Here is a 57,671-nt window from a genome sequence, read left to right on the forward strand (position 1 = left end):
GCATGACTGCCGAACCAGTACCGCTCGATGCGTTGCTCGCGGCCCGCGAGCGGCTGGTGTGCGAACTACAGCAAGGATTGGATGACAACGAGAGAAAGTTCCTGCTATCGCTGGTTTCTGGGGCACCTGAGTGGCCTCTATTGGCAATTATCCACCTCGAGCATCTGCCGGGGATTCGCTGGAAACTGCAAAACCTGGCTCAACTGCAGAAGTCCAATGTAAAGAAGTTTGCCGAACAGGCTGATACGCTGGCCGCTCGGCTGGTGTCCGTCACTAACCGCATGTGACGGATTTACATCGCATCTGTCCTATAAAGTCTTCAAATATTTGCAGCAAATAGCGGTGGATTTATTGACGACATCTATACAGGCAAGTAGCGCGACATCCGCCCACCCATTCATGCAAACCGCTGCAACATCCCCCAATAATGCGCAGGCAGAAAACGCCCCAATAAGCCGAGTACATATGCATCAGAACCTACCAGCACCCGCTTCTTTCGATGAGTGACCGCGCGAACGATATATTTCGCGGCACTTTCGGGAGAGAGCTTCAGGAATTGCCTGGCCTTGACCGCTTGCCCGCTCGGCCTGGCTGAGTCGACCGGTATGCGCGCATTGCGAACAATGGCATTCGCCAGGCAGCCGGGTTGCGCCACGGTAACGCCTACGGTACTGCCGGCCAATTCATGCGCCAGTGCCATGCTAAATCCTCGTATGGCGAAACTACTGGCGTTATAGGCAACCTGTCCGGATGGCGATATCAAGCCAAGCAGACTGGATGTATTGACTATACAGGAATCGTCGCTTTTTCGCAGGCGGGGTAGACTGGCGCGGGTAAGTCGAACCACCGCGCCGAAATTAACCTCGAATAGCCAATCAAAATCAGCCGCGCTAACTTCTTCAAAATATCCCCCGACAGCCACACCGGCATTATTGAACAGCAGATCCATCCGGCCGTGCAGTTCCGCAACCTGTTCGGGCAGCTGATCGGCGGCGCTGCGTACGCAAACATCCGCTTCATGGATACTGACTTTTACGTCAAAGTCACGCAAGCATGCCATCGTCTCATGCAATCCAATCACGTTGCGGTCCGCTAGCGCAAGATGGCAACCATGCTCTGCCAGTTCAATAGCGAGTGCCCTGCCAATACCGCCAGCGGCGCCTGTGACCAAGGCCACGCGGCCACGCAAGTTTCTCAATTTCTCCATTTTCCGCACCGATATTTTAGAATTTCGAAAAATATAAGGCGCCCGCCCGGTTGCCTGCAATTAATCATTACTAAACGGCACTAACTGATCGCTAATCAAAAGCCAGAATCAATGAGCGCGGGCTAAACTACATAATATTACTCCGGGAAATGCTGTATCATGGCCCCCTCCTGAGAAACGCATCATTGGAAAGTATTTAGCAATGTCCACCTTATATCGATACCGCTTTGGCAGCTCCCTGCTTGATGAATCTACCGGTGAATTGATTGTCAATGGCTTGTCGGTCAATATCCAACCGCAATCGTTCCGCTTGCTCGGCCTTCTATTAAGCCACCGTGGCGAGCTGGTGTCGTATAGCGAAATCGAAGAATATGTGTGGCATGGCCGCCGGCTTGGCGACAATGTTTTGGCCAGCGCAATTACCCGCCTGCGCGCTGCACTAGGTGAAACCAATGCCGGTTTGATTGAAGCGGTTCCGCGGATCGGCTATCGGATTACCGCCACGGTGGAGCGCTCGGTGGCAAGGCAAAGTATTTCCAGCAAGCTTGAGTTATCGAAAGGGCAAGATGTCGCGATGCGGCCGGGTTTTACGCTCGAACGTATGCTTGGCCAAGGTAGTACCGGGGAAGTTTGGCTTGCAAGAAATGCCAAGACCGGCATCTTGCGCGTCTTCAAGTTTGTTTCCGACGGCAACCATCTTACCGGCCTAAAGCGCGAGGCAACGCTGTCGCGGGTTTTATATGAGCAGCTTGGCGAATGCAATAATCTCTTGCGCATCGTCGATTGGAGTTTCGAGACCTCGCCATTTTTCATCGAAAGTGAATATGGCGGGGACAATCTGCTGATCTGGAGCCAGGTCGAAAACATACTCGACACCATGCCGACGGAATCGAGAATCGCCCTGTTCCTCCAGATTGCCCACGGGGTGGCTGCGGCGCATAGCGTGGGCGTGATCCATAAGGATATCAAGCCGGCCAATGTGCTGGTCAGTTCCCAGGGAGGCGGCTGGCAAGTGCGCTTGGCCGATTTCGGCAGCGGCCGCTTGACGGACCATGACCGGCTTGCCGAACTGGGCTTTACCGCCATGAGCATGAGTGGTGCGCCCACCGTGCTCAGTGACGAGGCGCGCGGCACCATCATGTATGTCGCGCCCGAGATTTTCCGTGAACAGCCGGCGACCGAGCGAAGCGATGTTTTCGCGCTCGGCGTGCTGCTTTATCAAATGCTGGTGGGCGATCTGCGCCGCCCCATGGTGCCAGGCTGGGAGCGCGAGATTGCCGATGCCTTGCTGGTGGAGGAAATTGCACACTCCACCGATGGCGACCCCACCAGGCGCACCGCCACGGTGGATGCGATGATCGAGCGTTTGTCCAGTCTATCCATCCGGCACCAGGAACGCCTCCGGCACGCAGCCGAACAGGAGCAGGCGCTACTGAATCAGGATATTGCCCGGCGCGCGCGCGCTCGGCGCCCCTGGGTAATCGGTTTCGTGGCGGCACTGGCGCTTGGTTTGCTGATAAGCCTCCAGGCCTATATGCAGCTGCGCAATAGCGAAGCGCTGCTGTCGCGGCAAATTAAAAATGTCGAGGCTTTGAATCAGTTTCTGACCGAAGACCTGATTGGCCAGTCGAGTCCAGCCCGGACCGGGCGCGCCGACATTACCATTCAGGAGGCAGCGGTACTGGCCGCCGCGAAGATCGACCATCCCAGCTTTGGCTATAGTCCCGAGGTTCGTGCCATTTTGCATGCGGCCATGCAAAGCAATTTCGACGGGCTGAAAAACTATAAGGCGGAAGCGGTCGAAAGTGAGAAAGCCTTGGCGGCGCTGGCTCAGCTAGCCGAGCCGAATAGCGAACAGCTTAGCCTGGTTCGTATTTTCTACGCCAATAGCCTGCGTAACCTGACACGGCTGAAGGAGGCCACTGCGCAACTTGATCTGGTCGAAAAGTCGATTGCGCAGCATTCCGCGGTCACACAGGCGCGATACTGGTTCGTACGCGGACTGATGGGCCGTTCCAACTACCAATGGGAAGAAGCGAGGCGCAATTACGATCGCGCCCTCGAGCTGCTCAAGGGCCAGGCCGGGGCCAGGCCAGCCTTGAGTGAGGACATTGAATACCACGCAGCACAAGCAACGAGACTGCTCAGGGATTTCCCGGCCGCCGAACGGATGTCACGGGCCTTGCTGCAAAAAACCACCGCCCGCTATGGCAACGCCCATTACGTGACTTGCATCGCCACCCAAGGCTTGGGCGAGACATTGACCTCTCAAGGCCGGTTTGAAGAGAGTATTCCCACCATGCAGGCCGCCCTCGACTGCGTGAAGAAAGCTGCCGGCGAGGAGGCCATCGCCACAGCCCGCGTGGCCCAGGGCTTGGCCGCCGCTTACTTCTCCAATCACCAATGGGACGATGCGCTAAGGGTTCACCAATTTGCCTTGGCCATATTTGAAAAACTCAATGGCCGTACAGCGCTGGATGCCATCAGCACCCGCGCCAGCATCGGTCGGGACTACGCCTTTGCCGGTCGGCCTGAACTAGCCAGACCGTTCTTCCACGCTGCTTTGGCGGACGCCCGCAAGAGTTTTAACGAATCGCATCCTCTTGTTCATTTGATAAGCTTTCAGCTTGCGGATTGCTTGCTCGAGCTCAAAGAGAAGCAAGGCGTGGCCGAGTTGCTGGATCATCTCGACGTCAAGCAATTGAATCGCAGCAATCCCGGGACAAGCTGGCATCCCCGCCTGAGATATGAGCAGGGCAGGCTTGCTTTGCTCAACGGCAACAAGCAGCTCGCCATCGAGCTTTTGGAATCGGCGGCGAATGAGCTGGAGGCAATCGCGCGTTCGGAGACCGACAAAAGGCCCCACCTCTATTCCTCGCATCGTGTCCGGAAAGCCCTTGCGGAAGCGCGTGGCTAAGTATGCCGAGTTGGTTCCCAGTCCGCGATCTGAACCAAATCTATTAGATAGCGATCTGAGGGCTGGTCTTTGTAAGTTCCAGGACCGCCGAAATGGTGCCGGCTCTACATCAGAGGAATGATCCATGGAATACACCTTCACTTTGAAGTACCAGCTTGCCGAGCAAGATAGGGATCCGGACGCGTTGGTGGGGCGTTTGGGCGATGCCGGCTGTGACGATGCATTGGTGGGCATCGGGCAGCCCGGCCGCTTGGCGCTGGAGTTCACCCGCGAAGCCGAAAGCGCGCAGGATGCTGTACGCAGCGCGCTGTCCGATGTGAAGCGTGCTGTCCCTTCAGCGAAGCTGGTGGAGGCAGTGCCGGATTTCGTCGGACTGACCGATGTAGCTGAGCTGGTGGGTGTGTCGCGTCAGGCGATGCGCAAACTGATGCTTTCCCATGCTGCCACCTTTCCCCTGCCGGTGCATGGTGGCAGCTTCTCCTTCTGGCATCTGGCTGAAGTCATGGGCTGGCTGGAAGCAAAGGGGGGCTATGCCCTTGAGCGGAAGATGTTGGAAATCGCGCGTGCGGCGCAGGAAGTCAATTTGGCCAAGGAAGTCGGACGCTTGCCTGCAGCCTCGGTGAGCGACCTGCGGGTGTTGGTAACCTGACCCCTCGTTCTGCACAGCAAACCCAAGCTACTCCACCCGCCCCAGCAGTCCATGAATCTTCTCCACTGTCGCCCAATTGCGCGTCGTACCCGACTTGCTCAGCATCTTTAGCAGGCTCTCGGCCACCTGGCTGGCGAGGATGCCGTTGGCGCACCAAAGGTAGGCGGCATGTTCGCCCACATGCAGCTTCTCGGCCCCCAAATCCTTGCCGGCAAGCGAGGACAAGGCTTGGAGGGAGGGGGCGTCGATGGTGAATGCGAGCAGGAAATTGGAAGGGTCATTCGCGCCGGCGGCAAGCGGGTTTTCCGCCAATGCCGCCGCGATCTCCGCTGCGGATTTGACGATGACCAGGCAGTCCACCCCCAGCTCGTCGGCGATGGCGGCCTGGATACGCGCGGCGTGTTGCGGCGGCGGGGTATCGACGGTGGCGTCGAAGACCGCGTTGCCACTATTCAATAGGGTGCGGACTTGCTGGTAGCCCAGCGACACCAGCAGGGCGCGCAGATCGGCCATGGCCAAGCGCTTGGCCTTGCCGACATTGATACCGCGAAGCAGGGCGACGAATCGGTGCAAGGAACGCTCCTCCGGTTGATGAGGGGCTTTGTAGCAGGAGCTGGCCGGGCGGTCCAGCGCCAGCCCCGCGCCGGCCGGATGGCCGGTGGCGCGGGGCTGGCGATGCCTTAGCTGGCGCTAGCGGCTTCGCGGCTCAAGTCGACGTAGAAGATCTCGCCGGCTTCGCCATTGCGCGGCGTCACGCCCACCCGCATGGCCGGGACGTGTACGGTGCCGAGCCGGCTGGTGAGGGGACGCAAGACTACCGCCATGCGTACATCCACCTGATCCAGCTGCGTCTTGCCGCCCAGGCGGTTGGCGATTTCCTGCAGCACTTCGGCACGGCTCTTCAGGTCGCCGCCGGCGGTGGCAGCGCTGAGTTTGAGGGCCGGCCAGTTCATGCTGAGCATGCGCAGGCGGCCGTCGCGGTCGCTGACCAAGCGGGCGCGCTGGTCTTCCACGATCAGTTCGCCGGCTGCCCGCACCGCCACGCTCAAATAGCCTTGCAGCTTGGGTTCGGAGGGCGCGCTGCCGCCCTTGAGCGCTTCGGTCTGCTGGACCAGCACATTGGTCTCGATCAACTGCGTGTTGCGCTTGTCGATACCGTAGCTGGCCAGCAGCTGTTTATGCTGGTCGGCGATGGTGGCCTTCTGCATATGGCCAACGGCCAGCGGGATGGGGGAGATGGTTTCCAGCTTGTCGGCGCGGTCGAAACGCAACTCGCCGTTCGCTGCATTGATCTGCGCTTCGCCGGTCTCGCGTTGACCCGCCATTTCGAGCGTCGCGCGGGTGCCGGTGCGGTGGATATTGCCCAGTCCACGTGCTACGGACAGTGCTTCGCCATTCTTGGCCAGTTGCATCAGATGTTGCTGCAGCTTGGTCTGGTCATAGCGCGGCATGGCCGCTTCCAGCGCATCGGCCGGTGCGGCGCGAAGGGATTTCATGGCGAGCTTGCCATTGGGCGTGCCCAGCTCTTCCGGGCTGAAGATCGCGGCTTGGGCGGTGCCGGCGGTGGCCAGCAAGAGGGCGGCGGTACTTAATTTGATGCGATTCATGATCTACGCCTCCTTATGGCAGGGCCGGCGCGCCGTTCGGCTCGCACTTGCTCACGTAATAGCTGGTCATGTAATTAGGCTTCATATTCGGCCAGCGGTGCCAGTAGCCTTCGTCCAGGGTATAGGCGGCCGAATACTCGGCATCGCCGAAGGCCAGCGAGACGGGGCAGACCTTGTTGTTGCCGGTGTACCAGCTACCCGGGTCATAGGTGTTGTCCACCCAGGCCTTGGCCACGCCTTTTTGCGCATAGCCTTGGCTGGCAACCTTGCGATAGCCCTCGTTGAACATCCAGCCGATATACATCAGGCCATGGAAACCGGTGATGACGTGTACGCCACCTTCGGCCGCGCCTTTCCACAGGTCGCGGTGTTCCCAGCGGATGCTGTTGCAGGCGGAGAAATGCATGAAGCGCGCTTTGCCGCCGGCGGCGGGGCCGAACAGCATCTGGTCGGGGTAGACGCGGCAGTTGCCGTTTTCCTGGTTCTGGAAATAGGCGAAGAACCCACGGGTAGGGCTAAAGCCGCCATGGCCGCAGAACAGCGTGGCATCCGCGGTGTCGGCGCCTTCCGGGGTGTTATCGCGTCCGCCCGCCGCCTTGGCGGGGTCCATGAAAGCACCGGCGCGAACCTGGGCGCCCTGGTAGGTCGAGGTGGTCCAGCCGTTTTGCTGCATGCCATCCAGCCAGGCCTGGCACATGCCGGGCCATTCGCTGCGTTTGTTGGCTGGGCAGTCGGCGTTCCAATCGGCAATGGCAAAGGTTCGGGCTTCGTCCGCCCATGCCGCGAGCGGCAAAGCGGCGGCGCAAACCAGCGTCAACAGACGCGGTCCGAAAATGGTATTCATCCAGATTCCTCCTGATTCCTTTTGATTTGAAATACAAGCTACCGGCGCCATGCGTGTGCGGCGACGGGTGGCGATTCTTGCATCAAACATCTGGATGGGCGAATGATTTTCGGATTATTTGGAAATATCAGGGAAGACTGTGCGAATTACGTCGCAAGAGGTGTAGCGGCGACAACACGGTATCGAACTTGCCCGACGCCGGGGAGGGCTGGGATGCCTTACCGTTCATCGGCAAATGCTGATTTTTCATCCGTTTGGGGGATAATCAAGTCTTCCTCCTCCTCTGGCCATCCGTATGGGTGGCCGCTTTTTTGTGTAGGTCAAAACTAGAATCGATAGCTCGCCCGCAGAAAGACTTCTCGCGGCAGTTCAGCCCGTTGCGGCGCGGCGGCGAATTCGGGATGCTTGTTGTCGAATAGATTGTGCGCCGCCAGGGAAAGCTCCAGGTTGGGGCGGGGCCGCCAGGCCAGGTTCATATCCACCGCGTTGTACGCCGGCACTTTCGCCACGGACAGGGCGCCGCTATGTCGTACGCTGAGGTCCAGGGCGACAGTGTCGCTGATATCCCACTGCGATCGCAGGCTCCAATAGCTGTTCGGGTCGTCGCCCAACATGCCCAGCCCTCGCCGGTCCAGACTATCCGCCGCCCGTACCAGTCGCTTATGTTGTGTCACCGCGCCGCCGCTTAGCCGCAAGTTGGGCAGGACCTGCCAACTCGCCCATGCCTCCAGGCCGGTCGCATGGCCATCTATCTTGTTCGCACTCACGATGCGGACGGCCGGCGTAGTAAAGAATTCTTCACTGCGCAGTTTTTTGTATTGGTTGTGAAACAGGGTGAACGAGTAGGACAGGGTAGGGCGTGGCTGGGCGCGATAACCCAGTTCGACCACATTGACGATTTCGGCGACGAAGTCCTTGGCGCCCACGAAGGTGAAGGGCGGTGTAACTGGCGCATTCAGGTCGCGCTCGACACGTGACGGCGCCCGGACCGAACGTGACCACTCGCTCCACCAAAGTTGGCTGGCGTCGGGTTGCCAGGCCAGCCTGATGCTGGGCAGGAATTCATTGCCGGTATAGTCGTTGCGCTCGAGTTTGCCTCCCAGGATGAGCCGCCAGCGTGGGTTGAGCGTGATTTCGTCCTGTACCAATAGGTTGGACCAATGCGCGGTTTGCTCCTCCGGTAGGAAGACGAAGGTGGCACCGGGCGTTGGGTGTACACGGTCCCGGGCGACACGGTAGCCGGCGCCCAGGGTCAGGCTTTGCGAGGCAGTCGGCTTGAGGCCGTACTGGAGTTCCAGGTCCATCGTGTTCAAGCGGTCGTCGAACGCCTTGGGTTGCCTGCGCTTGGTTTGATCGAAGTAAGCTTGTATATGCAGGCCGGTGCCGTCTTTTTCACCGCTATCCCAGCGGCTTAGCAGGTTGAATCCGGAGATGGCGATATCGCTGGTTGCCGGTTGTGCGAGGCGGCCTTCATAAACATCGCCCTGCAATTTCAGCAAGCCCGCGCCGCGCGCCCAGTCGGTGCGAAATCCCGCTTGGCTACGATGCAGCGAATCGATACGGTTACCACCCGCCGCGTTATGACTGTCGTCCTGCTGGAAATGCTTGGCGTAAAGACGGTAATGGCCGTCATTGCCTAGTTCACCGCCATGACGCACCGTCAGCTGCGATTGCCGTGCGCTGCGATCGACACTAATCAGATTACCCTGGGTGTCCCTGGATGACCGGGTGATGATATTGATTACGCCATCCACCGCGTTGACCCCCCAAAGGGTGGCGCCGGGGCCGCTGATGACTTCGATACGCTCGATATCTTCCAGCACGACATCCTGGGCATCCCAGAACACCCCCGAGAACAGGGGCGAGTAGATGGTGCGGCCATCGATCAGGACCAGCAATTTGTTGGAAAAGGGACCATTGAAGCCGCGTGCGGCGATGGCGTAATTGCGGCTATCGACCCGGGCTACCTGCAGATTGGGGGCCAGCCGCAGCGCTTCCGGCAGGGATGATATACCCGCGCGGCGGATGGCTTCGTTGCTGATGACATAGATGGAGGCGACGGCGTCCTGCAGCCGCTCCGCCCGCTTCGAGACCGAGGTGACCTCGATATTGGCCAGCTGTTCCAGCGTTAGATCGGCCAGACCCTGCGTACTTGGCGCGGCCGCTTGCGCAGGCAAGCCGGTGAGCAAGGCACAGAGCAGGCCAAAGGCACGGGGACGTCGGTAGACCAAGGGAGCATGGGCGAGTTGAATGCGGAAACGGCGCAAAGCGGCGCAATCACAAGCCATATTTTCCTCCTGGGCGGCTTCGGCTGCGCCAGGAAGGCGGAGCGCAGGGGCCGAGTATCTATTCTTGGTGAGGTATAGCCAGTTTGCGGGCGCGCTGCCAAGAGGATTCCGACCGGATCGCGGCGGGGAGGGCAGGGCGCTAGTTGATTGCCGGTGCAGGGAAAAAATGACCGTATATCGGAAAGAACTTACCTATCCTCCATTTGGGGGATAATGCAACCTTCCTCCTCCTCTGGCCATCCGTTTGGGTGGCCGTTTTTTTATGGCCACCATAAGTGAGCTTGGGTGTGGATTTCGGATACCAACCGTAGCCGGGTAAACTGGTCTACAGAGGTTCCGAATGTACAAAATTCCACGACAAAGCTACACCACCGAATTCAAGCAAGAAGCCGTCCGCCTGGTCGAAGTCGAAGGCAAGACCCCTGCTCAAGTAGCGCGCGACTTGGGCATATCCGAGCAGACGCTTGCCAACTGGCGCAAGGCCCACAAGGCCGGGAAGATGGCGACAGGTTCCGGCAAGCCCGTCACACCAGAGCAAATGGAATTGTCACGCCTGCGTGCCGAGAATTCCCGCCTGAAGATGGAGCTCGAAATTCTGGAAAAAGCCACGGCGTATTTCGCGAAAAAGTCGCAGTGAAGTACGCCGTGATTGACCAGATGCGCAAACACTATCCCTTGCAGTCGCTCTGCAAAGTGCTGTCCGTCAGCACGAGCGGCTTCGCCGATTGGCAGGCCTGTGGTGGCCCGACCCACTGGCTTTCTGACATGCAGTTGCTTGCGCTGATTCGTAGCGTGCATGCTGAATGCCAGGGGGCTTATGGTTCACCGCGCATCTTCCAGGAACTCAAATCCCGAGGGCATCCAGTCAGCAAAACCCGCATCCAGCGCTTGATGCAAAAACACGGCATTCGTGCGCGCCACAAGCGGCGTTATAAAGCGACAACCAACAGTAAGCACTCCCTACCGTTTGCATCCAACGTGCTGGATCGACAGTTCAGCACGAGGGCACCGGACACCGTGTGGAATGCGGACATTACCTACATTCCCACCCGCGAGGGCTGGCTGTATCTGGCGGTCGTCATGGATCTGCACACGCGGGCCATCGTCGGGTGGGCCATGGACGAGCGAATGACACGGGAGCTGGTCATCCGTGCCCTGCAAATGGCGCGTTTCCGACGCAAACCGAAGCCAGGACTACTTCATCATTCCGACCGAGGTAGCCAATACTGCAGCCATGATTACCGAGCCCTGTTGGCGGAGTACGGCATGCAAGCGTCGATGAGCCGGAAGGGCAATTGCTGGGACAACGCGCCGATGGAAAGCTTCTTCAATAGCTTGAAGAACGAGCGCGTCTTCCATCGAAGCTACGTGACGCGTATTGAAGCGCGCAAGGACCTCTTTGATTACATCGAGGTGTTTTACAATCGCAAACGGCGCCATTCGTCCATTGGCTATCAAACTCCGGCGCAGCGATACGCTGAGTCGATGGCAGAGCAGAAAATGGCAGCTTAGTTGCTACGTTGGTATCCGGAAACCGCGCCCAACCTCAAATTCTTGGTCCGAGCCAGTAAATCCCTTCGGTCCAATATTTCTAAATTTAAACAATTGAGGGAATTTCTCCCTTGTTTTGTCATCTCGAATATCCTGTGTGGTCTTTGGTACTAAAGAATAAGCATCGCCATGAAACCCTGGTTGCCCATCACTTGATTGACCGCTCTCTTGACGAATTTCCTGGCTGGAAGTGTGGCGTAAACCAAAAAATTGCCCACTGTCCGCTCTGGTGCGTAGAAAGCTTATATTTTCTTGGCTTAATGGGCCACCAGGCAAAGGCCGAGACTCAAAGCGATGTCCTCTGCCAGAGAACGCCACAAATCCATTAGGTACTTGCGTAGGTGACGAGGGCGATCTAGGCGGCGCGGTATGCGGTTGATGAATGCTGCTGCTTGAGCTTGAGCTTGAGCTTGAGCTTGAGCTTGAGCTTGAGCTTGAGCTGGAGCTTGGTCCGCTGCTACTTGAACTGGGGTCCCAGAGGCTGCTGCTTGGACCCATTGTCCACCCGCCACTGATAACGGTCGCGCGTTGTGCCCGAAGCAAATCGTTTGGGCTTGGGCTGCGCGCTCGTCCGCTACTGCTTGAGCTCGGCGCGCGTCCACCACGGCTTGAGCCGCCACCTTTCTCCTTTCGTTCCATGCCCTACCCCCAGGATTATTGTTCACGGCATTTCATGCCGATGTAGACAACGTTATAGTTCCTTGAGGAAACTCCGAGGGAGAAATTCAGTTCAACCGTATCGCCGCCAGCGGTACCGCAACCGCAGGATCCTGCCCCGCGCAGGCGACGCTGGCCCGCAGATTGCCGGTGCCGGTGTTGCCGTCATCCAGGCCTCGGTCCAGTTGCAGCGCGGTGTCGCAGTTCAGGCGGGCGATGACCACCACGTTGACCCAGTTGGCCGGCAGCGCAAAGCCGGCGCCGGCGGCATTGGACAGGCTGATGGTGACGTTCTGTACCTGGATAGGCGTGCCGGCCGTACCGCGCAACAGATTGGACAGGATCAGCTCGTCGCGGGCGCAATTGCGCTTGGCGGCGGTATTGAGGGTGCCGGTCCCGGTACCGGCATTGCAGCCGGCGATACCGGGAATGCTGTTGGCGGGATTGGGCAGGTCCCCCGGCAGGAAGCCGTAGCGGTCCTTGAAAGTGAGGGCGGCCGCCTGGGTGTCCAGCACCGATTTGATGATGTCCTTGGCCTGCGCTCCGCCGACCACGGTCTGGCCGCGTAGGATACCGCCCAGCAGCAAGCCGACGATAACCAGGACGATGGCGATTTCGATCAAGGTGAAGCCGCGTTGCATGGTGCTTCCTATTGGCAGATATCGGGGCGGTGCAGGCTGCCTACCATGAAATTGTATAGCGTGCCGGTGGGGGTGTCGGTGGGTGGGGGGGCGGGGGGCGGTAGGAGCGGCGACCTATTGCCTTCGGTGACATAAACGAGCTGGTCGTCAAACGGTGTGGCCGCGACATCCGAATAGGCATAGGCGTGGTAGATATTCGGAGTGCTGCCGTTGACGGGCGGAGGGGTGTTGACCGCTTGCGTATTGGCTCGTTCGGGACTGGCAGCGGGCGGCAAGGTATTGCGCACGCCAGTCGGTCCCCAGGCACCTAGTGCGTTCGCACCGTGCGAAATTAATACCAGGACGGCGCGTATACGGCCGTCGCCATTGTTGCCCGGGATGGTCACTTCGGTGCCGGGGGCGGTTTCGACCACAAGTTCGCCACGTGGGCCAACATCCGGCGTGGAGCCGTCCCGGCTGCAAGATGTCACCTGTGGCAGAGTAGGTGTGGTGTACGTGGTCAACTGGTTCGCCCAAATCCATGGATTGGCGGGATTAACCGGCAGCGGTGGATTTCGATCAGCGCTGAGAACATAGCTGAGGAAATTGCCGTAGCCATCCATCACCTGGGCACGGGGAATGCCCATGGTGGAGTAAGGAATGGTACCAAGTGCATTGGCGCAACGGCCATTGCTGATCGGGCCGTTGAAATCCTCAAGGCCATCCCGATCATCATCGGGGCAGGGAAAGCGGTGGTTGCCCGCGAAATAACCCAGCAAGGCATCCTTAGCGCCATCCAGTGCGGTCTTGCTACCCGCGCGCTGCGCATTCTGCAATTGCGACATGGCAACGCTCACCCCCAGCGTCAACAAGACACCCGCGATGGCGATCACCACCGCCATTTCGATCAGGGTAAAACCTTCGCTACGCCGCATGTCGCCCTCGTTCGATCGCTTTTTTCTCACTATAGCGAGAAAGTGGGCCGGCGAGGTTTTAGGGTGATTACCGGAGGGAAGCCGGCGATGGCCGGCGGTCCGCCGTAGCGATGCGGGCGGCATGGCATGAACCGGCTTCGCGGTATGCCGCGCCTGACAATCGATCCGGATGGGAGCGGGATCCATTCAGTCATGGGGCTACGAGCCGATGAACGGTAGCTGCGTATCCTGCCTGCGCTGGCACGGCACGTAGTTAGAAAAACAGTAGGTTAGATTTTTTTTCAAAAGATAGCGATAAAATTTTTGGCGCAATAAAAAATTGCGAGCGCAAAAAGTTGTAGCGAGGGTAATGCGCATGGGTAACATAATGAACATGCGACCGCGTCGTAAAGGGGTGTGGGATATGTGTATTTCGGCATTATTCTCAATTGGCCCTTCTTATTCCAGTTGCAAGGCGGATATTGCTCTGCAAAAGCAAAAAGAAAAGCAGTGCCTCGCTGACGGGCGAATGCTGATATTCAGCGATCATACTCGGCAGGTCACGTCGGATTACTTGCGGAGAAAAAGTGAAGATTTAAAAGAGCACGCCGCTGTCCTGGAATTGGCCGATGGAAAGACATTCGATATCCAATATAGCGGTAAAAAATTTCAGGTTGAACGGAATTTGAGCGACAAGAAGGGGGTAAGCCGCTTTTTCTACTCGGTGCGCGAAACCATCAAATATGGGCTGGGGATCGGTAGCGCGGCCACCTATGCATCGGCGCTGAATGGCAAGCGCTTGACGCCGCTTGATTCGTCGCCTGGCGCAAGTGGAAGTGGAAGTGGAAGTGGAAGTGGAAGTGGAAGTGGTTCGAGCCATGCCCCGGGCGCCGCGAAAAAGCGGGTGTGCCCCCGCATCTGTTTGCTGACAAGGTCCGAGGAGAACCAGATAGCGGATAAGTACCGAAACAAGATGGCACATGTGGAACGTGGCGAAGCCTGTGTCGTCGAGCGTGCGGATTCGGAAGGTACGCCTATCGATATGAAATTGTACAAATTAAAGTATAAGCCGGCAGCACTTGAGCGTGAGCGGCTCAGACGTGTGGATGAAAATCGTCGGAACAGGCATCAATTGATGGCGGATATTTCGGCTAAAGCCAAGCTGGGCGAGGCTTTGCCATTCTTGCAGGCTTTGCGCGGGAAGCTGGAGGAGTATGACAATATAAAAGAAGAATATGAGGAGGTGTGCGGAGTGCGTGGCACCTATTCGAAGAAACTGGTGATGCAGCGGGCGGCTGACCGCTTTAATGGCGGTATTACACTTGAGGATCTGGAATGCTGAAATCCATGGTTGGATAAAGGGGGAGTGCATTTTAATCACTGGCTTGACTGCGAGGGAATGATATGGGTGTGCTGTCTTATATGGCTGCGTGTTCGGGTGTTTCTTTCTTTTCCAAGGATTTCGATGAATTTGGAAAAAGTATGCGCCGCGAGAAGCTGGGAGGCCCGGTGCATGTCATCAGTCGGGATAGTCGGGAGCAAACCGCCAAGTATATGGTATCGCGCATGGCGGATATTCAGCGCTCAGGAGGGTATTTAAATATCGGGAAAGGTCGTGATTACAATATTGAATATCGCGAAAATGAGAAGTCTTTCGTGGCAAGCCGGGATTTGATCGATACCAATGCAGTAGAACGTCTGGCGATTTCTTTTTCGGAAGGAGTAAAGAAGCTTTTTAGAAAGAGCGATGCGGCGTTTATTTCGTCGGAATTGAACCGGCAAGTACGCGAGATAAAAGGGAAGGGGATCGAGACCGGCTCGTTGGATAGTGATGAGGCATACTCGAAGGTGCCTGCGTATAAGCCGGTGCCAGTGTGGTCCAGCAACCCCATGGGGACATCGAGCGGTCTGACTGAAGCGGACCTGCTGGTGGAGTTGCCGTCCGAACTCAGCGTTGCCGAATTGTGGGGCCAGAAAAAATCACCTGTGATCGTACTGGCGAAAGATACTGACACGGCGAAGCGGCTGTTGAGGAAAGGCGCGATTCGTAAAAAATTGGCATCGGTCGGGGAGGGTGAAGTTCTTGTTTCGGAAAATAACCATGCTATTAAAATTGATTATAAGGCGGCGGAGGCGGAGCGTAGGGTTATCAAAATTATGGCCACGCTGCGGGATGCATTAATTGGTAAAATCGATGCGGGCAAGAAGCTGCAAGCACAAGCGATGGATTTAATATTGCGCCGAAATAAAAAATACGATTTTAAGATGACCGTGTTGGAGGGTATAGCGGTGCATTGCGAAGCGGCTGCGAGATACACGGATTTCGTGCGCTGGGAGTATGGCTATGAGCGGCATCATATTGGAACCGGCATATTTCAGTGCATTGCCGCCAATGGGGCGAGCGAGGCGACTCAAACGCTATCCAGGAGTTTCGAGGAGATATTGATGTCGAAAAAGAAAATGCCTTTGGCGCGGTAAGGCAAATCCGCGCCGCCGGGATTGGGGGCATATAGCGCAATCGCCGCGCGCATACGCTCTCACCGGTCTACAGCGTGAACCGCACCCCCTGTGCCAGTGTCAGTTCGCTGCCGTAATTGATGGTATTGGTGGTGCGGCGCATATAGTTTTTCCAGGCATCGGAGCCCGCCTCGCGGCCGCCGCCGGTGTCCTTTTCGCCGCCGAAGGCCGCACCGATTTCGGCGCCACTGGTGCCGATATTGACGTTGGCGATACCGCAGTCCGAGCCGGCCGGCCCGAGGAAGGCTTCCGCTTCGCGTACGCTATCGGTAAAGATGGCGGAGCTGAGGCCTTGGCTGACGGCATTGTTCAATTCGATGGCGTCATCCAGTTCCGCATAGGGCATCAAATAGAGGATGGGGGCGAAGGTCTCTTCGCGAACGATATCGAGATTGCCCGCCACCCGTATCAGGGCTGGCCGGACATAGAAGCCATTGAGCGGTACACCCTGCTCCACCCGCTGGCCGCCGGTGAGACGCTGGCCACCTTGTTGCTCCGCTGCCTGTAGCGCTTGCTGCATGGCCCAATAGGCATCCGCATCGATCAGCGGACCCAGCAGAACACCGTCATCGCTGGGGTGACCGATCGGGACATTGTCGAAACCCTGGACCAGGCGCTCGGCGAATTGGTCGATCAGGCTCTCGTGGACGATCAGCCTGCGCAGCGTGGTGCAGCGCTGGCCTGCCGTGCCGACGGCGGCAAATACAATGGCCTGCAGCGCCATATCGAGATTGGCACTGGGAGTGACGATCAGGGCATTGTTGCCGCCAAGCTCCAATAGCACGCGTCCCAGCCTGGCCGCTACCGTTTGCGCCACGACGCGGCCCATTCGGCTCGAACCGGTTGCCGATATCAGGGGCAACAAGGGGTGGGAAGCGATCCGCTCTCCTGCCTCGTGCTCGCCCAGTATCAACTGGCATACATGGGCGGGGATGGTGTCGTTCATCTCGTCTATGGCCTCTTCGACCAGCCGCTGCAGGGCGATCGCACAGAGCGGGGCTTTCTCGGACGGCTTCCAGACGACGGCGTCGCCGCAGACCAGGCCCAGCATGGCATTCCAGGCCCAGACCGCCATGGGGAAATTGAAGGACGTGATAATGCCCACCGCGCCCAGCGGCTGCCATTGTTCCATCATGCGATGCTTGGGACGCTCGCTGGCGATGGTCAGGCCGTGCAACTGGCGCGCCAGGCCGACGGCGAAGTCGCAGATATCGATGCATTCCTGCACTTCGCCTTCCGCCTCGCTGCAAATTTTGCCGGCCTCCAGGGTAATCAGCCGGGCAAGGGCGGTTTTGCGCAAACGAATCTTGTTGCCTATGCAGCGCACCAATTCGCCGCGCAAGGGGGCCGGCACACAGCGCCACTTGAGGAATGCGCCGTGGGCGGCTTCCACCGCATGATTGGCCAAGCCTGCCGTGGCGGGGACGAAATGGCCCAGAATCGCCGCATCGATAGGTGAACGCATGATGCGGCTGTCCGCATCGGCATAGTGGGCGGCGCCGGCGACCAGGGCCGACGGCCACAAGGGCTCGGCGGCCAGGTCGGACAAACGCAGGTCGGCGATCAGATCGAGCGGCAGGCTCATCGTTCTTTACCCTATGCGTGAACAGGATGCAGCGGCGAGGTATACGGATTGCTACCGTCTGGAGCATAGCCTCTGGATTTGCTGTTCTCCACCCGGGAATGCACGCCAGGCATGGTTAGCCGCTGCCCTTGTAGGGAAAAACCACAGGGCAGGCCCGCTTTTTTATGCGGCATTAAGTTTGGCCTAAGGTTCAAGAGGTCAAATCCTGCATCCGACCACCGTCTCGAGTACACCCTTATGCACGCTGCCATTCCCGCCTTGATCGCCGCTTGTCTGGCCAGTGCCGCATGGGCTGCGCCGGAATGCACGAACGAGCCGCGGAATCGCTGGATGAGCGAGGATTCCATGCGGGCCAGGCTCAAGGCGGATGGCTACGTAGTCAAGAAATTCAAGGTGGTAAGACACTGCTATGAAATCTACGGCACGGACAAGTCCGGCCGCAAGGTGGAGATCTACCTGAACCCGGTAACGGGGCAAGCGGTCAAGATCCGCGTCGATGGCTGAGCCGGGGCGCTTGGCCTATCATCGCTCCTTCCTATGTTCATGCCGCAGCCGATGCCTTCTTTCTTTTCTCTCGCCGATTTCCACCCCACCGCGCTTTCCCTGAATATTCCGATGACCGATTCCATGGCCGTACCGGGCTTATCGAGCGCCCAGCCATGAGCGCCTTGCCGAAGCGGGCTTGGGAATCAATGCTGCTGTTGGCTGTCGCACTCTGCCTGGTGTTTTCGCTGACCGCTTTGGACTATCGGCTCGCCGACGGCTATTACCAGTCTGGGCAAGGTTTTGCCGGGCGCGGCAACTGGTGGTTGGATACCTTTAGCCATGTCTGGCTGAAGCGGGCCGCCATCACGGTCTTGGCGCTGGCCTGGCTACGCGTGCTGGCGGGGCGTCTGTCGCCGCGCTGGCGGCCAGGCAGCAGGCGGTGGCTGGCGGCTGCGCTGGCCATGACAACGGCGCCGGCGCTGGTGGCTACGCTCAAGCCGCTCAGCGGTGTGCAGTGTCCCTGGGATCTACAGCGCTATGGTGGTGCGGCCCTGGACCATATCTATTGGTTCAGCGGGCAATTGGGCGTGGCCCGTGGCGGTTGTTTTCCGGCTGGCCACGCGACCAGCGGCTTCGGCCTGTTCGGCCTGGCCTTGCTCTGGCTGGGGCGCGATCGCAAGGTGGCCTGGATTGTCGGGCTCAGCGTATTCGCCTATGGCGCGGCGCTTGGCTGGGGACAGCAAATGCGCGGGGCGCATTTTCTATCGCATACGCTTTGGTCCGCCTGGGTATGTTGGGCGGTATGCCTGGCGGTGTTCTACTGGCTACGGCCGGATCGTGAGACAAATTGAGCGGGAGATGGCTGGGCAATGCGCATACTGCTGGTGGAAGATGATGCCCTGCTGGGCGACGGCTTGCGTGCCGGCTTGAGCCAGTCCGGTTTTACGGTGGATTGGGTACGCGACGGCATGGCGGCCGATGCCGCCTTGGCGACCGAGACTTTTGCCGCCGTCGTGCTGGACTGGAACCTGCCACGCCGTGACGGGCTATCCCTGTTGAAAGTGCTGCGCAGCCGGCGCAACGCCAGCCCGGTACTGATGTTGACCGCTCGCGATGCGCTGGAGGACAGGATCGCCGGGCTGGATGCCGGCGCCGACGACTACCTGGTCAAACCGGTCGCCATCGCCGAATTGGCCGCCCGTCTGCGCGCCTTGGCCCGCCGTGCCGCCGGCCGTTGCGAGCCGCTGTTCCGCCATGGCGAGCTGACCCTGGACCCCGCCCTGCGCCGTACCACGCTGGGCGACAAGGCCTTGGAACTCTCCATGCGTGAATTCGACCTGTTGGCCCTGCTGATCGCCCAACCGGGTCGTCCCTTGTCGCGCGAGCAGATCGAAAACGCGCTTTACGGCTGGGGTGAGGAAGTGGAAAGCAATGCCATCGAGGTCCATGTCCATCATTTACGCAAGAAGCTGGGTAGCGACTGGATAAAGACCTTGCGCGGGGTGGGCTATGTACTCGACCCGGCCAAGGGTTAGCCGCGACCGCAATGTGCCGCGCAAGTCGCTGCGGCGACGGCTGATCGTATTGACCTTGGGCGTGCTGGCGCCCGTCTGGCTGGCGCTGGCCCTGGGCGCCTATGTATTTATGCTGCGGGAAGTGGACAAGCTGTTCGACCAGCAGCTAGAACATGTCGCCGCCACGCTGTTTACCCTGGACCTGGCGCATATCAAGGCCGCGGTCGATGCGCCCGGCTTTCATTCCTTTGACGATGAAGATCCCTTTGTCGTGTATGTGTGGTCCAGCGACGGCACGCAGTTGTTCCGCAGCGAGTTCGCCCCCAGGCTGCCCTATAGCCACGACGCCCCGCGCTTCCAGACGCTGGGCACCCCGGAGGGACGCTGGCGGGTGATGCGGGTGAAGGATCCCGATAGCGGCAATTGGCTGGTGGTGGCGCGGCCCTCGCACGAGCGCACGGTATTGGCGCGCGATCTGGCCGCCAGCCTGGCCGTGCCCTGGTTCGTTTCCCTGGTGCTGATGGTCGCCCTGGTCTGGCTGGCGGTCGGGCGCGGGCTGGCGCCCTTGTATGATTTGTCGCGCCAGGTTGCCGGCCGCAAACCGGACGATCTTTCCCCGGTTGCCGCCGTGGCCACCCCGCGGGAAGCGCAGCCGTTGGTGGACGAGATCAACCTGCTGCTGGCGCGGGTCGATGCCGCGCTGGAGCAGGAACGGCGGTTTACCGCCGATGCCTCGCACGAGCTGCGCACGCCGCTGGCCGCCATTCGCGCCCAGGTGGAGGTGGCGGTCGGCGAGGACGATGCCGTGGCGCGCCAGCATGCCTTGGGGCAAGCATTGACTGGCGTGGTGGCGGCATCGCGCCTGATCGATCAATTGCTGACGCTGGCCCGCCTGGATCACCTGGATGCGGTCCCCGATGCGGGGCGGTGCGACCTGCTGCAGCTCGCCCGCGAAGAGTTGGTCGATTGCACCCGCGTGGCTTTGCTGAAAGATATCGAACTTTCATTGGACGGCGAGACCTGCCAACTGCATGGCTCGCCCGGCCTGCTGCGCCTGGCCCTGCGCAATCTCTTCGACAATGCCATTGCCCATACGCCGCGCGGCGGTACCGTAACGGTGCGCCTGTCCCGCGAGGGTGACGAGATCTGCCTGTCGGTGCGGGATAGCGGCGAAGGCGTTCCGGAAGGCTTGCTGGAGCGTTTGGGCGAACGCTTCTTCCGGGCGGGAGAGAGCAGGCCCGGCAGCGGCCTGGGCTTGTCCATCTTGCGCAGGATAGCCAGCCTGCATGGCGCCAGGGTGAGATTCACCAGTCCGGGAGGGCTGCAGGTAGGTGTGTATTTCCCCTTGGCGATGGCGCAGGCGATATACACAGTCCAAGGCTAACAAGCTTGTGGGCGGTCTGTGGGCAAGCCATTCAAGTGGCTGAACGCATGGGGTTTTCCACGCTTGCCTAATAATTAGGCAATGCGCGGAATTGGACGTATTTATGCTGTTTGCCCGGAACTTTGACGATGGAAATAGCATCTGGCATGCGGGTGTTCCCCTATTTTAGGTGGCTTGCGCGCATGCCAAGGTGTTCGTCCACACATCCGGGCGAACAAGCTTGTGGGCGGGCTGTGCATAGATCCCGCAAGTGGCTGATGCGATTGGCCAATTCCGGATCGCCTATTTTTTGGGCAGGGCGGATGTTTGACACTAGCGCCTTGCTGCTACATTGAATTGATACTTACTCGAAAGTGTTGTTATGGAAACTATGCAAAAGTCCATTCACGAGCGCCAGCGAGGCTCCCTCGCGGCGGCGAGGGCGGGGGGAGTGGGGTAAATCAGCGAAACGACGGTGACGGTGCACGGGCCGTTAACACCCGGCTTTGCCGGGTGTTGCGGTGCAGATTCAGATTAAAACTTTTGCAGAGCTTCCTTATGGCCTACGACTTGGTCGAATTCATCAAGAGCATCCTCTTGGTGCTCACCGCCTTGATTCCCATCCTCAATCCTCCCGGTGTCGCCCCCATCTTTCTCGCTTACACCCAAGGCAGCAGCGAGCGGGAGCGCAAGGCCATCGCCAAGCGTATCGCCATCAACGGCCTATTCATGCTGCTGGGCGCCATGTTCGTGGGGACCTATCTGCTTAAATTCTTCGGCATCTCGCTTGAAGTGGTCAAGGTAGGCGGCGGTCTGGTGGTGGCTACCGCCGGCTGGCGTTTGCTGGAAGCCGAGGACCACAGCATGGAACAAAGCCAGACCACGCCGGCCGAACGCAATAATCTGAAGCGCGCCTTCTTTCCGCTGACTTTTCCCTTCACGATCGGACCGGGATCGATTTCGGTGGCGATCACCCTGGGGGTAGCGCTACGCAGTCGCGGCGGTATCGATGCCTTGAACCTGGCCGGTGGCGTCATCGGCATCGTGCTGGTCTGTCTGACGGTGTATTACTGTTACCGTTTCGCCAACCGGCTACTCGATCGCCTGGGCGAGACCGGCATTACCGTCTTCCTGCGGTTGTCCGCCTTTATCCTGTTGTGTATCGGGGTGCAGATTTTCTGGAACGGGGCCTCCGAACTGCTGCGAGGCTTGATTAGCGGCGTCTGATTTACCCACAACCATGCAGGCATAAGCCTGTGAGCGAGCTGTGGATAATCTAAGCAAGCGCTTGAGCAGTCAGGCGAGTTGTTAACTTGCCTTAAAAACAGGCAATACCGAGGCGGGCGCCGCTATTTACTTGCTCGCCCGGCTGTCAAGGCTGTCTGAAGGGGGTGGGAAAATGTGGCGAAGTGGGCAGGCAGCCATGCCCTGCGCGACAGTTTTGCCATCGGGACTTGTCTAATCTGCCCCAATTCCGGGTGGGCGGTTACACTAGCGGCTTCGTCACTCCAATCATCCTTTCATGGAAATTGCCTTACTACTCGGACTAATCTTGATGAATGGCCTGTTCGCCATGTCCGAGATCGCCCTTGTCACCGCGCGCCGCGCACGTCTGCAGGTACTGGCGGAGAGCGATGACGCCGGTGCGCGCGCCGCCATCCAGCTGGGCGAAAATCCCACGCGTTTTCTTTCCACCATGCAGATCGGCATCACGTCGATCGGCGTGTTGAACGGTATCGTCGGTGAATCGGCTTTGGCTGGCCCGTTCGCTACCTGGCTGAAGGGCGTGGGCATGGAAGCCAAGACCGCCGAGGGCCTGGCCCTGGTCCTGGTGGTGGTATCGATTACCTATGTCTCCATCGTGCTGGGCGAGCTTGTGCCCAAGCGCATCGGCCAGCTCAACCCCGAACCCATTGCCCGCCTCGTGGCGCGGCCCGTGCAGTGGCTGGCTACCCTGACCAAGCCCTTTGTGCGCTTGCTGACCGCCTCCACCGATCTCACCCTGCGGACCCTGGGCGTGCGCAACGAGCAGACCAATACGGTGACCCAGGAAGAGATTCATGCCCTGCTGGCCGAAGGCTCCGAATCCGGCGCCATCGAGCAGCAGGAACACGAGATGGTGCGTAATGTGTTCCGGCTCGACGACCGGCAGATCGGTTCGCTGATGACGCCCCGTTCGGAAATCGTCTTTCTCGATGTGGAAGACGAGCACGGCGCCAACCTCGACAAGATCGCCAATACCGATCACTCGCGCTACCCGGTGTGCAAGAACGGTCTGGACGAAGTGCTGGGCATCGCCACCGCCAAGCAGATCCTGGGTCAAACCCTGCGGGGAGAGAAGGCCGACTTCGCCACCCACCTGCAACAGGTGGCCTATGTGCCGGATACGCTGACCGGGATGGAACTGCTGGAGAATTTCCGCACGACCTCGGTGCAGATGGCCTTGGTGATCGACGAGTATGGCGAGATCCAGGGACTGGTTACGCTGCAGGACCTATTGGAAGCGATTACCGGCGAATTCAAGTCCAGCGACAATGAAGATGCCTGGGCTGTGCAGCGCGAAGACGGTAGCTGGCTGCTGGACGGCTTGATTCCTATCCCCGAGTTGAAGGATCTGCTCAGCCTTCGCCAGGTGCCGGAAGAAGACAAGGGCCGCTACCACACCCTGGCAGGCATGTTGATGCTGCTGCTGGGACGCTTGCCGCAGACCGCCGACAGGCTCGATTGGAACGGCTGGATATTCGAAGTGGTCGATATGGATGGCAAACGCATCGACAAGGTGCTGGTCTGCCGCGACCCCAGTGTGGACGATACCGCGCCGGTCGAGCCAGGGACCGAGTAATGAGCCACCCGGCCGCGCCGTTTGCCATGCTGTTCGGCCAGCCGGTGACCGAACTGCCGCAGGATCTCTATATCCCGCCCGATGCCCTGCGGGTGATGCTGGAGCGCTTCGAAGGTCCGCTCGATCTGCTGCTCTACCTGATCCGCAAGCAGAACCTCGATATCCTCGATATTCCCATGGCGGTGGTCACTCGCCAATATATGGATTATGTCGAGGCCATGCATCGGCAACAGCTGGAGCTGGCGGCCGAGTACCTGCTGATGGCGGCGCTATTGATCGAAATCAAGTCGCGCATGCTACTGCCTCGGCCAGTCGCCCTGGAAGGGGATGAGCATGACCCGCGCGCCGAGCTGGTGCGCCGCTTGCTCGAGTACGAACAGATGAAGCTGGCCGCCTTCGAGCTGGACCAGCTCCCGCAGGCCGGCCGCGATTTCCACTGGGCCGCCGCCTGGTTCGATCGCGAACTGGTGGTGCGGCTGCCCGAAGTCACGCCGGTGGACCTGCGCAGCGCCTGGCTGTCGCTATTGGCCCGGGCCAAGCATAGCAAGCACCATACCGTACGGCCGGATGAGCTGAGCGTGCGCGAGCAGATGAGCGACATCCTGCGGCGACTGGCCGGTGGCCGGTATCTGGAATTCTGCCAATTGTTCGACACCAGCCGTGGGGTGCCCATGCTGGTGGTCAGCTTTATCGCGGTGCTGGAACTGACCAAGGAAGGCTTGGTCGCCGTGACGCAAGACGAACCCTATCAACCCATCTATGTACGCTTGGCGGGCGCGGAAGCCCCTGCCTTGGCGGCGACTCATTGAAGCCATGCAATCCGCCCTGCACGACCGCCGCCATCTGCAAACCGTGATCGAAACCGCCTTGCTGGTGACGCCCGAGCCGCTGGGTTTGCACGATATCAAGAAGTTGTTTGCCGAGGAATTGAAGGCCGATCTGCTGAACGAGGTGCTGGAGTCCATCCAGCAGGCGTGGCAGGGCAGGGGGGTGGAGCTGGTCAAGCTGGCCAGCGGCTGGCGTTTTCGTGCCAGGCTGGAATTCCAGCCCTATCTCGACCGGCTCAGCCCCGAAAAGCCGCCGCGCTACTCGCGGGCGGTGATGGAGACCTTGGCCATCATTGCCTACAAGGGACCGCTTACCCGTGGCGAGATCGAGGAAATCCGCGGCGTGGCGGTTTCGACCAATATCGTCAAGGTGCTGGAAGAGCGGAACTGGATCGAGGTGGTCGGCTATCGCGAAACGCCCGGCCGCCCAGGCCTGTACTCGACCACGCGGGCCTTTCTCGACGATCTGGGCCTGAAAAGCCGCAGCGAGTTGCCGCCCTTGGCCGAGCTGGGACAATTGGTACTGCCGGAACCCGCGTAGTACCGGGCATACACCCTGCCAGCGCAGCTGGTTTTCCGGCATGCGTCTGCTACGCTCGAAGCAGCGTTGCGGAGCCTATCGCATCCGCGCTTGCATGGGATGGACATGGCGGAAGAGACGATCTACACCCTCGTGGCCGAGGCGGGCCGTACCTGGCTGGCACAAGCGGAGGATGGCCATTGGGCGCTGCTGGTGCCGGATCCCGGGCTGATCGCAACGCAATTGGCTTGTGACGGTGGCCATGCCGTATTGGCGCCCTTGGAGGGCGATGCGGAAATCGATGGTACACGCTGGCTGGCCTATCGCTGGGGCGAAGGCGAGAGCCTGGCCGAACGCTTGGCCGGCGGGTCGATGGCCAAGATGGAAGCGGTCAGGCTGGGCCTGAAATTGCTCGATGGGGCGGTCCATGGCCGTCTGGTCGGGCACCCGCTGGGGCCGGTGTCGGCCGAACGCGTCTTGCTCGATAGCGACGATATGCCCCGCTTGGCGGCCATCCTGCCGCGCGGCGAAGCGGGCGACGATGCACTGCGGGGCATGGGCGCGCTGCTCTTCCATATGCTGACAGGCAGCCCGCCGCTGCGCGACCCGCGCGGCGCCCTGCCGTCCTTGCCTGGCTTGGTGCCCGATCTCGATCCCCGCCTGGAATCCATCGTGCTGGGTGCGCTGGGCGAGCCGGCCGCACCGAAATACGAACATCTGCTGGAATTACGCGCAGCCCTGATCGACTATCTTGCGGAGCTGGAAGCCCTGGACGGGCCTGGCGAAGAGGATGACAGCCTGGGTGCGCAGCTGCTGCGCCGCATGGAAAAAACCGAGGATTTCCCTGCCTTGTCGCGTGCCATCGGCGCGCTCAATCGCATCACCGACGGCGATACCGAGAAGCTGCAAGCGCTGGCGACGGTCATCCTGCGCGATTTTTCGCTGACCAATAAAGTGCTGCGCCTGGCCAATTCGGCCACCTACGGCCAGTTCGGCGGTTCCATCAGTACGATCTCGCGCGCGGTGATGGTCCTGGGCTTCGGTACGGTCAAGTCCATGGCGATGTCGCTGGTGTTGATCGAACACTTGACCGACCACGAGCAGGCCGGCGAGCTGAAGGATGAAGCCGCCCGCGCCTTTTTCGCCAGCCTGGTGGCCCGCCAGCTGGCGGAAAAAAGTGGCTACCGCGATCTGGAGGAAGCCCGCGTATCGGGCATGTTCCATCTCTTGGGGCGTTTGCTGACCTTGTTCTTTTTCCACCGGGAGGCGCAGGAGATCAACCGCCTGGTGGACGGCGGCGAGCCGGAGGATAGCGCTGCCAGGCGCCAACTGGGCGTCAGCTATGAAGAGCTGGGTATGAGCGTGGGGCAGGCCTGGAATCTGCCCGGCAAGCTGATCAGCAGTATGGCGGCCGAAACCGGCAAGCCACGTCCGCCGCGCCATGACGGCGACTGGCTGAGATTGTTCGCCAATGCCGGCAATCTGCTGACGCGGGCGACGCTGGCCGACGGCGAGCCGGCGCGATTCAAGGGGTTTCTGCAAGTGCGCGACCAGTTCGGCGAGGCGCTGCGCTTGAGCGAACGCGAGCTGCGCGTATCGGTGGACGATGCCGCGCGTGAAACCCTGCGTGAAGCCGCCATCTTCGGCCTGGAGGCGCAGGCTTCCGGCGTGCTGGCGCGCCTGCGTAGCTTGGCGGGATTGCCGACCTTGGCGCAGCAGGGCGGCGAAGCGGCTGCAGCGGCGGGCCTGTCGTCGAGAACACCAGCCGAGACGGCAGCGCAAACCGCGACCGATCCCTTGGCCAAGACGGCGGGTGCGGCTTTTGTGGCGCTGGAGACGTTCGATCGGCCGGAAGTCGTCGATGCCTTGGCCAGCTGCGTCCAGGATGTGACCGAAACCCTGCTGGACGATTTTCGGCTCAACGATTTGCTGCGGATGATTCTGGAAACCATCTATCGCAGCCTGGGCGTCAACCGCGCCTTGATCGCGACCCGCAGCGTACAGCGCAATGCCATTATCGGGCGCTTCGGTTTCGGCGAGGATATCGACGCCTTCCTGCCCCGTTTCGCGCTGCCCTTGGACGATACCGCCGATGTCTTTCGGGTCAGCTTGTCCAACAACGTCGATGTCCTGATCGAAGACGTCGACAGCCTCGCCATCCGTGACCGTATCCCGCATTGGTTTCGGCAGATCGGTGCGGGCAGCACCTTTCTGTTGATGCCGATCGTCATCGATAAAAAAATCGTAGGCTTGTTCTACGCCGACAAAGCCGCCGGAAGCAGCTTGCGCTTGGGGCGGAAAGAGCTTTCCTTGTGTAAAACCCTGAGAAATCAAGCTATTTTGGCGATACGGCAAAAGACGCCACCCACCGCCGGGACCTAAGTGCAGTGCCGCATTAGGCTGATTGCTCTATTTGTCAAGTGACTGTTCTGTAACACTAATCATGCGTAGTGACTATTTTGTGCGGCGCACAAAACAATGCTTGACGTGGCAAATCGACGCAGCCATACTTCGATCACGTTGCGGCATGGATATATTGTTTCGACCGCTCACCTAATCGATAGTCAGTCAGGAGAAAACCTATATGTTTGCTACCTCGGATTTCGCCGCCTTCGGGCAAGCCCAGCTTGAAAAATCGATTCGCCTTTCCAATATCGCCCTGTCCGGTGTCGAGCGTCTTGTCGCCCTGCAGTTGGATGTTGCCCGCGATCTGTTTGCAGAGAATACGGCCACGGCCAAGGCTTTTTCCGAGGTAAAGGACGTGCAGGGCTTCCTGGCTTTGCAGCAGCAACTGTCGCAGCCGGCCATCGACAAGGCCCTCGCGGTTGCCAAGGGTGTCTATGAAGCCACCAGCACCTCGCAGTCCGAAATCGGCGCCTTCGTCGAAGAGCAGGTCGTCGAGTTCAACAAGGGCCTGGTTTCCACCCTGGACAAGGCAGTCAAGCAAGCGCCGGCCGGTTCCGAAATCATCGTTTCGGCGGTGAAGACGGCGGTGGCGACGGCTGCATCGGCTTACGACACCGTGGCCAAGACCGCCAAGAAGGTCACCAGCGATTTCGCCGAAGCCGGCGTGGCCGCAGCCGAAACCTCGGCCAATGCCGCGGCGGGTGCAGCAGCCAAGGCCAGCCGTAATAAGGCAGCCGCCGGCGCCGTTTAAAGCGACCGGGCAATTCCGCGAAGCGCTGGTTTTATCAGCTCGCTGGCGCGGAAGTGGCAGAAAAACCACGCTACGGCGTGGTTTTTTCACGCCCGTGCGCGTTCAGCCAGACCAGCAGGCAGGCCAGCTTGCGTGCCGGGGTATCCTGCGGCAAGGCATTGGGTGGGGTGTAGGCGAACAGGGGCGGCAAGGATTGCTCCGCCGGGCAGGTTTCTCCGTGGCTGGCTGCGAGGTAGGCCTCGGCCTTGGCCGCCAAACGGGTCAGCAGTAGCTGTTGGCTATGCAACAGCGGCGCATAGCCGCCGGCGAGGACGGTAGGCATCAATCCTGCCAGGCCGCTCAGTCCGCAACCGATATCCGTCAGGATCTCGGTCAGGAAATCCGGAGCGCCTCGCCCGCCGGCATGGAGCCAGGCACCCGCCGTCGGCGCTAGCGCATCGAGCATGGGTTGGGCCGCCTGCAGCAGGGCCCTGTCGCCACCCACGGCCAGCAGAAAGCCATGCTCCACCGCGAATGGACTGTCCTGCCACACCAGGCTAAGCGTACGCGGGTGTGGATGCTGGCCGGACCGGCAGCCGTCCAGGAGCAGATCCTCGCTGTCCAGTTGCGGTGCGGGACCGTCCGCGCGCAGCCACAGGCGAGGGGAGGGGAGGGCTTGGGCCGCTTCCAGCGTGGCATCCACGGGTACGTGGCAAATGTGCCGGCCTTGCCGCCGTAGCCTTGCCGCCAAGGTGGCGGGCGTATTCAGTAGGACCCAATTCACTTAAACGGCGCTTCCCTGGCAAAGCCGGCGTTGCACGTCCTCGTTGCCGAGGTGGTCCAGAAACCAGCGCAAGGCGTTGCCGCGCGATTTGCTGGGCCAGGCCGCATAGAGGCGGGGGACCGGTTTGCCCTCGTCCACCTGCAGTACCACCAGGCGGCCGGCGTCGATATGGTTGGCTGCCAGCCGTAGCGGCAGGTAGCCCACGCCCAGGCCGGCCAGTTGCGCCGCCAGTTTTTCGCGCTGGCTGGTGACGCTAAGGGTGGGCTGGCCGGTAAGCAGGCCCGAAGTGCGCGGCGCCAGGCTGCGCGAGCTGTCGGCTACGCTGACGGCGCGATGTCCCCGTACGGTCTGCATGGCGATGGGTTGTGTCTCCTGGGCCAGCGGATGCTGTGGCGCTACCGCCAGGACAAAGGGGACTTCGCCGAGCAGCAGGCTCTTGAAGCCGCCGCCGGGCGGTGCGTCGTCCGGCGCGCCGATGGCGAGATCGGCACGCCCCGTGTACAGCGCATCCCAGGCGCCGCCATAGGCTTCGTGAGTAAAGCGCAGGCGCGTGGCGCCGCCGATGCGGTCGAAGGCCGCGACGGACTCCAGCAAGACGTCGAAATCCACCAGATCACCGACGGCGATGCGTAATTCCGGTTCCCAGCCGGTGGCCACGCGCTTGACCCGTGCCTCCAGCGCAACAGCTGCATCTAGTAGGGGGCGGCCTTCGCGCAACAACTCTTGTCCGGCTGGTGTCAGTCTGGCGCGATGGCCGCTGCGATCGAAAATCAGGACGTCGAGGTCTTGTTCCAGCTTTTGGATGGTGTAGGTAATGGCCGAGGGTACGCGGTGCAGTTCGGTCGCGGCGGCGGCAAAACTCCCTTTGCGTTCAATGGCATCCAGTACAAGCAAGGCATCAAGCGAGAGGCGCATTTGATGGGTTCCGCAGCGGAAAAATGGCGAGGCGAGCAGGGTATGCTAGTTGCATTATGGAGCAGCTGGCGAGCTCTGCCGAATTTTTGATCAGTTTAACTGAAGAATGCTGCACCGCAGCAGCTCCGTTCCGGGCTAGATGCTTGTTCGATATGGGGTTTTCGTGTGCAAATTGCTGAGGTAGGATGCATTAGAGTACTGGCACTAGACTGGTTAATAATAGGGAGGACATCCTGTATGAAACTGAAGTCGATTTTGGTGTTGTGGCCATCGTTTCTCGTGGCGGGTTTGGTGAATAGCCTTTTCTTTACGCTGTTCGACCCCCTGGAGCTGATGAGCGGAGGCGAACCGATCTTCGAAAGCCGCGTGCTCGCCTATTCCGTGGGCTTCTTTGTCTGCTGGCTGTTCGCCGGCCTTTCCAGCGGCATGACCCTGTTCTTCGAGCGCGATAGCGAGCAGGTGAACCGCTACTGTCCGGTCGATTACGGCAAGCCGCATGGCGGCCATCCCGGCAACGTTGCGTAGTGCGTGGTTTGGCTGATCCCTGCGCCCACATCGGGCGGCGCGTCGGTGTGTAGGCACCGGGAGCAGTGTTAAGCTCATGGGATGTTGAGCTATCCCTTGTTGATTTCCCTGGCCGGCTGGGTCCTGGCCGGCTTTCTTGGCGGTGTCCATTGCCTGGGTATGTGCGGAGGCCTGGCCGCGGCACTGGGATTGCAGTCCGCCGGCGGTCGCCGCTTTGCCTTGTTATTGGCGGTCAATCTGGGCCGTCTATCCAGCTATGCGCTGATTGGCGCCTTGCTGGGCGGTTTGTCGGGACTGGTGGCCTGGCTGCCGCAAGCGGCGGTTATCCAGACGGCGCTCTATATACTCTCTTTATTGCTACTGATGCTTCTGGGTTTCTACCTGGCGGGCTGGTCGCCCTTGCTGGCTCGGCTGGAGCGCGTCGGTGGTCCCCTGTGGCGCGTATTGCAACCCCGCTTCAGTGCCTTGCTGCCCTTGCGCTCGCTGCCTGGCGCCTGGCTGGCCGGTACGCTGTGGGGTTGGCTACCCTGCGGCCTGGTCTATACCGCCGCGACCGCCGCGCTGGCGGCGGGTTCGGCCCTGCATGGCGGCTTGATCCTCTTGGCATTCGGGGTGGGAACCCTGCCCAATCTATTGGCGATGGGCATGGCGGCCGGGCAATTGCGGCGGCTGCGGGAGCAAAAGTGGGTCAGGCGGCTGGCCGGCGGCTTGCTGGTCGTTTACGGCGGCCTGCAATTGCTGCGCTGGGCCATTTCGCACTGGTAGGATTACGGCTTGCGTTCTTTGGTCCGATGTGTTGCCTGAATGCCAAGTCCACCCATTTATATGCCTGCCGCCTTGCTTGTTGGCGGGAGACGACGCTATAGTTCGGCGCTCGGTCCCGGCTGTCCGAAATGGCTGCCGGCACCGTTGGTGGCGAGTGATGCGGCTGTCGTGGCTGTGTGGGGTTATTTGCGTGGTGCAGCAAGGTTGCGAGGCGTCGGATTGGCGCATCGACCGGGTGTGCATGGCCTGCGTGGCGGGTCGGCGGGTGCGTTTGGGTATTATCAACTTATTCCCTACGAACTTATGTCATGCTGCGACGCACTTTTCCCTAGTTTTTTCTCTAGAAGCTGCTAGAATTTTGCAGTCGGTCGTATTTGATGCGTCAAAGGTTTCAAGCCCTCGATCAACGGTCGATTGCTTATTTTTTGTGTGAACTCCACTTCCTTTAAAGGTAAAACCATGAACAAGACCCTGCTCATCGCTGCTCTCCTCGCCCTGGGCCTGGCCGCTTGCGGTAAGAAAGAGCCAGAAGCTGCTGTTGAAGCTCCTGCTGCTACCCCTGCTGTTGAAGCTCCTGCCGCTGCAGCTCCTGCCGCTCCTGCTACCGACGCTGCTGCTCCTGCAGCTGCTCCGGCTGACGCAGCCGCCGCTCCTGCTGCTGCTCCCGCAGCTGCTCCAGCTGACGCTACCAAGCCAGCTGACGCTCCTAAGCCTTAATCGCTTAGTAGTTGGCAGTATAGAAAAGCCGACCTGTGGGTCGGCTTTTTGTTGCCTGTTCGATCGCCCCCTTGCGCTGTCTCTATAAGCGGCGATTGCACAGCAAAAAAGGACGCTTATGCGTCCTTTTTTGCTGTGCAGCAGCGTTTCATTTGCGCTGCAGCAACGATGGCTTATTGGATCCGGCCGGGGATTCTCGGCGTGGCGACCGCTACGTCGGCGTTTTGCGCCCGGTGGCGAAGGGCGTGATCGATCAGCACCAGGGCAAGCATGGCTTCGGCGATGGGGGTGGCGCGTATGCCCACGCAGGGGTCGTGCCGGCCGGTGGTGGAAACCTCGACCGCTTGGCCTTGCTTGTCTATCGAATTGCGCGGCTGCGGAATGCTGGAGGTGGGCTTGATGGCGATGCTGGCACGGATGGCTTGGCCGGTGGAGACGCCGCCGAGCACGCCGCCGGCATGGTTGCTGGCAAAACCGGCCGGCGTAAGTTCGTCGCCATGCAGGCTGCCGCGTTGCGCCACCACATCGAAGCCATCGCCGATTTCCACGCCCTTGACCGCGTTGATGCTCATCAGCGCATGGGCGATATCCGCATCCAGCCTGTCGTAGACCGGTTCACCCCAGCCGACGGGAACGTTTTCGGCGACCACCTCGATGCGCGCGCCTATCGAGTCGCGCTCGGCGCGAATGCGGTCCATATAGCTTTCCAGCGCCGGGACGATTTCATCGTTCGGGGCAAAGAAGGCATTTTCGCCGATGTGCTGCCAGGATTTGAAGGGAATGGCGATCTCGCCCAGCTGGCTCATATAGCCGCGGATCTCGATGCCGAACTGTTCCTTCAGCCATTTCTTGGCGATGGCGCCGGCGGCGACCCGCACCGCGGTCTCGCGGGCCGAGCTGCGGCCGCCGCCACGATAGTCGCGGATGCCGTACTTATGCCAGTACGTATAGTCGGCATGGCCGGGCCGGAAGGTTTCGACGATCTTGCCGTAGTCCTGGCTGCGCTGGTCGGTATTGCGTATCAGCAGGGCGATGGGATGGCCGGTGGTCTTGCCCTCGAAGGTGCCGGACAGGATTTCGACCCGGTCCGCCTCTTGCCGCTGCGTCACATGCCGGCTGGTGCCGGGTTTGCGGCGGTCCAGTTCCGCCTGGATGTCGGCCTCGCAGATCGCCAATCCCGGTGGGCAGCCGTCCACCACGCAGCCGATGGCCGGGCCGTGGCTCTCGCCGAAGGAGGTAACCGTGAACAACAGACCCAAGGAACTACCCGACATGATGCACCCTCGTGGAATAACGAATGACTTTAAGCTGTGCCGGCATGCAACCGACGGCGGCGGCCAGTCTATCACAGGGGCCGGCGCCGCCTCGCTTGCCGGGCGGCTCGTCGTGCTAGAATTCGATTGACGTACACGTCAACCATGACCGAAGGTTATGGTCCGGCGGCGGTAGTCCGGCCGCATTGCGATACCGAGCGGGCGCATTCGCCCCATTCCCAGGAGACAACACCCCATGTCCGGGTTCAATAAAGTCGTTAACAGCCTCGATTCGGCGCTGGCCGGCTTCCAGGACGGCATGACCGTCATGGTGGGCGGCTTCGGCCTCTGCGGCATTCCCGAAGGGCTGATACGCAGCGTCTACGAGGCCGGCCACACAGGTCTTACCGTGATTTCCAACAATGCCGGCGTGGACGGCTTCGGTCTGGGCCTGTGGCTGGAGAAGCGCCAGATCCGCACCATGATCGCCTCGTACGTGGGAGAGAATGCCTTGTTCGAACAGCTGCTGCTGTCGGGCGAGATGGAAGTGATCCTGACACCGCAAGGCACGCTGGCCGAGAAGATCCGCGCCGGCGGCGCCGGTATCCCGGCCTTCTACACGGCGACCGGCTACGGCACCCAGGTGGCGGAAGGCAAGCCCACGGCGGAATTCGACGGCCGCATGTATGTGCAGGAACGCGCCTTGACGGCCGATTTCGCGCTGGTGCGCGCCTGGAAGGCGGATGAATACGGCAATCTGGTGTTCCGCAAGACGGCCATGAACTTCAATCCGATGATGGCCACCGCCGGCCGTATCACCGTGGCGGAAGTGGAAGAGATCGTCCCGGCCGGCAGCCTGGACCCGGAGCATATCCATACGCCCGGCATTTATGTGCACCGTGTGATCAAGGGTAGCTTCGAGAAGCGCATCGAACAACGCACCGTGCGGAAGGCATAAGGAGAATCAGATGGCACTTTCCCGCGAACAAATCGCCATGCGCGTCGCGCAGGAATTGCGCGACGGCTATTACGTCAACCTGGGGATCGGTATTCCCACCCTGGTGGCGAACTATATCCCCGTTGGTATGGAAGTCATGCTGCAGTCCGAGAACGGCCTGCTCGGAATGGGTCAATTCCCGACCGATGCGGAAGTCGATGCCGACCTGATCAATGCCGGCAAGCAGACCGTGACCACCATCCCCGGCGCCGCATTCTTCAGCTCGGCCGAGTCCTTCGCCATGATCCGGGGCGGGCATGTCGACCTGACCGTGCTGGGCGCGTTCGAAGTGGACGTCAATGGCAGCATCGCCAGCTGGATGGTTCCGGGCAAGCTGGTCAAGGGCATGGGCGGCGCGATGGACCTGGTGGCCGGCGCCCAGAATATCGTGGTGACCATGCAGCACACCGACAAGGCCGGCAATTCCAAGCTGCTGCCGGCCTGCACCTTGCCGCTGACGGGCGTCAGCTGCATCCGCAAGGTGGTGACCGATCTGGCGGTGGTGGCCATTTCCGACGGCCGCTTCCATTTGCTGGAGCGGGCGCCGGGCGTCAGCGTGGAGGAAATTGTCGCGAAGACCGCCGGGGCCATGCATGTGCCGGAGCATGTGCCGGAAATGCGTGTGTAAGCTGCAGGGCGATTTACAGAAGACCACCTTTATCGTTCAAGGTGGTCTTTTGCTTTGCGTGGCAGGCTATCCCATCGTTTGAGGGGCAAGGGCGGGGAGGCTACATTTTCACCTGGTTTTACCATGCGATAAGAGACCCGCCATGGCAATGTCCCTCAAGATCGACGACACGCTCAAAGGCCGCGTCCAACATCTCACCAGCCGTCGCTCGTCCCACTGGATCAAGCTCGAAGCCGTCCGGCAATACGTCGAGCGCGTGAAAGCCCGAGAAAACTTCAAGCAGGTAGCCTTAGCCTCTTGGGCGGCCTATCGGGAAACCGGCCGGCACTTGACCGGTCAGGAAGTGCGCGCATGGTTGAGCACATGGGGCGAAGACGAAAGGGCTTTGCCCATTGGCTGGCCGATCCCAAATGAAATTGTCCAACAGGCTGTTGGACAATTTCCCGGGGGGCACAATCTGGCAACACGGAAGCGGCCGTTCGCGAATTGCACCTTTCGAGAGGATTGAACAGTCAAGATCGACGTTCGGGAAAGAGATCCTCGTCTCTAGCGGTATAAATCGAGCGGAATGCCTCTCAAACCAGCACGCCACCGCCGTCCACGATGATGGCCTGTCCCGTGGCATGGCGATTGGCCATCAAATGGACATAAGTTTGCGCGAGGTCCTCCGCCTCGCCGACACGACCCACCGGCAGGGCCGCCCCGCTCGCGGCGTAGAGTGCCTCGCGGTCAGCTTCGGACAAGTTGGCCCACAGCGGCGTGCGCACTAAACCGGGACTCACCAGGTTGACGCGAATGGGCGCCAACTCCACCGCCAGTGCCCGCGTGAGGCCTTCCATCGCGCTGCAGGCGCTGGCCAGCGCCACCCAACCCTTTTGTGGCCGCAAGCTGGCGATACCGCTGGTTAGCACCACGGAGCCGCCGGGACGCAGATACGACGCCGCATGTTTGACGGCGGCAATGGCACCGAAGACGCGCACATCGAAAACCTGGCGGACCGTATCGAGGTCCATGTCGGCGAGCGCGCCGGTTTGCAACGAGTCGCCGGCGCTGTAGACCAGATGGTCGAACGGTCCGAGTTGTTCAAACAGGCCACGCACAGCGGCTTCGTTATTCAGATCGACCGTGTACCCCGCTGCCCGGTCGCCGAGCCTGGCGACGGCCTCGGCGACGCGCTGACTGCGCGATGAAACCACGGTCACCGAGGCGCCGGCGGCCAGCGCGGCATGGGCCGTGGCAAGGCCGATCCCCGAGGTGCCGCCCAGCAGGACGACGTGTTGATGCTGAAGGTTTGTGATTGCGATAGTCATTGCGGGTCCTTGCTGTGGGTTGTGAGTAAAGCCAGGACCCGAGTATTATTCGTTAGATAAGTTTGATAAATACACCATTTCTTTGCACACTGGTTAATAGGGCTTGCGAATGGATCGATTCAGCAGCATGGCGATATTTGCACGCGTGGTCGAGCGCGGCAGCTTCACCGCTGCGGCCGAAGGCAGTGGCATGACGCCCACGATGGTCGGCAACCATATTCGCGAATTGGAGCGGCACCTCAAAGGCCGTTTGCTGAATCGCACCACGCGACGCCAGAGCCTGACCGAACTCGGCAAGCGCTATCACGCGCGATGCGTCGAAATCCTGGCGCTGGTGGACTCCGCCGAACTGGATGCGCGCGAGATGCAGAACAGCCCGCGTGGCCGATTGCGGGTCAGTTGTCCGGTTATCTACGGCACCCGCGTGCTCGTACCGGCGCTTGCTGCATACTTCGATTGCTATCCCGAGGTCCAGGTTGAGCTGTCCCTCAACGACCGCTTCGTCGATCTGGCGGAAGAGGGCTTTGACGCCGCCATCCGTGTCGGTGTGCTGCCGGACTCGGGCTTGATTGCGCGGCCGTTGGCCCATTCGTCGCGTATTGTCTGTGCGTCGCCGGCCTATCTGGCGCGCCATGGGCAGCCGCGGACGCCCGCCGATCTGGCGCAGCACAACTGCCTGGCTTTTATGGTCGCAACGGGTCCGGAACACGAATGGCGTTTCTCACGTCCCGACGGCAACGGCGTGGAGCGCATCGCGGTGCGCGGCCGTCTTGACGTCAATGGCGGTCTCGCGCTTCGCGAGGCCGCGCTCGCGGGATTGGGCATCATTCTCCAACCCCGGATGATGCTGCAGGAAGATCTGGATGCGGGTCGGCTCGTCCGCCTTTTTCCCGATTGGCCGGCGCAGACCTTGCCCATCCATGTGGTGCATCTGCCCGATGCGCACATGCCACCGAAGCTGGCGAGTTTTATCGCCTTTCTCCAGGAAACGTTGGGGCACGGCAGGGAGCCGTAGACCGGCTGTGACCCTAGCGGATCAATTCCCCGCTAGGCCCGATCACCGTGACTTCCACGAATTTCGAGCCGACATGCTGGTTAGGCCCGAAGGTAAGCCGGTAGCCCCCCAGGTTGACGGTACCCAGCGCCTCGATGGCGGCCATCAGGGTTTCGCCGTTCACTTCGCGCTTATCGACCTTTTTCAATGCCTCGGTCACGACATTGGCCGCCACGAAGTATTCGAATTCGACATAGCCGAGCTTGAGCTTATTGCGTTTTACGAAGGCGCGGTATTCCTTGACCAGGGCCGATGAGTCGGAATAGATATAAGGCATGACCTGGCTGATGCCGGTACCGCGGGCCGAGTCGATGCCGGCCGCTGCGATCAGTTCCTTGGCGCCGACCACCGACACCGTATACATCTGGGCCGAACCGCCGGCCTTGCGATAGGCCTTCAGGAAAGCGCCGCTGGCATCGTCGGTACCCAGCAGCAGTACGGCCGTCGGGTTCTGTTCATTGATGGCCTTGACGGCGGCATCCACGTTGACCGTATTCTTTTCGTAACTGCCGGTGGCCACCACTTCCAGATTGCTTTTCTTGGCCTCCTGGCGGGCGGCGAACAGGCCGAACTTGCCGTCCTGGTCGTTCTGGAAGAAAACGCCGATGCGCTGATGGCCCAGCGAGGCCATCTGCTGGCCCAGCTTGTTCATTTCATCGACCCAGCTGGCGCGCATATGAAACATGAATGGGTTGCTGCGCAGCGCGGGCGCGCCGGAGATCGGTGCGATCAAGGGGATCTTGGCATCGCTCAGGATATTCTGCTTGATCAGCTCCAGCGGGCCGGCCGAACCAGCGGCGCCCAGCATGGCGATGGGCTTGCTTTCCTGAATGATGCGGCGGGTTTCTTCGGCGTACTTTTGCGGATTGAAGCCGTCGTCGCCGAAGACCATCTTGATCTTCAGGCCGTTTACGCCGCCCTTCTTGTTCAATTCCTCGAAGTAGGCGCTCAAGGTGTTCTCGGCGCTTACGGCGTTTTCCTTCAGCAGGCTGGAAACCGGCCCAACGTGTCCGATGGTTACCGTTTCTGCGGCTTGTCCAGAAGCGAGCAATCCGGCGGTAAGCAAAGGCAATAAGAAGCGTGACGTTGGGCGCATTTCGATGGTTTCTCCTGTGTTGATATCGAATTTGAAAATTAGTACGTTCTAATTCGATCAAGCGCTTGAGTTGGCGATTGTAGTGAAATGCACCATGCCGGTCACGGCATTTCGAGCGATTACTCCATATTTGTATATTTTAGCCGACGAAAGCCGGCTTCCAAAATTCGGCCGCAAGCCAGCAAGGAAAACGCCTCCAGGCTGCTTGGCCTGGAGGCGTCGAGGGGAGCCCGGCGGGAGTCGAAAGGCGATGATTTACATGGCTAAAGCCGGTTCTTCCGTGCCGAATCGCACTTCGGCCAGCGCGCGGATGCGGGCGCCGGCGGCATGCAAGGCCGCTTCGCGCGGCGCTGGACCCATGTTCAAACCCTCGGCGTGGATCACCGTGATGTCAGTAATACCAAGAAAGCCCAGTACCACCTTCAGGAAATCGACATGGCCCATGCCCGAGGGCAGGCCGGCATGCTTGCCGCCGGCGGTGGCGACGATAATGGCCCGCTTGCCGGCCACCAGGCCTTCGGGGCCATTCGGGCCGTAGCGGAAGGTTTTGCCGGCGACCGAGATGCGGTCGATCCAGGCCTTGAGTTGGCTGGGGATGGAAAAATTGTACATGGGCGCGGCGATCACGATGGCGTCGGCGGCCAGGAATTCGTCCAGTATGCCGGCCGACAGGGCGGCTTCATGCTGTTGCGCGGCGTCACGCAGTTCCGCCGGGGTGCCGTAGGCGGCCAGGCTGGCGCCGGACTGATGCGGCGGCGCCTCGCTGCCCAGGTCGCGATAGCTGAGGGCCAGGCCGGGTTCGACGGTGCGCCAGGCTTCTACTACATCGCGGGTCAACTGGCGGGATACCGAGGCTTCGCCCAGGATGCTGGAATCGATTTGCAACAGTTTCATGGCAGGCTCCAAGAGGGTTTGCTTCAAGCCGTCAGCGTGGCGGCTCTGTTGCGATGAATAGTATTTTTCGCACGAATAACGCACTAGACCGCTAAAATGCGATGGTTCGTTCTACTGGTAGGACAATCATGCAAGACCTTAACGATCTGCATTACTTCGCCCGGGTGGTGGAAGCCGGTGGCTTTGCCGCGGCGGGGCGCTTGCTGGGGGTGCCCAAGTCGCGCTTGTCGCGGCGGGTGGCCGAATTGGAAACACGCCTGGGCGTGCGGCTGTTGCAGCGGACGACCCGTAAATTGGCGCTGACCGAGGTGGGCGAACGCTACTTCCGGCATTGCCAGGCCATGCTGCAGGAAGCCGAAGCCGCCGAAGAAGTGGTGGTGACCGCGAGTGCGGAGCCGCGCGGACGGCTGCGAGTATCCTGCCCGGTCTCGGTGGCGCAACCCATGCTGACCGATGTCGTGTCCAGTTTTTTGGCGGCGTATCCGCAAGTGCAGCTCGATATGCTGCTGACCAGCCGGCGGGTTGACCTGGTGGAGGAGGGGGTGGACGTGGCTTTGCGGGTCCGGGCCGCCGGCTACGAAGAGCCCTCGCTGGTGACGCGCCGATTGCGGCCGGCTAACGGCATCCTGGTGGCGGCGCCGGCATTGTTGGCGGGACGGGCGCTCAGCCGGCCGGAACAGTTGGCGCAATTTCCTGTTCTAGGTGCGACCGAACTGGACCGGCGCGTGCATTGGCATCTGGTCGGCCCCGCGGGGGAAGTCCGGGAGCTGGCGTTCGAAGCCCGCTTCGCCACCGACGATTTCGTGCTGCGCAAGGCGGCGGCGCTGGCCGGGCTGGGCGTCACCATGCTGCCCTTGATGAATTGCGATGCGGAAATCGCCAACGGCAGTCTGGTGCAGTTATTGCCTGAATGGCGCATGCCCGGTGGAAATCTGCTGGCCGTCTATCCGCATCGGCGTGGTTTACTGCCGGCGGTAAGGGTGTTCATCGACCACTTGGTGCATGCTTTCGCCGAGGAAAACGCCACGCCCGTCTAATCAGCCGGACCTAAGCGCGATCCGCTCCGGATCGCATCGCTTCATCGCAAAGGAGAGTGCATGCACGGCGCGCATTTTATTCAGGATCTCGCGGTCATCATGCTGGTGGCGGGGCTGGTCACGGTGCTATTCCACAAGCTCAAGCAGCCTGTCGTGCTCGGCTACTTGATCGCAGGCCTGATCATCGGGCCGCATACGCCGCCATATACCCTGATCACCGACGAAGCCACCATCAATACCCTGGCCGAGCTGGGGGTGGTGTTCCTGATGTTTTCGCTGGGCCTGGAGTTCAGTCTCAAAAAGCTGACCAAGGTCGGCGCCGCCGCGCTGGTGGCGGCCTCGGCCGAGATCGTGCTGATGGTCTGGATAGGTTACGAGGTGGGGCGGGCCTTCGGCTGGCGCACCATGGACTCGCTGTTTCTCGGCGCAATGCTGTCGATTTCCTCGACGACCATCATCGTCAAGGCGCTGGATGAGCTGAAACTGAAGCAGGAAGGTTTTGCCAAGCTGATCTTCGGCGTCCTGATCGTCGAGGATGTGTTGGCAATCGCCATGCTGGCCTTGCTGTCCGGTATCGCCATGACCGGTTCGGTGCAGATCGAGGAGGTGGGGGCTACCCTGGGTAAGCTGGCCATCTTCATTACCGTGGCGCTGGTGGCCGGCCTTTTGCTGGTGCCGCGCCTGCTGGCCTACGTGGCGCAGAGCGCCAGCCGCGAAATGCTGCTGGTGACCGTGCTGGGCATCTGCTTCGGTTTCTGCCTGTTCGCACTCAAGCTCGGCTATAGCGTGGCGCTGGGCGCGTTTATCATCGGTGCGGTGATGGCCGAATCGGAGCATCTCAAGACCATCGAAAACCTGATCGAGCCGATACGCGACTTGTTCAGCGCGATCTTCTTCGTCGCCATCGGGCTGATGCTCAACCCGGCCGTACTGGTGCAGTACGCGTGGCCCATCGCGCTGCTGACCATCGTGGTGGTGGTGGGTAAGGTGGTCAGCTGCGGGCTGGGTGTCTTTATCTCGGGCAACGATCCACGCACTTCGCTGCGCGTGGGCATGGGCTTGGCGCAGATCGGCGAATTCAGTTTCATCATCGCCGCCCTCGGCGCCAGCCTCAAGGTGACCAGCGATTTCCTCTATCCCATCGCGGTAGCCGTCTCCGCCATCACGACCCTGCTTACGCCCTATCTGATAAAGGGTGCCGACCAGACCGGCAACGTGCTGGGCAAGCTGATGCCAAGACGTACCGCCGAGGTGTTGGGCGTATATAGCCAATGGTTGGCCAGCCTGCGGTTGGAAGGCGATCAGGCCGTGCTGGCCGGGATGATCCGGCGCATCCTGTTGCAGGTGGCGGTGAACTGCATGCTGGTGGCGGCCATCTTCCTGGGCGGGGCGTGGCTGGGCGAGCACCTCAGCCACCTGCTCAATTGGTACAAGGCCGTACTCTGGGGCGCGGCGCTGCTGCTGTCGCTGCCTTTCCTGGTGGCGATCTACCGCAAGCTGGTTGCCCTGGCCATGTTGCTGGCCGAGATCGGCATCGCCGACAACCGCGCCGGCACCTACACCCCGCAGGTGCGCAAACTGGTATCGCGCCTGATCCCCCTGGCCGCCTTGGTCGGGATCGGCTTCGGCATCGCGGCGCTGAGTGCGGCCATCCTGCCGCCGTGGGAGTTGCTGTGGCTGGTCCTTGCCATTGCGCTGCTATTGCTCCTGGTACTGCACCGCGCCATGGTGGCGATCCATGCGCGCCTGCAGATTGCCTTGCTCGAAACGCTGGAAGACAACAGCAGGCATTGAACCGGTGGGAAGCGCTGCAAGGCGCTTCCGCACGCCTATTGGGATAGAATATAGTGAGCGGAATGCGGGAAAACCCGCGATAAAATGATAGACTCCCGTCTCAATTCAAGAGCCATCCAAAGATGGCCGTGTAGTGTGACTGGCCCAAGTTTCTAAGAAGGCTGCATGGTGCAATCGAGGTCGTAGGCGGCCTCCCGATTGTTCGTGACAGTCGTTTATTTGGCAATGGTTGGAGGAAGAAGCAATGATGGACGTGTTCGCTCGAAATAAGCTGGTGTCTGACTACCTTTGTAAGCTTGCCGGACGGCAAGAGCTCGATGAGGCGGTCGACATTTTCGAGACTGGCCTGGTGAATTCCCTGGCCACCATTCAGCTGATCGCATTCCTGGAGAAGAACTTCAAGTTCAAGGTCGGTCTCGATGACCTCGACCGCGCCAACTTCTGCAGCATCCAGGCCGTTTGCGGCTTTCTGGACAGGAAAGTAGCCGTCAATGCTTAAGCGCTTTCTGTCGCCTGAGCAAAACGATTACCTGCACGCATTCGAACACTTCTCCGCTACCGAGGTTGCCCCGCATGCCGATGACTGGGACCGGCAGGAAGCGACCCCTTCGTCCATCGTGCAGAAACTGGCCCGCAAGGGTTGGTTGGGCGGTCTCGCCAGCCGCGAGAATGGCGGGCTGGGTTTCGATGCCACCACCTTTGGCCTGCTCAATATGGCTGTCGGCGCCGGTAGTGGCTCGCTGACGGGGCTGCTCAACGTCCATTCGATGGTGTTGAAATCCATCGAAGACTGGGGCAGTGCGGAGCAAAAGCAGCGTTATCTGCCAACGCTGGTACGTGGCGAGCTGGTCGGCGCCTTTGCCCAGACCGAAGTATCGGCAGGCGGCGATTCGGGCAATCTGAAGACCCGATTCGAAGAAGATGGCGACGAGTTGCGCATCACCGGCCAGAAGACCTGGATCACCTATGCCCAGACCGCCGACCTGTTCATGGTCTTCGGCAAGCTGGGGGGGCTCGATACCGCCGTGCTGGTGCCCAAGGGCACGCCGGGTTTCACCATTACGCCCAAGCACAATATGCTGGGCTTCAAGAGCGCGCATCTGGCCGTGCTGGACTTTGCCGATTGCCGCGTTCCCAAGGCAAATATCGTCGGCAAGCCTGGCTTTGGCCAGAGCCTGATCTCGACCGGCGCCCTCGACTATGGCCGCATCAGTGTGGCCTGGGCTGCGCTGGGCATCCAGCAGGCGGCATTGGCTGCATCGGCACGCCGTGCCAGCTCGCGCTCCGCTTTTGGCGTCATGCTGGCCGACCAAGGCCTGATCCGTGGTTATCTAGCCGAAATGTCGGGCAGTTTGCTGGCTTCGCAAATGGTCTGCCTATCGGCTACCCACGCCAAGGAAGCGCGCGAAGAAGATGCGCTGGAGCAGATCCTGCAGGCGAAGCTGTTTGCTTCGCGCCAGGCAGGCGAGGCGGCCGACAAGGCGGTGCAGATCCACGGCGGACATGGTTGCGACGAGGCCAACGGCATCAGCCGCTTGTTCCGCGATGCCAAGATCCTGCAAGTGGTCGAAGGCAGCAATGAGCTGCAGAAAATGCTGATCGGCCGCGCCGTCTGCGAGCGCTATCAGTAACACACAAAAATAATCGCTGTAACCACCGATCCCGGCCAGTTCCACGGCTGGGCGGCAAGGTGGTCCAGGTAACCGATTCAGGGTCTGTCCCGGGCGGCTGTCGAGCTGCGCACGCGTAATCCGTGCGGGCAGGGCGGCGTGCGGCTGTGCATCCTGGAAACGGCTTCCGGCCGCCTACTTCACAACCATGCCAGCAGGAATGCGCCCGCCGATGCCCGTCATCGCCGGGTCAGGGCCGCCCTTTGCCTGGCGTCCGTTGGCGAGGGAGTCGAAACAGCTGGTCCGAGTGTGCACGAGGAGGAAATTAAGCCATGAAAAATAGCTTTTCCATTATTACCGAGACCTTCGAACGGATGGCGCGGAATAACCCGGCGCCTGCCATACGCTGGGGCAAGGGCGAAGTGCTGGCCTGGCAGACCTTGCATGCCAAGGCAAGGCTGCTGGCCCGGCATCTTGTGCACGAGCGGGATCTCAAACCCGGCGAGTGCGTGGCCATCGCCATGGACCGCTGCCCGGAGTTCGTGATTGCCGCCTATGCCGTGTTGCTTGCGGGGGGCGTCTACTTTCCGCTCGACGCGAAGGCACCGCCGGCCCGCATGGCGTCGATGCTGGCGACGGCCCGTTGCCGGCTTGCCTTCTGCGCCGAAACACAGGTGCCTGGCCTGCTGAAGGCGGCGCCGGGCCTGGAACTGATCCTGCGCGAGCAGTTCGGCGAGATCGAGTTCCTGCCGGCCGACAAGCTGTCCGAGCCCTTGCCGATACTTGCGCCGACCGATCCGGCCTACCTGATCTTTACCTCGGGCAGCACCGGCACGCCCAAGGGCGTGCTGGTCAATCACGGCGCCCTCATCAATCGCTTGGTCTGGCACCAGGACCATAGCGGCATGCAGGCCAGCGATACCATCCTGCAGCGCACGGCGCTGACTTTCGATGTCTCGCTATGGGAAGTGTTCCTGCCGGCGCTCAATGGCGGCAGCCACTACCTGCTGCAGCCGGGGCTGGAATCGTTCCCGCGCGGCATCGCCGCGGCGCTGGAGGATGCGGCGATCAATATCGTCCACTTCGTGCCAAGCCTGCTCAAGCCTGTGCTGCAAGAGTTGCAGGATACCGCGTCGGAAGCGCTGGCCGGCCTGCGGCAGGTCTACGTCAGTGGCGAGCAGCTACCGCCCAGCCTGGTGGATCAGTTCCAGCAGCAGTTCGGTAGCCGCTGCCGGCTGACCAATCTGTACGGCCCGACCGAGGCCGCCATCGATGTGAGCTTCTACGACTGCATCGAGCCGGCGCCGCTGTCGGTGCCCATCGGCCAGCCGTTGACCGGCTGCGAGCTGTATATCGTCGATCCCGACACGCTGGCGCTCAAGGGCGCGGGCGAGCGCGGCGAGATCGCCATCGGGGGCATCTGTCTGGCCGAAGGCTACTACCAGCGGCCCGACCTCACGGCCAAGGCCTTCCTGGTCCACCCCGAACTGGGCGAACGCATCTATCTGACCGGTGATCTGGGCTGGTACGAGGCCGATCGCGGCTTCTTCTGCCAGGGACGCAAGGATACCCAGGTCAAGCTGCGCGGCCTGCGCATCGAGCTGGGCGAGATCGAGCACCATCTGCTGAGCCATCCGGCGATCAGCGAGGCCGTTGTCTGTGTGATCGAAGACACCGCCGCCGAGCAATGGCTGGTGGCTGCCATCGTCGCGGACGAGCCGCTCGATCCACAGTTGCTGCGCCAGTTCCTGGCCATGCAGATGCCGACCTACATGCTGCCGGCCCGCTACTGGCAAGCCGGCCAGCTGCCGCGCAGCAGCTCGGGCAAGCTTGACCGCAAGGCGATTGCCGCCGGCATGCGGAGCCAGTTCTTTCCGGAAATGCAGTGTGAGGCATGAGCATGCAGAGGTTTGAGCTATCGCGGTCGCAGCAGGCCGTGTTCACGATGCAGGCCTTCCAGCTGGCCGGCCAGCATTTCTATCTGGGCGGGGTGGCACGGCTACGCGGCAAGCTGGCGCTGGCTGAGCTGGTCCGGGCTACCCGCTTGACCCAGGATGGCCACGAGCTGTTCCGCATCGGCTTTGTGGCCGATGCCGATAGCGGCCTCTGGTACGGGGTTCGCCACGCGCAGCCGCAGGCCGAGATCGGCCAGGTCGACTTCAGCGACCATGCCGACCCGGAAGCCGCGTTCGAGGGCTGGGCAGAGCGCCAGCTACTGCTGGAGGAAGACTTGGCGTTGCAGCCGGTCCGCGTGTTTGTCGTGCGCTTCGGCAAGGAAGAACTGGGCTGGTTTGTCAAAGCCCACCACGCCGCATCCGACGGCGCCACGCTGGCGCTGGTGATGAGCCACTTTTCGCAAGCCCTGGAGTCCGGCCGTTGCGATGCCTCGCCGGCCTTCTCGCTGCTGGCCGATTGTGAGCGCGACTATGAAGCCGGCAGCCGTCATGTGCGCGATGCCGACTACTGGCGCAGCCTGTTCGGTGAAGCCGCCGACCATGCTGCGCCGGCTGTGCAAGCCAGGGCGCCGATTGGCGACTACCGCAAGGAATCGCCGCGCTCGATGCGGGTGCGGGCGACGCTAGCCCCCGCCGACAACGCCATCCTCCGTCGCTTTAGCGAGGCCGGCGGCTCGGTCTTTCGGCTGTTTTTCGCAGCGGTCGGTTTTTGCCAGATGGTGGTGGAGGATAGCGACGGCGTACTGTTGCAGGCCCCCATGCTCAACCGCTGGAGCGACGCTGAAAAAGCGACGCTGGCCATGGCCGTGGCGCCCGTCCTGGTGCCCGTTTCGCGCGCTGCGGGTGAAACCGCCGCCGCTTGCTACCACCGGCTCAAGAAAACCCTGCAGAAAGCGGTGGTCCACTCCCGCTTTGCGCCTGGCGCCCGCTGGGGCGAGTTCGCATCGCCGGCCTGGCGGCAAGCCATTCCTGCTTTTGGCGTCTCGTACCAGACCGGTGCGTTCGACCGTCGCGTCGCGGGTGTCGAGGTCGACATCGACCATCTGCAGGCGGTCGAGGCGCTGTTCGCCACCATTCATATCCATGACCGTTTCGACGGCGGCAGCTTCCGGCTCGAAGCGGATTTCCGCCGGCGCTGGTCGGCCGCCGAGTGCCAGGCCTTCCTGCAGGCGGTGCTCGACCAGGCCGTATCGGTCGCGCGGGACGTGCTGGGCGAAGCCGATCCGGCCGGCCAGGACGCCGACGAGGCGGACGTCGCGCCAATCGGCGTGGCGCTACAGGCGGCGTTCGAGCGATACGGCGACCAATGCCTGTTCAAGTACGGTGGTCGCGAGGGCAGCCTTGGCTACCGCGACGGCTGGGCCTGGATGAGCCGCTTTCGGGCTTCGCTCCGCCAACGGGGCTATCCGGATGGCTGTAACGCGCCGGTACTGATCCTGGGACGACGCCTGCCCGAAACCACGCTGGCCTATCTGGCCTGCCTGATCGATAACATCACCGTGGTGCCGGTCTGCCCGACCACGCCGCCGGCCCGGCTGCAAGCCATCCTCCGCAGCGCGGGCGCCGGCTTGTGCGTGCATGCGGCGGCCGACCGGCAACTCGCCGAATCGCTGGGGCTGCCCCTGCTTGAAGTCAGCCTGGCGCTGCCCTCCGAGCTCGCGGCGGTGACCGCACCCGCTGCGGCCACCGCTAGCCGGCCGGCTTACATTCTCTATACCTCGGGCTCGACCGGCGAACCCAAGGGCGTTGCCATTTCGCCGACCGCGCTGGCCCATTACGCCCTGGCAGCCACCGCCGCCTATGCCGGCGAGCGGCCGTTCAGCACGCCGCTGTTCACCTCGTTCGGCTTCGACCTGACCCAGACCAGCCTGCTGGTACCCGTACTGTCGGGTGGCTTTATCCAGACCTGGGAACACGACCTGCGCGACGATCCCGGCATGCTGCAGGCCTTGCTGGCCGACGAGGCGCTGACCGGCGTCAAGTGCACGCCTTCGCACCTGTCGCTGCTGACCGAGCACAGCCTGCCCCGGCGCAATCCCCTGACCTTCGTGGTGGGGGGAGAAAACCTGCTGGCCTCGCTGGTCGACAAATCGCTGACGGTGTTCCCGCCCGGCAGCCGCATCGTCAACGAATACGGCCCGACCGAAACCACGGTCGGCTGCTGTATCCACACCGTCAGCCAGCCAGCCGCCGAAGGCTTGGCGGCCGGCACCATCACCCCGATCGGCGTTGCGCTGGGCACGGCCCGCATGTCGATCCGCGATAGCCTGGGCCAGCCGCTGCCACTTGGCTTTCGGGGCGAAATCTGGATCGGCGGCCCGGTGCTGGCCGACGGCTATGTCGGCAACCCGGACCAGACGGCGGCCCGCTTCGTCGCGGGGCCGGATGGACATGGCCGCTGGTATCGCACCGGCGATCTGGGTTTGCTCGATGCCGCCGGCGTGTTTCATTGCCTTGGCCGCATCGACGACGAGTTCAAGCTGCGCGGTCACCGTATCCATCCGGCGGAAATCGAGAAAGCGGTTGAAGCGGCGCTGGCACGCGTGGATAAGCGCCGCTGCGAGCTGAAAGCGCTGAAACTTGCGCTGGGCGGGACCGATTGCATCGTGCTGTGCAGCAACGAGCCGCTGCCGGCGAGCCATCCCGAATTCATGGCCAGCCTGCACGCAGCCCTGCCCGAAGCCTGGCGGCCGGCGCATTTCTGCGCGGTGCAGCCCTGGCCCGTCAACGCCAATGGCAAGGTCGATGCCGCGGCCTTGCAGGCCACCGTCACCGCCCGGCTTGCCGTCAGCGATGCGGATGCGGCCGTCGCGGCGCCGGCCGGCCGGCCGAACTGGCAACTGCCCGACTGGCTGAACGAAGCATTTCTGCGGCCGATCTGGCCCAGCCGGGTGGACTGGCATGCTTCCTTCCTCGAGCAGGGCGGCGACTCGATCAAGGCGATCCGTCTGGCGGCGCTGCTGGCCCGGCACGGCGTGCGCATCGGCGCGGCCGAGCTGTTGACCGCGCGTGCCCTGGGCGCGGTGTTGGAAGCCGCCTGCAGCACGGCGGCCACGGCATCCGCCGCGGCACCTGAAGTAGCGGCCGACAGCATCGAGGCCGACTGGATCGCCGCGCTGCCGGCCAGCCGCTGGTTCCACCGGCAGCCCTTGCATCATCGCGACCGGCTGCAGCAGGGCGTCGTGCTCGCGCTGCCCGAGGGGCAGGGTGCCGGGCAGATCCATGCGGCGGTCGAGGCGGTGAAGGCCCGCCATGGGGTGTTTGCGCTGCGCGGCGACCCAGCCGGCGGCGAATACCGGCTGGCCGGCTCCGCTCAGGCGCTGCGGGAATACGCGCTGGCGCCTGGAGAAACCCTCGAACAACGGCTGCTGGCCCTGCAGGCCGAAGTCACCATGCAGCAGCAAGCCAGCGTGCATGAAGTCGTTACCGACGCCGGCCAGTGCTACCTGCTATGGGTCTGCCACCATCTGCTGTGCGATGTGCACTCGTGGGTACATCTACTTGATGAACTCGACGAATGGCTGGCTGCGCCAATCGCCGGTAGCAGCCCGGTCCGCGCCGAGTATGGCGCTTTCCTGTGGGGCCAGTGGCTGCAAGCGCAGCCTGCCTGGTCCGTGCCGGTGGCGGCCGCCGCAGTGGCACTGCCGGCCGGCGAGATGGCCAGCCTGGCGCTGAGCCTGCCCAAGTCCTCGCTGCAGCAGCTGGCGCACCGGCTCAAGGCCGAGCGCGCCGAGCTGATCGCGGCGGCCTTGCTCGACCTGATGCGGGAAGACGGCAGCCTGCCGCCACAGCCGGTGGTGTTGCTGGAAAACGCAGGACGCGTCTTCGATGAAGCCGGCGTACCCGCGAGCTGGCGGCGTTCGCTGGACGCGGCCGTCGGCTGGTTTACCGGCTTCGAGCGGATCGCCGTGCCGGTCGGCACGGGGGGTGGGCTGCTGCATGACCTCAAAGCCGGTCGCCATGCGGCTGGCCGCCAGTGGTTCGACCGTCTGGGTCCGGGTCACGATGGCGCGACGCCGCTGCTATGCCTCAACGACATTGGCCACGGGCTGGCCGGCCAGACCGACTGGCGCCATTTTCGGCTCGATCCGACCTTGTCGGGGGGCTATCGCCATCCTGCCGAGGCCGCTGGCGCCCATTACGACCTGCTGCTGCAGGATGACCCCTCCGGCCTGGTGAGCATACAGCTGACGGTGGCCGGCGCCGGCCGCGAGCAGGCCGGACACAGCCTGCGGCGGCTGGATGCCCGCCTGCTGGCGCTGCATGCCGCCCTGCAGCAGGAACAGCCCGATCGACTCGGCCGGCAAGCCTTATTGCCGGCTGACTTTCCCTTTTGTCAGCTCACCCAGCCGGAGCTTGACCTCATTCTTGATGGAGCCACTGTATGAGTGCCTACCTTGACTCTGCGAAAACCGTTTTTCTGTTTCCCGGCGTGGGTGCCCAGCAAGCGGACATGTTTGCCGCGTTCCGGTCCTTTCCTGCCTACCGTGCCTGCCTTGACGAGGTATCGGATCTGTCCGGTGTCGGGCTGGAAGACATCATCCATGGCGAAGGCCGCCAGGCCCTGGGCCAGGTACGCGTCGCCCAGCTGGCCCTGACGGCCACTACGGTGGCCATTGCCCGCATCCTGCGCGAGGAATGCGGCCTGCTGCCCGACTTCGTGATGGGCCATAGCCTCGGCCAATATCCGGCCCTGTGTGCCGGCGGCTACCTCGACCTGGCCACCGTCACCCGTGTGGTCAACCTGCGCTCGGAGGCCGTCGAGGCCTGCGCCGGCCGCTACGAGCAGGGGGATATGTGCTGGGTGCTGCACCTGCCGGCCGAAACGGTGATCGAACAGGTCGCCGCGGCCCGACAAGACGGCATCACGATCTTTGTATCGGCCGTGGACGCCTTCGATCAGGCCACGATATCGGGCGAGATGGCCGAGATCCGCCGCTTCGCCAGCCGCATCGAGGCGCTGGGCGGCCTGGTCTATCCGCTGCGGATCGGCGGACCTTTCCATTCGCCGCTGATGGCGCCCGCCAGGGCGCAGCTGGATGCCGCGCTCGACTTTCTGCCCAGCCCCGACGCCGGCCGCCTGCATTCGCGCCTTGTCTGCAATGTCGGTGCGGGCGAACTGGCGGTGGACGGGCTCAGGTCCGCCATCCTCGATCACCTGGTCGAGCCGGTCCAGTGGCTGCACAGCATGCAGTATCTGGCCGGCCAAGGGGTGACGCGCTACCTGGAAATCTCGCCCAAGTCGGTGCTGGCCTATCTGGTGCAAAGGGCTGAGCTGCCCTTGCAGCCGCTGTACGGTCCCCAGGAACTGGCTGGCGCCGTCGAGCGCTTGGCAAGCGCACAAAGCCGGGGTGAGCGCTTCCATCAGCGCTGCTGGCAGCATCTGTACGGCGAACCCCTGCCGGTGCTCGAACCGGCGGCTAGCCGCCAGCTGCGCGAAATCCGCAGCGAAGTGCACAAGCAGTTGCCGGCTGCACCGGCCAACGCCGCCGAGCGCGACTTCCTCTACCAGCGCAGCCTGCGGTGGCTGGAGCTGGCGGAAGCCGGCACGGGCGCCTCCCGCGAGGCGGACCGGTTGCGGCTGCACGGCCTGTACCAGGCAGCGGGGCGCTGAGCATGCAAGCAGCGAACTACCTCGAAGAAGCGCTGCAGGCCACGCCGCAAGCCGGCGGCCTGCTGTTCCACGCCCTGAAGGACGGCAATAGTGCCTACCATATCGGCGTAGCCTGCCGCTTGCGGGCGACGGCATCGGTCGAACAGATCCACGCTGCCTGGCATCGCATCCAGCTGGCCCAGCCGGCCTTGCGGTCGGTATTCGCCTGGCGCGGTCTGCGACACCCGCACCAACTGATCCATGCCGCGCCGCGCATCGCGCTGGATTATGCCGCCACTACGCTGGCTGCCGATGCCGGGGAGGTCGGGCCGCGCTGCCTGGCATGGCTGGCGAATTCCCGCGCCACCCCGTTCGCGCTCAACCGCGAAGTCTTCCGCATTGCCTGCTTCCATGATGCCGAAACAGGTGTGCTCGACCTGGCTTTCTCCTTCCACCATATCCTGATGGATGGCTGGAGCAGCTCGCTGCTGATCTCGCAGTGGGTGCAGGGCTTGCGCGGCCAGTTGCTGACGGGGCTGGATGCCCGTCAATACGCGCAGCAACTGTGGCAGGGACTGGACCCGCAGTCGCAGGAGCACAGCCGCCATTACTGGGAGGCCGCTTTTGCCAAGCTTGGCGAAGCGGGTGCAGCGCCCGCCACCCTGTTGCTGGCCGAACCGCTATTCCGCCCGGACAGCGCCGCCGACCAGCCCGCCCAGCCGCTACGCATCGGCAGGCAGTGGGAGAGGGACCGCAAACAGGCGGTCGAAGCCCTCTGCCGCCAGGCCGGGGTGACACCCGCCAGTTTCTTCTACCTGTGCTGGGCGCTGATGCTGGCACGTTTCACCTATCGCCGGCAGGTGGTGTTCGGTTGCGCCTTCTCGGGGCGGGAGGCCGCGCTGGCGCATGACGCCGACCGCCAGCCGCTGGGCCTGTTCACCAACACGGTGCCGCTGGCCGTGGCGCTGGATGGCGGCTGGAGCGTGGCGGCGGCGCTGCAAGCGGTTTTCCAGACCCTGCTGCAGACCCAGAAGCACGAAAAGACGCCGCCGCTGACCGTGCGCGAAGCGGCCGGGCAGCGCGGCGAGCTATACGACTCGCTGGTGGTGTTCGACAACTACCCCATCGACGCCGGCCTGCAAGACGCAAGGCAGGGCGTCAGTGTGCAGGCGCTCCATAGCGAAGAGACCACCCACTTCGGGTTGACGCTGACGGTGTCGGGCCTGGAGGACTGGCGGGTCGAGCTGATGAGCGGCGAGCAGTACCGGGGGCGGCCGGAGGCGATCGAAGCCGTGCTGGCCGCGTTCGAGGCCCAGGCGACCGACCTGCTCGCGCTGCCGACGGCGGCCACCATCGGCAGCCTCAGCCTAAAGCTGGCGCCTGCTGCGGCCCCGACCCTGCCGGTAGCCGGCCGCGTGAACACGCAGTTGCCCGATATCAACGCCGTGCTGGCCGGTATACGGCAAGGGCTATTGCAGACGCCCGACGCGATTGGCCTGGTCGATGGCGAACGGCCGGTCCGCAAGCGCGAGCTGGTCGACGGGATCGGCGCGATCCAGGCACGGCTGCGGCAGGCCGGCTTCGTTGCCGGCGACCGGGTAGCCATCCATATGGACAAGGGCCTGCTGTCGACCCAGGCCATTCTGGCCATCGTGTTCGGTGGCGGCAGCTATGTCTACCTCAACCCGAAAGACCCGCTGCCACGCAAGCAGAGCCTGCTGACGCTGGCAGGCTGCGGCATCGTGCTCGATGCCGCCTCGCTGCAGCTCGATCCCGCTACCTTCAGCGGCCGTCATTTGCTGCTCGATACGACCGTCGATGCCGCTCCCGGCGCGGCCGAGCTGGTGCTTTGGCCCCATCGCCGGCCGGCCGACGAGTTCTATTTCATCTTCACCTCGGGCACCACCGGGACGCCCAAGGGCATTTCCATCCGCAACGAGTCGGTGGCCAACCTGCTCGACTGGTTTGTCCGCGACTGCGGCCTCAGCGCCGGCGACCGGGTACTGGGCCTGACCGACCTGAATTTCGACCCCAGCGTGGAAGACCTGTTCGGCAGCCTCGCGGCCGGCGCGACGCTGATCTACCCGCCGGCCCGCGTCCTGCAGGAAAAGGCAGCCTTTATCGCACTGATGCAGCGCGAGGCGGTCAGCCTCGTCAACTTCATCCCCGGCGCCATTGCCGAGCTGATCCAGGGTGCGCCCCGGCTGCCGGCCATGCGGCTATGGATTTTCGGCGGCGAAGAATTGCCCCGCCGCCTGCGCGATGAGTTGCTGGCGCAGGGTTACGCCGTGCGCAACCACTACGGCCCCAGCGAAACCACGGTCGATTGCCTGTGCGCGCCGCAGGTGGCCGGCCAGCCCGTTGCCATCGGCTGGCCGGTGCAGAACACCCTGGCCTATTGCGCCGATGCGTTCGGCCAGCCCCTGCCGGCCGGCATCCGCGGCGAATTGCGCGTAGGCGGGGTGCCCGTTGCCCTTGGCTACACCACCCACGCCGCCGAGACTACCCATTGCTTCGTCGAGCACGGCGGCCACCGTTTCTACCGCACTGGCGATGCCGTGGTCTTTTCGCCGGAGCTTGGCTTCAGCTATCTGGGCCGGCTCGATGACCAGGCCAAGGTCAACGGCGTACGGATCGAACCACGCGAGCTGGAGCGCGTGGTGGAACTGCTGGCCGAAGTCCGCACCGCCAGCCTGTTGCCGGCCACCACCAGCGAGGGCAAGCGGCAATGGCAGCTGTTTGTCGATAGCGCCACCCAAAGCGAGCTGCTGCTGCCACGCCTGCGCGAGCATATCCGCGGCCACCTGCCCGAAACCTGGCTGCCGGCCCGGATGCTGGTGCTCGATGGCCTGGCCCGCACCGTCACCGGCAAGATCGATCGCCAACGGCTATTGGCACTGGCGGCCCAAGCCACGCTGCCGGCAGCCGATGCCGCGCCGTTGGTCGACCCGATTGCCGCCAAGGTCCAGGCCGTTTGGCGCGAGGTGCTCGATGGCGCGGTCGTGGTGGGCGACGTCAATTTCTTCGATGCCGGCGGTAACTCGCTCAAGATCATCGCGCTGCAATCGCAGCTGCAGGCTGCCTTCGGCCGCGAGATCGGCGTGACGGTGCTGTTCGAGCACCCGACCATCGCCGCCTTCGCCGACTGGCTTCGCCGCAGCGAGACCGCAGCCGATTCCCATCCGGATGCCCAGCCAGACCCGGCTTCGACTTCCCGCGAACAACAGCTGTCTTCGGCCCGGACCGGCAAGAGCCGGCTGGATATGCGCCGACAAAAAGCAAAAGAAAGTTCTGTGACATGAATCGTGAATATACCGGCAGCGAAATTGCCATCATCGGCATCGCCTGCCGTTTTCCGCAAAGCCCCGACTGGCAGAGCTTCTGGCGCAACCTGGTGCAGGGGCGCGAACTGATCACGTTTTTCTCGCGCGATGCGCTGCTGGCGAACGGGATGCCGGCCGAGCTGGTCGATCAGCCCGCCTATGTGCCGGCCAAGGCCGCCCTCGAAGATGCCGACTGTTTCGATTACCGCTTTTTCGGCTACTCGCAGCGCGAAGCACAAAAGATGGACCCGCAACTGCGGGTCTTGCATGAGGTCAGCTACAACGCGCTGCTCGATGCCGGCATCACCCCCGGCCAGCAGTTGCTGAATGCGGGCGTGTTCCTGGGTTCCACCCTCAATCTGGAGCGGATGCAGCAATTCGGCGGTGTGGGTGGAGATATTGCCGAGATGTTCGATGTGGGCAACTACAACGACCCGGCCGCCTTCGCCACCCAGATTGCCTACCGCATGAAGCTGAACGGGCCGGCTGTCCATGTGCAGACAGCCTGCTCCACTTCCTTGGCGGCGGTACACCTGGCCAGCAAGGCGCTGCTGGCCGGCGAGTGCCGGATGGCGCTGGCCGGAGGCGCCTGCGTCACCGACCCCGTGGCCGGCGGCTACCTGTACCGCGACGGGATGATCCTGTCGCCCGATGGCCACTGCAAGACCTTCTCGGATGAAGGCAATGGCACCGTGAACGGCAACGGGGCCGGCATGGTGGTGCTCAAGCTGCTCGAGGACGCGCTGGCCGATGGCGACCCCATCCACGCCATCATTGTCGAATCGGGCATGAATAACGATGCCGACCGCAAGGTAAGCTTCGAGGCGCCCAGCGTGCAGGGGCAGGCCGAGGTCATCGGCCGCGTCTACGAGCTGGCCGAGGTGCCGTTTTCGTCGCTGGGCCTGATCGAAGCCCACGGCACCGCCACGGTGCTGGGCGATCCGATCGAAATCCAGGCGCTCAACCGGGTGGCCGGCGAGTTGCTTTCGGCCGAAGAGCGGGCTCGGTTCCAATGCGCCATCGGCAGCGTCAAATCGAATATGGGCCACCTCGATGCCGCCGCCGGCATCGCCGGCCTGATCAAGGCCGCGCTGAGCGTGCGCTTCGGCAAGATTCCGCCCTCGCTGCACTTCGAACGGCCCAACCCCCATCTTGCCCTTGAAAAGACCCCGTTCCGGGTACCGACCACGCTGGAAGACTGGCCGGCGAGCCAGCCTATCCGCCGGGCCGGTGTCAGCTCTTTCGGCATAGGCGGGACCAATGTACACGTGCTGCTGGAGCAGGCCCCGAGCCGGTCGAGGTCGACCGCGACCGGACGGTGTCGTCCTTGCCGCAGTTGCTGCCGCTGTCGGCCGCCAGCCCGCAGGCGCTGGCCAGCCTGGTCGCCAGCTGGTCGGCCCAGCTCGCGCTCGCCCCGCTCGATCAAGCCGATATGGGCCGCATTGCCGCCCAGCTGGCCGGACAGCGGCTGGCCTACCCCAGCCGGGCGGCCTTTATTGCCGGCGATGGCGCCGGCTGGCAGCAACAGCTGGAGGCCTGGTCCCTGCTCGATGGCGCCATCACGCCACGGCAGGGCCAGGTCTGGCTATTCCCCGGCCAGGGTTCGCAATCGCCCCGGATGGGCCTGTTGCTGGCCGAGCGCTTTCCGGTTTTCGGCGAGCGCTATCTTGGCTTGCTGGCGCAGGCCGAGCAGTTGCTGGCCTTGGCGCCCGGCTATCTGGTCGACTGCGTTCGCCAACCCGAGCAGCTATCGACCTTGCAGTTGCAGCCCATCCTGTATGCGCTGCAGACCGCGCTGGGACTTTGGCTGAGCGAACTGGCCGGTCCACCGGACGGTGTCTGCGGCTTCAGCCTGGGCGAGTTCGCCGCGGCGGCCGTGGCGGGGGTATTCAGCCCCGAAACCGGCATGGAGCTGGTGGTGGCACGGGCGCGCCTGATGGAATCGATGCCGCGCGGCGCCGTGTTTGCCGCCAGCCGCAAGAAGGGTTTCGACGGCGAATTTCCGGCCATGCTATGGCGTATCGCCGAACTCAGCCCCAGCAGCTGGACGCTGGCGACGGCTGAAGCCAATGCTGCCGAGGTCGAAGCCTGGCTGGACCGCGAGGGCTTTACCTTCCGCCGGGTGGCGGTCTCCCATGCCTTCCACACCCCGCTGATCGAGCCCGCCGCCCATGCCTTTGGCGAGGTGCTGCGCCGCTACCCCTTGCAGCCGGCCCGTTGCGCCATTTATTCCACGGCCTTGGGCCGTAAGCTGGCCGCTACCGATATGACGGACCCCGGCTACTGGGTCAGCCAGATGCTGTCGCCGGTACAGCTGGGCGCTGCCCTGCGGGCGGCCGAAGACGATCTGCCGGCCGGTTTCTATATGCAGATTGGCGCCGGCGCCGATCTGTTGCAGAACGCCCGCAAGTGGTTGGCGCTCGCACCCGAGCGCTTGCTGCCCACGCTCGGCAGCCAGGGCGCCGAGCAGGAAGTCGCAGCCAGCCTGCAGTGTCTGGCGACGATCTGGAAGAGTGGCGGTCAGCTCGCCTGGCCTAAGCTCCAGACAGCCGGCGCCAGCGAGGCGCCGCGCGCGCACCTGCCGGGCCATGCCTTCGAACGGCGGGTTTGCCCGCCGCTGGCCGGCGCTGCCACGCCCGGCAAGACCGTGGCCTCGCTCTACTTCGGCGAACATCTGCACGGCATGGAATGGGCGCCGCTGGCGCCGGCCCGGCCAGCCGCCTCGACCGGTGCGGCGCCGGCGACCTGGTTGCTGTGCCGCCAGGCCGGCGAGCGTGAACGGACCTTGCTGGCCGACCTTGGCCGCGAGTCCGGCAGCCACATCGTCGAACTCGGCGACTGGGACGGCGACTTCAACCAGATCGACGGCGAACTGCAGGCGCGGCTCGCGCAGCTGGGACTGGTGTCGTCGCCGGCCATGGACATGATCGTGACCAGCCTGCTCGACGAGCTGGACGCGCGGCAGGCGCAATTCTGGGCCTTCTGGCTACCGCTGGCGCTGGCCCGCTGGAGCGCGGCACAAGCCGTCGCACCCAGCCTGCGCCTGCTGTTCCCCGCCAGTGGCGTGGCCGGCTGGCAGGCGAGCGAGCAGGTCGATGCGGAAAAATCCCAACTACTGGGCCCGCTGCAAATCATTCCTGAAGAGTTTACGGATCTCCGTGCCCTTTGCCTCGATATCCTGCCGGCCGAAGCGACCGGCGCCGCCATCGCCAAGGCCCTGCAACCCTTGCTGGCACAGGGCTGGCAGGGTGGCCAGCTGTACGGCTACCGCCAGGGCGGCTATTGGCAGCGCCAGGTGGGTACCCGGCTGCAGCAGCAGCCGCTGGACCGCACGCTGCCGGCCTTCAGCCGGCAGAGCAGGGTGCTGATTACCGGCG

Annotated in this window: 46 protein-coding genes and 1 pseudogene (2 of these 47 running past the window's edge); 33 read left to right on the plus strand and 14 right to left on the minus strand. The window is 62.3% G+C overall.

All coding sequences use genetic code 11. The features are described 5' to 3' along the window. On the plus strand, positions 1-287 hold the 3' end of the coding sequence (locus tag FNU76_RS21380; protein WP_144280082.1) for a nucleotidyl transferase AbiEii/AbiGii toxin family protein. It extends 643 nt beyond the left edge of the window; 287 of the gene's 930 nt are visible here — the last part of the coding sequence; its start codon lies beyond the left edge, outside the window; the stop codon is at positions 285-287. A 110-nt stretch (positions 288-397) separates the two neighbouring features. Here the strand turns inward: FNU76_RS21380 and FNU76_RS21385 are convergent, their stop codons facing one another. Beyond that, positions 398-1,207, minus strand: coding sequence for an SDR family NAD(P)-dependent oxidoreductase (locus tag FNU76_RS21385; protein ID WP_144280083.1), 810 nt, complete (start codon positions 1,205-1,207; stop codon positions 398-400). 202 nt (positions 1,208-1,409) lie between these two features. Between FNU76_RS21385 and FNU76_RS21390 the strand changes: the two genes are divergently transcribed. Continuing rightward, positions 1,410-4,124, plus strand: coding sequence for a protein kinase domain-containing protein (locus FNU76_RS21390; RefSeq protein WP_144280084.1), 2,715 nt, complete (start codon positions 1,410-1,412; stop codon positions 4,122-4,124). Positions 4,125-4,248: 124 nt separating this feature from the next. After that, on the plus strand, positions 4,249-4,773 hold the full coding sequence (locus FNU76_RS21395; protein WP_144280085.1) for a helix-turn-helix transcriptional regulator: 525 nt from the start codon (positions 4,249-4,251) through the stop codon (positions 4,771-4,773). Positions 4,774-4,800: 27 nt separating this feature from the next. Here the strand turns inward: FNU76_RS21395 and FNU76_RS21400 are convergent, their stop codons facing one another. The 4 genes from FNU76_RS21400 to FNU76_RS21415 form a co-directional block, all read right to left on the minus strand. Next, positions 4,801-5,346, minus strand: a complete 546-nt coding sequence (locus FNU76_RS21400; RefSeq protein ID WP_144280086.1) for a DUF1697 domain-containing protein — start codon at positions 5,344-5,346, stop codon at positions 4,801-4,803. 107 nt (positions 5,347-5,453) lie between these two features. Then, positions 5,454-6,380, minus strand: a complete 927-nt coding sequence (locus tag FNU76_RS21405; protein ID WP_144280087.1) for a hypothetical protein — start codon at positions 6,378-6,380, stop codon at positions 5,454-5,456. Positions 6,381-6,393: 13 nt separating this feature from the next. After that, the gene (locus FNU76_RS21410) at positions 6,394-7,224 is read right to left on the minus strand and encodes a hypothetical protein (protein WP_144280088.1); all 831 of its coding nucleotides are present in this window, start codon (positions 7,222-7,224) and stop codon (positions 6,394-6,396) included. 326 nt (positions 7,225-7,550) lie between these two features. Beyond that, the gene (locus tag FNU76_RS21415) at positions 7,551-9,512 is read right to left on the minus strand and encodes a TOL_0244 family TonB-dependent receptor (protein WP_144280089.1); all 1,962 of its coding nucleotides are present in this window, start codon (positions 9,510-9,512) and stop codon (positions 7,551-7,553) included. Positions 9,513-9,852: 340 nt separating this feature from the next. Here FNU76_RS21415 and FNU76_RS21420 point away from each other — a divergent pair. Next, positions 9,853-11,024 (plus strand): IS3 family transposase gene (locus tag FNU76_RS21420; RefSeq protein WP_444542064.1). Its coding sequence is split into 2 segments (ribosomal slippage): positions 9,853-10,120 and positions 10,120-11,024, totalling 1,173 coding nucleotides; the frame shifts between segments, so codons are not numbered across the junction. Between the two features lie 764 nt (positions 11,025-11,788). On the opposite strand, the gene FNU76_RS21430 is transcribed toward FNU76_RS21420, so the two are convergent. After that, complete coding sequence (locus FNU76_RS21430) at positions 11,789-12,361, minus strand: prepilin-type N-terminal cleavage/methylation domain-containing protein (RefSeq protein ID WP_144280091.1); 573 nt, start codon at positions 12,359-12,361, stop codon at positions 11,789-11,791. Between the two features lie 8 nt (positions 12,362-12,369). Continuing rightward, entirely contained in the window at positions 12,370-13,275 is a 906-nt protein-coding gene (locus FNU76_RS21435; RefSeq protein WP_179958235.1) for a type II secretion system protein, read from the minus strand. A 355-nt stretch (positions 13,276-13,630) separates the two neighbouring features. Here FNU76_RS21435 and FNU76_RS24210 point away from each other — a divergent pair, with 355 nt between their 5' ends. Together FNU76_RS24210 and FNU76_RS21445 are read left to right on the plus strand one after the other, a co-directional pair. Beyond that, a complete protein-coding gene (locus FNU76_RS24210; protein WP_179958236.1) occupies positions 13,631-14,596 on the plus strand; it encodes a hypothetical protein in 966 nt (321 codons plus the stop codon). Between the two features lie 62 nt (positions 14,597-14,658). Continuing rightward, positions 14,659-15,732, plus strand: coding sequence for a hypothetical protein (locus FNU76_RS21445; protein WP_144280093.1), 1,074 nt, complete (start codon positions 14,659-14,661; stop codon positions 15,730-15,732). A 67-nt stretch (positions 15,733-15,799) separates the two neighbouring features. Here the strand turns inward: FNU76_RS21445 and amaB are convergent, their stop codons facing one another. Then, the gene (gene amaB, locus FNU76_RS21450; protein WP_223879127.1) at positions 15,800-17,356 is read right to left on the minus strand and encodes an L-piperidine-6-carboxylate dehydrogenase; all 1,557 of its coding nucleotides are present in this window, start codon (positions 17,354-17,356) and stop codon (positions 15,800-15,802) included. 237 nt (positions 17,357-17,593) lie between these two features. On the opposite strand from amaB, the gene FNU76_RS21455 reads away from it, so the two are divergent. The 10 genes from FNU76_RS21455 (at position 17,594) to FNU76_RS21500 (ending at position 28,065) form a co-directional block, all read left to right on the plus strand. Then, entirely contained in the window at positions 17,594-17,860 is a 267-nt protein-coding gene (locus tag FNU76_RS21455; protein ID WP_144280094.1) for a PepSY domain-containing protein, read from the plus strand. Between the two features lie 155 nt (positions 17,861-18,015). After that, positions 18,016-18,693, plus strand: a complete 678-nt coding sequence (locus FNU76_RS21460; RefSeq protein ID WP_144280095.1) for a phosphatase PAP2 family protein — start codon at positions 18,016-18,018, stop codon at positions 18,691-18,693. 18 nt (positions 18,694-18,711) lie between these two features. Further along, on the plus strand, positions 18,712-19,377 hold the full coding sequence (locus tag FNU76_RS21465) for a response regulator (protein ID WP_144280096.1): 666 nt from the start codon (positions 18,712-18,714) through the stop codon (positions 19,375-19,377). Then, positions 19,352-20,740 carry an ATP-binding protein gene (locus FNU76_RS21470; protein ID WP_144280097.1) on the plus strand — a complete coding sequence of 463 codons (1,389 nt, stop codon included), beginning with the start codon at positions 19,352-19,354 and terminating at the stop codon, positions 20,738-20,740. The genes FNU76_RS21465 and FNU76_RS21470 overlap by 26 nt, the downstream gene beginning before the upstream one ends. Before the next feature lie 537 nt (positions 20,741-21,277). Further along, positions 21,278-21,946: a MarC family protein gene (locus tag FNU76_RS21475; RefSeq protein ID WP_144280098.1), complete on the plus strand. Its 669-nt coding sequence runs from the start codon at positions 21,278-21,280 to the stop codon at positions 21,944-21,946. Positions 21,947-22,241: 295 nt separating this feature from the next. Next, positions 22,242-23,561 carry a hemolysin family protein gene (locus FNU76_RS21480; protein WP_144280099.1) on the plus strand — a complete coding sequence of 440 codons (1,320 nt, stop codon included), beginning with the start codon at positions 22,242-22,244 and terminating at the stop codon, positions 23,559-23,561. Further along, a complete protein-coding gene (locus tag FNU76_RS21485) occupies positions 23,561-24,370 on the plus strand; it encodes a segregation and condensation protein A (RefSeq protein ID WP_144280100.1) in 810 nt (269 codons plus the stop codon). Before FNU76_RS21480 ends, FNU76_RS21485 begins: the two co-directional genes overlap by 1 nt. A gap of 4 nt (positions 24,371-24,374) precedes the next feature. Continuing rightward, positions 24,375-24,929 (plus strand): SMC-Scp complex subunit ScpB, encoded by a 555-nt coding sequence (scpB, locus tag FNU76_RS21490; RefSeq protein ID WP_144280101.1) that lies wholly within the window; start codon positions 24,375-24,377, stop codon positions 24,927-24,929. Between the two features lie 105 nt (positions 24,930-25,034). Further along, positions 25,035-27,290, plus strand: a complete 2,256-nt coding sequence (locus tag FNU76_RS21495; RefSeq protein ID WP_179958237.1) for an HDOD domain-containing protein — start codon at positions 25,035-25,037, stop codon at positions 27,288-27,290. 202 nt (positions 27,291-27,492) lie between these two features. Then, positions 27,493-28,065: a phasin family protein gene (locus FNU76_RS21500; RefSeq protein WP_144280103.1), complete on the plus strand. Its 573-nt coding sequence runs from the start codon at positions 27,493-27,495 to the stop codon at positions 28,063-28,065. Between the two features lie 70 nt (positions 28,066-28,135). On the opposite strand, the gene FNU76_RS21505 is transcribed toward FNU76_RS21500, so the two are convergent. Further along, positions 28,136-28,828, minus strand: a complete 693-nt coding sequence (locus FNU76_RS21505) for a hypothetical protein (RefSeq protein ID WP_144280104.1) — start codon at positions 28,826-28,828, stop codon at positions 28,136-28,138. Continuing rightward, positions 28,829-29,743: a LysR family transcriptional regulator gene (locus FNU76_RS21510; protein WP_144280105.1), complete on the minus strand. Its 915-nt coding sequence runs from the start codon at positions 29,741-29,743 to the stop codon at positions 28,829-28,831. A gap of 237 nt (positions 29,744-29,980) precedes the next feature. On the opposite strand from FNU76_RS21510, the gene FNU76_RS21515 reads away from it, so the two are divergent. From FNU76_RS21515 to FNU76_RS21525, 3 genes are all read left to right on the plus strand, one after another. Beyond that, positions 29,981-30,268, plus strand: a complete 288-nt coding sequence (locus FNU76_RS21515; RefSeq protein WP_144280106.1) for a hypothetical protein — start codon at positions 29,981-29,983, stop codon at positions 30,266-30,268. A gap of 81 nt (positions 30,269-30,349) precedes the next feature. Beyond that, positions 30,350-31,033: a sulfite exporter TauE/SafE family protein gene (locus FNU76_RS21520; protein ID WP_144280107.1), complete on the plus strand. Its 684-nt coding sequence runs from the start codon at positions 30,350-30,352 to the stop codon at positions 31,031-31,033. Positions 31,034-31,571: 538 nt separating this feature from the next. Then, positions 31,572-31,838, plus strand: a complete 267-nt coding sequence (locus FNU76_RS21525; protein ID WP_179958238.1) for a hypothetical protein — start codon at positions 31,572-31,574, stop codon at positions 31,836-31,838. A gap of 85 nt (positions 31,839-31,923) precedes the next feature. Here FNU76_RS21525 and aroC read toward each other — a convergent pair whose 3' ends face one another. Continuing rightward, complete coding sequence (aroC, locus tag FNU76_RS21530) at positions 31,924-33,024, minus strand: chorismate synthase (RefSeq protein WP_144280108.1); 1,101 nt, start codon at positions 33,022-33,024, stop codon at positions 31,924-31,926. 235 nt (positions 33,025-33,259) lie between these two features. On the opposite strand from aroC, the gene FNU76_RS21535 reads away from it, so the two are divergent. From FNU76_RS21535 to FNU76_RS21545, 3 genes are all read left to right on the plus strand, one after another. Next, positions 33,260-33,961: a CoA transferase subunit A gene (locus tag FNU76_RS21535; protein ID WP_144280109.1), complete on the plus strand. Its 702-nt coding sequence runs from the start codon at positions 33,260-33,262 to the stop codon at positions 33,959-33,961. A gap of 10 nt (positions 33,962-33,971) precedes the next feature. Next, on the plus strand, positions 33,972-34,628 hold the full coding sequence (locus FNU76_RS21540; protein WP_144280110.1) for a 3-oxoacid CoA-transferase subunit B: 657 nt from the start codon (positions 33,972-33,974) through the stop codon (positions 34,626-34,628). A 142-nt stretch (positions 34,629-34,770) separates the two neighbouring features. Then, a complete protein-coding gene (locus tag FNU76_RS21545; protein WP_223879128.1) occupies positions 34,771-35,136 on the plus strand; it encodes a CopG family ribbon-helix-helix protein in 366 nt (121 codons plus the stop codon). A 67-nt stretch (positions 35,137-35,203) separates the two neighbouring features. On the opposite strand, the gene FNU76_RS21550 is transcribed toward FNU76_RS21545, so the two are convergent. After that, a complete protein-coding gene (locus FNU76_RS21550; protein ID WP_144280111.1) occupies positions 35,204-35,938 on the minus strand; it encodes an SDR family oxidoreductase in 735 nt (244 codons plus the stop codon). A 109-nt stretch (positions 35,939-36,047) separates the two neighbouring features. Between FNU76_RS21550 and FNU76_RS21555 the strand changes: the two genes are divergently transcribed. Beyond that, positions 36,048-36,953, plus strand: a complete 906-nt coding sequence (locus FNU76_RS21555) for a LysR family transcriptional regulator (RefSeq protein ID WP_144280112.1) — start codon at positions 36,048-36,050, stop codon at positions 36,951-36,953. Positions 36,954-36,966: 13 nt separating this feature from the next. On the opposite strand, the gene FNU76_RS21560 is transcribed toward FNU76_RS21555, so the two are convergent. Together FNU76_RS21560 and FNU76_RS21565 are read right to left on the minus strand one after the other, a co-directional pair. Then, positions 36,967-38,088, minus strand: coding sequence for an ABC transporter substrate-binding protein (locus FNU76_RS21560; protein WP_144280113.1), 1,122 nt, complete (start codon positions 38,086-38,088; stop codon positions 36,967-36,969). A 255-nt stretch (positions 38,089-38,343) separates the two neighbouring features. Next, a complete protein-coding gene (locus tag FNU76_RS21565; RefSeq protein ID WP_144280114.1) occupies positions 38,344-38,982 on the minus strand; it encodes an FMN-dependent NADH-azoreductase in 639 nt (212 codons plus the stop codon). Positions 38,983-39,110: 128 nt separating this feature from the next. Between FNU76_RS21565 and FNU76_RS21570 the strand changes: the two genes are divergently transcribed. The 10 genes and pseudogenes from FNU76_RS21570 to FNU76_RS21610 form a co-directional block, all read left to right on the plus strand. After that, positions 39,111-40,019 carry a LysR substrate-binding domain-containing protein gene (locus FNU76_RS21570; RefSeq protein ID WP_144280115.1) on the plus strand — a complete coding sequence of 303 codons (909 nt, stop codon included), beginning with the start codon at positions 39,111-39,113 and terminating at the stop codon, positions 40,017-40,019. 60 nt (positions 40,020-40,079) lie between these two features. Then, a complete protein-coding gene (locus FNU76_RS21575) occupies positions 40,080-41,813 on the plus strand; it encodes a cation:proton antiporter (protein WP_144280116.1) in 1,734 nt (577 codons plus the stop codon). A 244-nt stretch (positions 41,814-42,057) separates the two neighbouring features. Next, positions 42,058-42,312, plus strand: coding sequence for a phosphopantetheine-binding protein (locus FNU76_RS21580; protein ID WP_223879129.1), 255 nt, complete (start codon positions 42,058-42,060; stop codon positions 42,310-42,312). Continuing rightward, complete coding sequence (locus FNU76_RS21585) at positions 42,305-43,444, plus strand: acyl-CoA dehydrogenase family protein (RefSeq protein ID WP_144280117.1); 1,140 nt, start codon at positions 42,305-42,307, stop codon at positions 43,442-43,444. The genes FNU76_RS21580 and FNU76_RS21585 overlap by 8 nt, the downstream gene beginning before the upstream one ends. Before the next feature lie 311 nt (positions 43,445-43,755). Continuing rightward, positions 43,756-45,321 (plus strand): amino acid adenylation domain-containing protein, encoded by a 1,566-nt coding sequence (locus FNU76_RS21590; protein ID WP_144280118.1) that lies wholly within the window; start codon positions 43,756-43,758, stop codon positions 45,319-45,321. Continuing rightward, positions 45,318-49,766 carry an AMP-binding protein gene (locus tag FNU76_RS21595; protein WP_144280119.1) on the plus strand — a complete coding sequence of 1,483 codons (4,449 nt, stop codon included), beginning with the start codon at positions 45,318-45,320 and terminating at the stop codon, positions 49,764-49,766. Before FNU76_RS21590 ends, FNU76_RS21595 begins: the two co-directional genes overlap by 4 nt. Further along, the gene (locus FNU76_RS21600) at positions 49,763-50,992 is read left to right on the plus strand and encodes an ACP S-malonyltransferase (RefSeq protein ID WP_144280120.1); all 1,230 of its coding nucleotides are present in this window, start codon (positions 49,763-49,765) and stop codon (positions 50,990-50,992) included. The genes FNU76_RS21595 and FNU76_RS21600 overlap by 4 nt, the downstream gene beginning before the upstream one ends. Before the next feature lie 2 nt (positions 50,993-50,994). Next, a complete protein-coding gene (locus FNU76_RS21605) occupies positions 50,995-54,273 on the plus strand; it encodes an AMP-binding protein (RefSeq protein ID WP_144280121.1) in 3,279 nt (1,092 codons plus the stop codon). After that, positions 54,270-55,592, plus strand: a pseudogene (locus FNU76_RS24755) (beta-ketoacyl synthase N-terminal-like domain-containing protein); the annotation flags it as partial. The gene FNU76_RS21605 and the pseudogene FNU76_RS24755, both read left to right, overlap by 4 nt. A gap of 29 nt (positions 55,593-55,621) precedes the next feature. Continuing rightward, a protein-coding gene (locus FNU76_RS21610; protein ID WP_223879130.1) for an acyltransferase domain-containing protein crosses the window boundary here: on the plus strand, positions 55,622-57,671 show its start. The gene runs 3,002 nt beyond the window's last position; 2,050 of the gene's 5,052 nt are visible here — the first part of the coding sequence; its start codon is at positions 55,622-55,624; its stop codon lies beyond the right edge, outside the window.

Source organism: Chitinimonas arctica (genome assembly GCF_007431345.1).
Lineage (GTDB): Bacteria > Pseudomonadota > Gammaproteobacteria > Burkholderiales > Chitinimonadaceae > Chitinimonas > Chitinimonas arctica.

Excerpts from the sequence above, each read along its gene's own strand:
- FNU76_RS21555 (WP_144280112.1), top strand. The coding sequence starts at position 36,048 with ATGGATCGATTCAGCAGCATGGCGATATTTGCACGCGTGGTCGAGCGC.
- FNU76_RS21540 (WP_144280110.1), top strand. The coding sequence starts at position 33,972 with ATGGCACTTTCCCGCGAACAAATCGCCATGCGCGTCGCGCAGGAATTG.
- FNU76_RS21560 (WP_144280113.1), bottom strand. The coding sequence starts at position 38,088 with ATGCGCCCAACGTCACGCTTCTTATTGCCTTTGCTTACCGCCGGATTG.
- FNU76_RS21545 (WP_223879128.1), top strand. The coding sequence starts at position 34,771 with ATGGCAATGTCCCTCAAGATCGACGACACGCTCAAAGGCCGCGTCCAA.
- FNU76_RS21465 (WP_144280096.1), top strand. The coding sequence starts at position 18,712 with ATGCGCATACTGCTGGTGGAAGATGATGCCCTGCTGGGCGACGGCTTG.
- FNU76_RS21585 (WP_144280117.1), top strand. The coding sequence starts at position 42,305 with ATGCTTAAGCGCTTTCTGTCGCCTGAGCAAAACGATTACCTGCACGCA.
- FNU76_RS21495 (WP_179958237.1), top strand. The coding sequence starts at position 25,035 with ATGGCGGAAGAGACGATCTACACCCTCGTGGCCGAGGCGGGCCGTACC.
- FNU76_RS21385 (WP_144280083.1), bottom strand. The coding sequence starts at position 1,207 with ATGGAGAAATTGAGAAACTTGCGTGGCCGCGTGGCCTTGGTCACAGGC.
- FNU76_RS21515 (WP_144280106.1), top strand. The coding sequence starts at position 29,981 with ATGAAACTGAAGTCGATTTTGGTGTTGTGGCCATCGTTTCTCGTGGCG.
- aroC (WP_144280108.1), bottom strand. The coding sequence starts at position 33,024 with ATGTCGGGTAGTTCCTTGGGTCTGTTGTTCACGGTTACCTCCTTCGGC.
- FNU76_RS21580 (WP_223879129.1), top strand. The coding sequence starts at position 42,058 with ATGATGGACGTGTTCGCTCGAAATAAGCTGGTGTCTGACTACCTTTGT.
- FNU76_RS21570 (WP_144280115.1), top strand. The coding sequence starts at position 39,111 with ATGCAAGACCTTAACGATCTGCATTACTTCGCCCGGGTGGTGGAAGCC.
- FNU76_RS21435 (WP_179958235.1), bottom strand. The coding sequence starts at position 13,275 with ATGCGGCGTAGCGAAGGTTTTACCCTGATCGAAATGGCGGTGGTGATC.
- FNU76_RS21605 (WP_144280121.1), top strand. The coding sequence starts at position 50,995 with ATGCAAGCAGCGAACTACCTCGAAGAAGCGCTGCAGGCCACGCCGCAA.
- FNU76_RS21550 (WP_144280111.1), bottom strand. The coding sequence starts at position 35,938 with ATGACTATCGCAATCACAAACCTTCAGCATCAACACGTCGTCCTGCTG.
- FNU76_RS21480 (WP_144280099.1), top strand. The coding sequence starts at position 22,242 with ATGGAAATTGCCTTACTACTCGGACTAATCTTGATGAATGGCCTGTTC.
- FNU76_RS21460 (WP_144280095.1), top strand. The coding sequence starts at position 18,016 with ATGAGCGCCTTGCCGAAGCGGGCTTGGGAATCAATGCTGCTGTTGGCT.
- FNU76_RS21470 (WP_144280097.1), top strand. The coding sequence starts at position 19,352 with ATGTACTCGACCCGGCCAAGGGTTAGCCGCGACCGCAATGTGCCGCGC.
- FNU76_RS21410 (WP_144280088.1), bottom strand. The coding sequence starts at position 7,224 with ATGAATACCATTTTCGGACCGCGTCTGTTGACGCTGGTTTGCGCCGCC.
- FNU76_RS21590 (WP_144280118.1), top strand. The coding sequence starts at position 43,756 with ATGAAAAATAGCTTTTCCATTATTACCGAGACCTTCGAACGGATGGCG.
- FNU76_RS21405 (WP_144280087.1), bottom strand. The coding sequence starts at position 6,380 with ATGAATCGCATCAAATTAAGTACCGCCGCCCTCTTGCTGGCCACCGCC.
- FNU76_RS21455 (WP_144280094.1), top strand. The coding sequence starts at position 17,594 with ATGCACGCTGCCATTCCCGCCTTGATCGCCGCTTGTCTGGCCAGTGCC.
- FNU76_RS21475 (WP_144280098.1), top strand. The coding sequence starts at position 21,278 with ATGGCCTACGACTTGGTCGAATTCATCAAGAGCATCCTCTTGGTGCTC.
- FNU76_RS21485 (WP_144280100.1), top strand. The coding sequence starts at position 23,561 with ATGAGCCACCCGGCCGCGCCGTTTGCCATGCTGTTCGGCCAGCCGGTG.
- amaB (WP_223879127.1), bottom strand. The coding sequence starts at position 17,356 with ATGAGCCTGCCGCTCGATCTGATCGCCGACCTGCGTTTGTCCGACCTG.
- FNU76_RS21430 (WP_144280091.1), bottom strand. The coding sequence starts at position 12,361 with ATGCAACGCGGCTTCACCTTGATCGAAATCGCCATCGTCCTGGTTATC.
- FNU76_RS21535 (WP_144280109.1), top strand. The coding sequence starts at position 33,260 with ATGTCCGGGTTCAATAAAGTCGTTAACAGCCTCGATTCGGCGCTGGCC.
- scpB (WP_144280101.1), top strand. The coding sequence starts at position 24,375 with ATGCAATCCGCCCTGCACGACCGCCGCCATCTGCAAACCGTGATCGAA.
- FNU76_RS21445 (WP_144280093.1), top strand. The coding sequence starts at position 14,659 with ATGGGTGTGCTGTCTTATATGGCTGCGTGTTCGGGTGTTTCTTTCTTT.
- FNU76_RS21415 (WP_144280089.1), bottom strand. The coding sequence starts at position 9,512 with ATGGCTTGTGATTGCGCCGCTTTGCGCCGTTTCCGCATTCAACTCGCC.
- FNU76_RS21500 (WP_144280103.1), top strand. The coding sequence starts at position 27,493 with ATGTTTGCTACCTCGGATTTCGCCGCCTTCGGGCAAGCCCAGCTTGAA.
- FNU76_RS21565 (WP_144280114.1), bottom strand. The coding sequence starts at position 38,982 with ATGAAACTGTTGCAAATCGATTCCAGCATCCTGGGCGAAGCCTCGGTA.
- FNU76_RS21595 (WP_144280119.1), top strand. The coding sequence starts at position 45,318 with ATGAGCATGCAGAGGTTTGAGCTATCGCGGTCGCAGCAGGCCGTGTTC.
- FNU76_RS21395 (WP_144280085.1), top strand. The coding sequence starts at position 4,249 with ATGGAATACACCTTCACTTTGAAGTACCAGCTTGCCGAGCAAGATAGG.
- FNU76_RS21510 (WP_144280105.1), bottom strand. The coding sequence starts at position 29,743 with ATGCGCCTCTCGCTTGATGCCTTGCTTGTACTGGATGCCATTGAACGC.
- FNU76_RS21575 (WP_144280116.1), top strand. The coding sequence starts at position 40,080 with ATGCACGGCGCGCATTTTATTCAGGATCTCGCGGTCATCATGCTGGTG.
- FNU76_RS24210 (WP_179958236.1), top strand. The coding sequence starts at position 13,631 with ATGGGTAACATAATGAACATGCGACCGCGTCGTAAAGGGGTGTGGGAT.
- FNU76_RS21390 (WP_144280084.1), top strand. The coding sequence starts at position 1,410 with ATGTCCACCTTATATCGATACCGCTTTGGCAGCTCCCTGCTTGATGAA.
- FNU76_RS21520 (WP_144280107.1), top strand. The coding sequence starts at position 30,350 with ATGTTGAGCTATCCCTTGTTGATTTCCCTGGCCGGCTGGGTCCTGGCC.
- FNU76_RS21600 (WP_144280120.1), top strand. The coding sequence starts at position 49,763 with ATGAGTGCCTACCTTGACTCTGCGAAAACCGTTTTTCTGTTTCCCGGC.